The sequence below is a fragment of the Leeuwenhoekiella palythoae genome (genome assembly GCF_900130045.1).
Lineage (GTDB): Bacteria > Bacteroidota > Bacteroidia > Flavobacteriales > Flavobacteriaceae > Leeuwenhoekiella > Leeuwenhoekiella palythoae.
Genome location: NZ_FQXT01000001.1, coordinates 774,027 through 831,697, shown reverse-complemented (window position 1 = coordinate 831,697; position 57,671 = coordinate 774,027). Strand labels below are relative to the sequence as shown.

Sequence of the window (57,671 nt, the reverse complement as noted above, 5' to 3'; positions counted from 1 at the left end):
TACAAAAATATCGTTATTTGGAGCTACATACGTCCATCGTGGATGTTTGAGCGAGTCGGCAAAGCGTTCTACTTTAAAACCTTCGGCAGCAGTAGGAGTTGTTCCTGAAGGCCAAGCCACGATCTTACTTTCTTTAGTTACCGATTCTGAGGCAAAAGGAGCAGGCAGTTCTAAAGGACCCACCGTAGTTTCTACGGTAACGGGACCGTTATCGGCGAGTTCTTCTTGCTCGCTTTCGGGTACGCTTTTATCATTTTTACAACCAGCCAAAGCAAGAACTCCGGCTAAAATATAGAGGGATGTTTTCATAGTTAGTGATTTTATACGAAAATAAGACTTTAAGCCGCTCGGTATCTGCTGTGCTGCCGCATTAATATAAGTTTAACGGCACTACTTGAGGTTGAGGCTTTTCGAAATCCTTTGCGTATTTATTGCGAGTGCACTAGTTATAGAAGTCAGATCGGATAGGAAGCTTCAAGGCTTGCCCTTCCGTTAAAAAAGGCTATTTTTGCAGCCGAATTGAGAAACGGATTAACCTGCTAAATCACAGCATTTTCCATTTTACAAACACACAGGCTTTTTGCACAAAACTACTTCATGAAAAAGGTATTCAACTTATTTGATCTCACCCAAAAGGTCAATTACAAAACCGAAATTCTTGCCGGTCTTACCGTAGCGATGACGATGATCCCAGAATCCTTGTCTTTTGCAATCCTTGCCGGTCTGCCGCCTTTAATGGGCTTATACGCTTCGTTTATCGCGGGCTTGGTCACTGCGATTTTTGGAGGTCGTCCCGGGATGATTTCAGGTGGAGCAGGAGCCACAGTGATCACGCTGATTGCATTGATGAATTCGCACGGCTTAGAATATGTTTTAGCTGCTGTGGCACTTGCCGGTGTAATTCAAGTGTTGATCGGACTGTTTAAACTGGGGAAGTTTATTCGTCTGGTGCCGCACCCGGTGATGTTTGGGTTTGTAAACGGTCTTGCGATCGTGATCTTTATGTCGCAGATCAAACAGTTTAAAACTTTGGTCAATGGCGAGGTTGCATGGTTGACCGGTACGCCTTTATTAATTATGGCGGGTCTGGCCGCCCTTACGGTATTGATCGTTATATTTCTTCCGAAATTGACCAAGGCTGTTCCTTCTTCGTTGGTGGCGATTATTGTGGTTTTTGCACTTGTGTATTTCTTCGGAATTGATACTAAAACGGTGAAAGATATCGCTTCGGTAAGTGGTGGTTTTCCTCCGTTCCATATTCCTGAAATTCCTATTTCTTACGAAACGTTGAAAGTGATCGCACCGTATTCTATGGTGATGGCGGCGGTAGGACTTACTGAAGGTTTACTGACTCTGAATCTCGTAGATGAGATCACACAAACTAAAGGGAACGGAAACCGCGAGTGTATAGCTCAGGGAAGTTCCAATTTACTTAACGGCTTTTTCTTCGGAATGGGAGGTTGCCCGATGATCGCGCAAACCTTAGTGAATCTTTCCGCGGGATCCAGAGCGCGTTTGTCAGGTATTATTGCCGCATTAACTATTTTGATGATCGTACTATTCGGTGCGCCGGTGATCGAGAAAGTTCCGATGGCGGCTCTCGTAGGGGTGATGATTATGGTTGCGGTAGGTACCTTCGAGTGGGCGACGCTTCGTATTTTCAACAAAGTGCCTAAAAAGGATATTTTCTTGGTAATCATCGTGGCTGCGATCACTGTGATTCTGCATAACCTCGCGCTGGCCGTATTGGTGGGTGTGATTCTTTCGGCTTTGTTTTTTGCTTGGGAAAGTGCTAAACGCATTAGAGCTAGAAAATATGTAGATGATGAAGGCACCAAACATTATGAGATCTACGGACCGTTATTTTTTGCTTCAACGACTAATTTTACTGAAAAGTTTGATATTCTGAATGACCCCAACAAGATCATTATTGATTTTAAAGAAAGTAGGGTAGCAGATATGTCAGCTATCGAAGCTTTAAACGTCGTTACCAGCCGTTATCATAAACTTGGTAAAACAGTTTATTTAAGACACTTGAGTCCTGATTGTCGTCGTCTGTTGAAGAACGCCGAGGCGATCATTGATGTAAATATTATTGAAGATCCTACGTACAATCTAGTAGGGAGTGATGCTAATTAAACGCATTTAAAAAGCCGATACGTAAAGTATCGGCTTTTCAATTTTTGGTAGTTAGTGCAAGCGCTTAGTGCTTGTTCTGTTGGTCTTTGATGGTTTTCTCATCAATATCCACCTTGTTGGTTTTCTCGTTTCTATTTCCTGTAGGATTCGTTGGGTTCTTTTGATCTACAGTACGTTCAAATTTCTTATCCATAATAGTTTTCTTTTTTTGTTAAAAACAAGATACGAAGCGCAGCTGTTAATTAATGGTAAGAACTTGCTAAAAGCGGGTTAATACTCAGGGTCTTATACTCTTTATGAACGGTTCTATCCCGTCTAAACCTTTTTCGGTAAGGGTTTTTATGAATGCTGAACCTATAATGGCGCCTTTTGCAGTTTGTGTTGCAGCCTTAAAGGTTTCTTCATCTTTGATCCCAAAGCCTACGATCTGTGGATTTTTAAGCTTCAAGGCAGCGATGCGTTCAAAATAATCGGTTTGCACACTGCTGAAGCCCGAAGTTTTTCCCGTAGTACTTGCGCTACTCACCATATAAATAAAACCGTCACTCGCAGCATCGATTTGTCTAATACGCTCGTCTGAAGTTTGAGGCGTGATCAAAAAGATCATCTTAAGACCATATTTTTCAAAAGTAGCTTGATAGTGTTCTTCATATTCCGCAAGCGGGAGATCCGGCATAATGAGTCCGTCTATGCCTATTTCAGCACAAATAGCACAGAATTTTTCAACACCATATTGAAGCATCGGGTTAAAATACCCCATTACGATCAATGGGATATCTACGGTTTTCCTAATGTCCTTGATCTGATCAAAGAGCTTGGCGGTGGTCATTCCATTTTTTAAAGCTGCGGTAGAACTCTCTTGAATCGTTGGTCCATCTGCTAGCGGATCGCTAAAGGGTAAACCGATCTCAATCATATCAACTCCTGATTCCACCAGTTTTTCAATAACCGTTGTAGTATCTTCCAACTCAGGATAACCTGCGGTAAAGTATATAGAAAGCAATTTTTGGCTTTCCTGTAATTTCTTATTTATTCTGTTCATATTTTTATTCTTTAGTCATTTCCGCGAAGGCGGAAATCTTTCCCAACCTAATTCTAATTTCAATTATGTACGCTGCGGAAATCTTTCCCAATTCATTTCAAGTTATTATTATGTTTTCTACGGAAACCTCATTCGTTCAGCATCCAACTCAGGTCGTTCCAATCAGGATTCATTTCGTTGATTAGATTTTCTTTCCAGGCTCGATTCCATTTTTTGAGCTGTTTCTCTCTTTTAATGGCGTTTTCGACATAAGGGCTAGATTCAAAATAGACGAGTTTCTCAACATTGTACTTTCCTGAAAATCCTTTATTGCTCTTTTGTTTGTGTTGTTTAAGTCTTCTTTTTAAATCATTGGTAACCCCAATGTAAAGCACTGTGTGGTTTTTATTTGTAAGAATATATGCGTAGAATAATTCATCCATTTAAAATGTGTGCTTACATTCAAGAGATTTCCGCCTTCGCGGAAATGAAAAATTCAAACACGCTTAAGCGAGTTTGAAGTAATCTATATACGTATTCAAATCTTTATCTCCTCTACCGCTCAAATTCACGACCACTACATCATCTTTTTTAAACTTGCGCTCTTCAAAAATGGCCAAAGCGTGAGACGATTCGATCGCGGGAATGATACCTTCCAGTTTGCATAATTCAAGACCGGCCTGCATCGCGTCATCGTCGGTGATGCTGATGAACTCCCCACGGCCGCTTCTGAATAAATGTGCGTGCATAGGCCCGACACCAGGATAATCGAGACCTGCAGAAATCGAATACGGCTCTGTGATCTGTCCGTCATCGGTTTGCATTAGCAGGGTTTTACTTCCGTGAATGATACCTTCTTTACCTAAGGCTGAAGTTGCTGCACTTTCCCCGGAATGGATGCCTTTTCCGGCAGCTTCTACAGCGATGATGCCCACTTCCGGAGTATCGAGATAATGATAAAAAAGCCCGGCTGCATTGCTGCCACCTCCTACGCAGGCCACTACATAATCTGGATTTTCTTTGCCTTCTTTCTCCAGTAATTGCTTTTTTACTTCTTCAGAGATCACACTCTGAAAACGCGCCACCATATCAGGATACGGGTGCGGTCCTACCACACTACCAATGATGTAGTGCGTATCGGTCGGATTATTGATCCAATCCCGAATGGCTTCATTGGTCGCATCTTTTAAGGTTTTGCTGCCAGATTCTGCGGGAACTACTGTGGCGCCAAGCATTTTCATTCGCGCTACGTTAGGCGCCTGACGTTTGATGTCTATCGCTCCCATATACACGATGCATTCTAAGCCCATCAACGCACATACGGTGGCCGTAGCCACCCCGTGCTGACCGGCACCGGTTTCTGCGATGATACGGTTTTTACCCAGACGCTTGGCCATTAAGATCTGGCCAATCGTGTTGTTCACTTTATGTGCTCCCGTGTGACACAGATCCTCCCGTTTGAGGTACACTTTTGTTCCATATTTTTCGGAAAAACGCTTGGCATAATATAATGGGGTAGGGCGACCTACATATTCTTTTAAAAGCGCCTTGAATTCTTCTTGAAAATCCGGTTCCTGCATCACTTTTAAGTAATTTTGACGCAGCTCTTCTACATTAGGGTATAGCATTTCTGGGATGTAAGCACCACCAAAATCGCCATAATATCCTTTTTCATTTACGTTGTAGTTCATAATTCTATATTGATATTTCCGCCCTTCGGCTATCGCTCAGGATAAACTGGGCGGAAATCTTTTAATTCACAGTAATTTTTTATTTCAACTCAGACGGAAATCTCTATCTATTTAATTCTTTTATAAGTGACTTTAATAAGTCTATATTTTTTAATCCCGGTTCGTCTTCAAATTTACTATTGACATCAATCCCCGCCAGCGGAAGGGTTGTTTTTTTAAGTTCGTTTACCGCTGGGATTTCTTCCAATCCTATACCGCCACTTAAGATAAAAGGCTTTTGCGAAGGATAGTCTTGAAGCACGCTCCAATCAAAGGTATAGCCATTTCCGCCTTTTTCCTTTCCTTTGGTGTCAAATAAAAATTTATCGACCACAGCTTCATAAGCTTCCAAAACTGAAAAGTCAAAGTGGTCTTTTATGCTGAAGACTTTCCAGATTTTGGGTATTTTGGAAGGAGTAGCTTCGGCAGTATCTCGACTGCGCTCGATAAGACAACCGTTTTGAAGCGTCTTACAATATTCAGGAGTTTCGCTTCCGTGCAGCTGAATCACATCAAACTGAAATTGCTGGATTTTATCGAGTACAAATTCAATGCTTGCATCTACAAAAACGCCCACTTTCTGTATCCCTTCCGGAAGAGCTTCAATAGCTGCCTGGTCATAATTTCGTTTACTTTTTTCAAAGAAAATAAAACCCAAATAATCTGGCTTGAGTTGGGCTACGTCAAGGGTGTTGTGTTTCATACCACAAACCTTAAGGCATAGCTTATCGTACTTTTTATTATGGATTGTTTTAACCATTAATTTTATTACTTCCTATTCTGTTTTGTTCATTTCTTTTGCTCGTCCAAAAGAAACGAACCAAAGAAAAAGACGCCTTTTGTTAGGAATTTTCCATAACCTTCGTCGGTTATGAAAACCATTTTATAAAATGGGCGCTGCGCTGTCTTTCCCATTTTATAAAGCCTATTCTGGAACAAAAGGAGGCTTCGCATTTCTACTATTTAGTATTCAATTTATATACTATTAAATAAGCTGTTTGATAAATTCGGTTGCGCTGGCGCCGGGATCATCGGTTTTCATAAAGTTCTCGCCAATGAGGAATCCTTTATAGCCATAGGGCTGTAAGGCTTTGATCGCTTCGATCGAACTGATGCCGCTTTCAGATACTTTTACAAAATCATCCGGGATTTCAGCCGATAGGCTTTTGCTGGTTTCGAGGCTCACTTCAAAAGTTTTCAGGTTGCGATTGTTTACGCCCAACATATCTAAAGACGGCATCACCGACTTTTGCAATTCTTCCAGATTGTGCACCTCGAGAAGTACATCAAGACCAAGCGATTTAGCAAATTCTGAAAGGGTTTTGATCTCTTCCCGAGTGAGCACTGCTGCAATGAGCAAGATCACATCGGCACCATAGGCTTTCGCTTCCAGAATTTGGTAGGTGTCGATCACAAATTCTTTGCGTAACAGCGGTAATTGTGCTGCGGCGCGCGCCAGTAACAAATCGTCCAGCGAACCGCCAAAATATTTTCCATCAGTAAGTACGCTCATTCCACAAACTCCGGCTTGCTCGTAACCACTGGCTACATCTTGCACATTGAGGTTGTGATTGATCGTCGCTTTACTGGGCGACCGGCGTTTATGCTCAGCGATGATTCCTGAGGCGCTTGTGCTCAAGGCTTGCGCAAGCGAAGGCGATTTACGTTCAAAAAGTACCGACTGTTCCAATTGTTTCACCGGAATCAGCTGCTTGCGTAAGGCTACTTCTTTGTATTTATCGGCGATTATTTTGTCTAATATATTCATCTTATTTGCTGCTTAGGGCTATGAGTTTATTTAAGCGTTCAAGTCCTTTTCCGCTTAAAAGAGATTCTTTAGCAAGTTCAAAACCTGCTTTAGGTTCGAGGTTTTTAACGGTGGCAATGGCCATACCTGCATTGGCACAAACCACATTGTTTTGCGCTTCGGTGCCTTTACCGCTGATCACTTTTTTAAAGATCGCCGCAGAAGATTCGATGGTGTCGCCACCATAAATTTCTTCTTGCTTGATGGTATGAACCCCAAAATCTTCAGCAGTCAACATACGCTCGCTGTTGTTGCGAATGGCTTTGGTATTTCCGGTAAGGGAAATCTCGTCATAGCCGTCGATACTGTGTAAAATGGTGAAGTTCTTTTTAGTATCCTGATACAGATATCCATATAAACGAGCGAGTTCCAAATTGAAAACACCCACGAGTTGGTTCTCAGGAAACGCCGGATTCACCATAGGGCCCAGCATATTGAAAAAGGTTTTTACCCCAAGTTCGCGACGAATAGGCCCCACATTTTTCATCGCCGGATGGAAAAGCGGCGCGTGCAATACACAAATACCGGCTTCATCCAGACAGCGCTTTAAAAAGTCGGCATCGTTGGTGAATTTTATTCCGAAGCTTTCCATAACGTTGCTGCTTCCGCTCACGGAAGAAACTCCGTAGTTTCCGTGCTTGGTTACGTTGATTCCTGCACCTGCTGCTACAAATGAGGAAAGTGTAGAGATGTTAAACGTGTTTTTACCATCACCACCGGTTCCACAGAGGTCGATGGCGTTGTATCCGTCAAAGGGTACGGCAATGCACAAATCAAGCAACGCATCTCTGAAGCCGGCAAGTTCTTCAACAGTAATGCTGCGCATCATATACACTGTGATAAAAGCCGCAATCTGACTGGTGTTGTATTTTCCTTCTGAAATATTGACCAAAACCTCGCGTGCCTCTTCTTTACTGAGTTGCTCGTGGTTTATGAGTCGATTTAATATTGTTTTCATTATTCGCTATAAGTACTCCGTAGGGAGCATTATTATTTATGTGAGATTTCCATCTTCATGGAAATAGACTTGTTTTGATTCATGAGATTTCCGTCTTCACGGAAATGGACTACTTCTTTTATTTTAAAGATTTCCGTCTTCACGGAAATGAAAAAATATTTAGTTATTTACCCAATTTTTGATCATTGTTTTGCCTTCGGGAGTCAGTACCGATTCGGGGTGAAATTGTACGCCGCGCACGTCATATTCTTTATGGCGTAGCGACATGATTTGTCCGTTCACATCCACCGAAGTGATCTCTAAAGCTTCCGGGAAATTTTCGGGAGCAACGACCCACGAGTGGTATCTGCCAATTTCAAATTCCGTAGGAATATCTTTAAAAAGGGGCTCATCAGTCACCAGTTGTTTAGCCGAAGTCGCAACCCCGTGAAACACCTGATCTAAATTGATAAGCGTTCCACCAAAAACTTCACCAATGGCCTGCTGGCCTAAGCAAACGCCAAACATACTTTTAGTAGGTGCGTAGGTTTTAATGATTTCCAGAAGCAGACCAGCTTCTTCGGGAATTCCCGGTCCGGGTGACAGCAGGATCTTATCAAAAGCAGCCACTTCTTCTAGTTGCAGTTGATCGTTACGTTTTACGGTGACTTCGCAGTCTAAATCTTCAAGATAGTGTACCAGATTGTACACAAAACTGTCGTAATTGTCTATGACTAAAACTCGTTTTTTCATGTTATAGTTCTTCAGCCAGTTTAAGGGCTTTGGTAAGGGCTCCTAATTTATTATATACTTCTTCTAATTCTTTTTCCGGTACGCTGTCGCTTACGATTCCTGCTCCCGCTTGATAATGCAATTGGTGGTTTTTACTTAAAAAGGAACGGATGATGATCGCATGATTGAAGTTTCCGTTGAAATCCATAAACCCAATGGCACCTCCGTAGAAATCTCGGTTGATAGGTTCGTATTTCTCCAACAATTTCATCGCATTGTGTTTGGGTGCACCGCTTAAAGTTCCTGCCGGAAAGGTGTCTGCCACAACCCGCATGGTTGAGGTATCAGGATGTTTGGTTCCTGTCACTTTACTCACCAGATGGATCACGTGCGAAAAAAATTGTACCTCACGATAGGTTTCTACTTTTACATTACTGCCGTTACGGCTCAGGTCGTTGCGGGCCAAATCGACCAGCATCACGTGCTCGCTGTTCTCTTTGGCATCTTCCGAAAGTTTCTTGGCCAAAGCGGCGTCTTTTTCATCATTTCCGGTACGTTTAAAGGTCCCGGCGATCGGGTGAATTTCGGCTTTGCCTTCTTTAACGATGAGCTGTGCTTCAGGTGAACTTCCGAAGATCTTAAAATTACCGTAGTCAAAAAAGAACAGATACGGCGAAGGGTTGACGCTGCGTAAGCTTCGGTACACGTTAAACTCGTCTCCGCTAAAGCCTTGTGAAAAGCGTTTAGATGGAACGATCTGAAACACATCTCCACGCTGGCAATGCTTTTTACAGGTTTTTACCAGCTCTATAAAAGCCTCGTCAGACATCTGCGATTGTTGTTCGCCTTCCAGCTTAAAATGATACTCGGCAAAACTTTTTACGGTAAGCAGTTGAGCGATCTGGCTGAGGTTGTTCTCTTCGTTATAGGTATGTGAAAAAATGTGCGCTTCGTTATTGAAGTGATTGATGGCAATGATGTTTTGGTAGACTGCATAATACAAGTCTGGCACATCAAGCTGCGCTTCTTTTTTGGTCACTTCAATATCTTCAAAATAACGCACGGCGTCATAACTCATATAGCCGAAGAGTCCGTTTTGAATGAACTTCTGTTCGTTGTCTTCGGTTTCAAATTTTTTAGCAAAAGCTTCAATGATGCCTACCACATCGGTATCAACTTCAATGGCCGTGGTTGTGGTAGTTCCGTCAGGGAAAACTTCGGTGATCACTTCGTTTTTTACGGTGATCGAAGCGATAGGTTTGCAGCAGATGTAGCTGAAGGTGTTGTCGTTAGCCCGGTAGTCGCTACTCTCGAGGAGCAGGCTGTTTGGGAACTTATCACGCAGACGCAGGTAAACCGACACCGGAGTGATGGTATCTGCAAGAATTTTTTTGCGGTGGGTTTTTAAGGTGTATTTCATTTTGGGTTGATAGGCTTATAAACAAAAAGACCTGTCGTGAGACAGGCCTTTTTTATTTTGATATTAAATACAAGGTTGCTTCACGACGTTACTGTTGCGAGATCCACCACCAAGTATTTACTGTTTTGTTTTTCATAATGAGCCTCAAAGATACACATCGTTCAGAAAGAGACCAATATTTTTTAAAATTACTTTTAAAAAATTATTCATTAGTCGAGTTGATGTTAGGTGAGATGCCGTTATAAGTAGATTAAAGATTTTATCAGAAATCGTGGTTGTTCATTTTCTTTGCTCGCGTGATTGTTATTTTACGGGAGCTCGTGAATCTCGTATCCTCGATTTGCTAATACTAATTCAACTAACATGATTACAAAGCACAACAGATGCATTCCTCTCCCTGCGGTCGTCGGATGCAGAAAAGAAAAGACACCCTCGCTTATGAATTTTTTGCCTTATCAGGCAAAAACTGCCTTGCAAGCTCCGTGTCGCTGTAGAAGTTTTTTTATAGTAGTTCCTACTTGAAGTAAAAAATTCCATTCCAAAGCCAACGCGCCATCTAGCTCATTCGCTAAAAAGGTCTACTAGACCTTTTCTTAATGCTCTGTCCTTGCGTCTATTCTGAACCGAGGGAAGTTTGATTACATTTCACCCTTCAGGTATCTTATTTGTTCTAATAAAGTAGTCTAGAATTGCGTTGTTCCATAAAAAAGCTGCCTTTTTTTAAAGGCAGCTTTCTAAATACTTGTGAAGGACTATTAATTAGATAGACAAGTTGATATCTAAAGTAAAGTCGTCATAGATGGTTTTGTCTCCTAGATTGTCAAAGAAGCTTCCAGACCCGTAACGTACGTTGTATTTACTGCGGTCTATGGTTAGGGTAGTGGTGAAGTTGTCACCGGCTTCTTCAAGATCAAAAGTGATAGGTTCAGTCGTTTCTTTAATGGTAAGGTCACCGGTTACTTTATAAGTGTTTCCATTCTTTACTGCATTAGTGATTACCAATTTAGCGGTTGGGTAGTTCTCAACACCAAAGAAGTCGTCACTTTTTAAGTGCCCTTCTAGTTGCCCTTTGCTGTCTCCTTCAAGGTCTGTACAGGCAATACTGTTCATATCAATCATAAATTCACCTCCGGTAACTGCGCCGTCTTCCATTTCAAAGAAGCCTTCTTTGAGGTCGATGGTTCCCATATGTTTTCCGGTTACTTTTTTGCCAACCCAAGTGATTGAACTGCTTTTTACGCTTACTTTTTCCATAATAGTTTTTGTTGTAAATGATGCAGCGGCAATGCCTACTGCTAAGATTAATACTGATTTAACGCGATTATCGCGGTTAAGTTGATTGAAGGCTTTTTTTGTAGCCAAGTTTAGTTTTGCTAAGCTTTGATTAAGAGTGCTCATGAAATTCTAAATTTTTATTGTTGTAGGGATTAAAATTGTATGTACAAATGTTGGTTAAAATTTTTTAGAGGATCTGAAAAAGTTCTTCCTGTGGGCGTCTTACTTTAGCAGCGTGCTGCGTTTGATCTTCAGCACTGCGATAGCCTGCTGCGGCAACAACAACCGCATGTAAGTTGGTGTCAGCAAGTCCTAAAATTTTATCAAATGCATCCGCATCAAAACCTTCCATCGGGCAGGTGTCGATCTGATGAGCGGCAGCGGCACTTAATAAATTTCCAAGAGCGATGTAGGCTTGGCGGGCAGTCCAACCGGCTTTAGCTTCTTGTGGAAGATTTAAAAGGCTGTTTTTCATCAGATTTGCATAATCTTCTAAAGCGCCTGTTTCGACTTCTTTAATACGTGCTGCGTGGTCAATATAACTGTCTACAAGTTCGGCTCCAAAATCAGTTTGATGTGCAAACACAAAAATGGCCGATGCATCTGTGAATTGTGCTTGGTTGTAGCCGGCGGCTTTCAACTGTTCTTTGATCTTTTCATCTTTGATCACTAGGATCTTGTATGGCTGTAATCCATAAGAAGAAGCCGAAAGTTGTACGGCATCTATTAGGGTTTGCAGTTGGTCTTCGCTTAACTTCTTGTTTGCGTCAAACTGCTTGGTGGCGTATCGCCAGTTGAGGTGTTCAATATACTTACTCATCTTTTCTTAATTTATCTAATAAAGTATTCAAGGTTTCTAATTCTGTTGTGGTTAAGGTCGCGGTGTTTGCCGCATTGGATGCAGCGGTGAGCGGGTCTAAGTCTTCTAATAACTCCAAACCTGCAGCGGTAATTTCGATTTCTACTTTACGGCGGTTCGCAGGGCAGATGCGTCTGCTTACCAGCGCTTTTTTGATCAACTTATCAACCAAGCGGGTCGTATTACTGCTTCGGTCTACCATACGTTCCTGAATGCAGGCCAGACTGGCAGGTTTTCCTTTCTGTCCGCGTAAAATGCGCAACACATTAAATTGTGGAGTACTCAAATCAAATTCCTTAAGAAGCGCAGCAAAATGTTCTTCCAGAAATCTGGAAGTGTATTGAATGTTAATCAAGGTTTTTGAGGACAAGTCTAAACCGTTTCCTATTTTTAATGCTTCTTCGATCTTCATTGTGTATCTACAATTGTTGTATGTACAAATGTATAATTATTTTTTGTTTAGATGGAAATGAGTTCTCCGCTTTAACGTAATTTTAAGGTTTCTCAACGAGAATAAATTCAATACAACGCTGTAGATGTTATACAATTCCTAAAATCTGTTATCAAAATGTTGTATTCCTTAAATTTACCGCAAGTGATTATATGCTTTTTGCTGATTCGATACACATAGGAAATCGGCACCAGGAAAAAAAAAGGAACTATTGATTAGAGGATTACTCGGTTTTTGGATGTTGTGTGTGTTAATGGGCTGTGCTTCTAAAGCAGCTTCTATACAAGCCGCAAAACCTGTACGCATTGTTAACGCGGAAGGATACCAGTTACCTGTTTATGATTTTGAAGCCTTTAAACCGATGCTTGATTTTCCGGAAGGTGAGACGGTAAAAGTGATCAATTTTTGGGCAACTTGGTGTGCGCCCTGTGTGCAGGAACTGCCTGTATTTGAAAAACTTCACGCAGCGTATCGCAAGCAAGGGGTAGAAGTGACCTTGGTGAGTCTGGATTTTCCTGATCAAATTGAAGCACGCTTGATCCCGTATATATTGAAAAATCAACTTGCCGCCCAGGTGTTACTGTTGGATGATCCTCATAGCAATGTCTGGATCCCGCAGGTATCCGAGTCGTGGAGTGGTGCGATACCGGCCACCTTGTTGATCGCTGAAGATGCCTATAGATTTTATGAGCAATCCTTTGATTACCGAAGTCTGGAGCGCGAAGTACTTGCTTTAAACCCTAACTTGAATTCTAACTAATATGAAATCTTTAAAAGTATTGATCGTACTTACGCTGGTCCTGGTCGTTTCTGCGCTGGGAATCGCCGGCTTTAATCAATTCAAATCGGGCTACGACATTGGCGATCGTGCATCTGATTTTAGGTTGAAAGATGTTTCAGGCGAACTCGTTTCGCTTTCTGATTTCGGCGAAGCCAAAGGATTTATCGTCGTGTTTACGTGCAATACATGTCCGTTTGCTATTGCCAATCAAGAGCGTATTCAGGCTTTAGATGCCGCCTTTAAACCAAAGGGCTATCCCGTGATCGCGATCAACCCGAATAACCCGGAGGTGAAATCCGGCGAAAGCTATGCGGAAATGCAAAAAGTTGCTAAGGACTTGGGTGTTACATATCCGTATTTGTATGACGCCAATCACGAGGTTTATGCCACTTACGGGGCGACCAAAACGCCGCATGTTTATGTTCTTCAAAAGGAAGAAGATGCATTGATCGTACGGTATATTGGGGCTATCGATGACAGTGTGCGGGATGCCGCCTCTGTTACTCATGCCTTTGTGGCTGATGCTGTGGAAGCTTTGCTGAATGATACTTCGGTAACCCCAGAAACGACCAAGGCGATTGGTTGCGCTATTAAGGCGTAATGCCGTTGGAAAAGCTTGAGCAATGCCTTATTTTTGATTTTTATACTAAAAAATTTACGATGAAAAATATAACTCAGGAAGAATGGGAAGCGCAAATCGCTGAAGATGATAATGCTTTTATTCTCGATGTACGTACACAAAATGAAGTAGATGAGGGCATCATCCCCAATTCACATCATATCGATATTTATGAAGGTCAAGGATTTATTGATAAAGTAAACGAACTTGACAAATCAAAAAATTATTACATCTATTGTCGTTCCGGAAACCGAAGCGGGCAAGCAGCACAACTGATGGATCAGCTGGGCTTTGAAAACACCTACAACCTGCTTGGTGGATTTATGGAGTGGGACGGAGAAACGACGTATCAGGAATAGGTCATTTCTGGTAGTGAGTCATCCTTAAATAGATTCAACTTTTTATAAATACCAAAAATCCTCGAAACTTCATTCGGGGATTTTTTTTATTTCAAATGTAGTATGGTCGTATACTGGCTTTGCTCAATGATTTGATATGTTATGGGTTTGGTGTGAAGGTTCTTTATTTATTGTTTCTGATTTTTGATTGATGATTTTTTATTTTTCTTTAATTGATTGATTTCTATGTTACGGGAGCTCGTTAACCTCGGATCCTCGGTTTGAGTAATGTTTACTTTAAAATGTTGTTTATTCATTTTCTTTACTCGCATGATGATTATTTTGCGGGAGCTCGTAAATCTCCAAATGTCGGATTGAGTAATTTTACTTAGGTATTATATTCTTTACTTTTCTTTACTCGCAAGATTTCTATTCCACGAGAGCTCGTGAATCTCCTAGCGTCGATTTGCTTCTCCAAAGAAAAGTAACAAAAGAAAAGAGCCCCTCGTTTAGGAATTTTTCGCTTAGGCGAAAACCGTCTTGTTAGTTCCGCGTCGCTATCGCTCCTGTCCTTCGGAACGCCCTGCGTCTATTCTGAACCGAGGGAGTTTTTAGATTCGTTGAACCCTTTGGGTATGGATATTTAATACTATAAAAGGCAAACCGCAAACTGGCTATTGCTACTGCTAACTGTTAATTTCTATTTCTGATTTCCGTTTCTTGTCGGGTTTATGTTTAGATCTTATAATCCAAAACCATATACGCTCCATCGTGGACTGTCTTTTGCTTTAAGAGTTGGCGATGAGAACATATGCAGAATTGCCAAGCAGATGTGATTTCTCCTGCTGGTCGAAATGACTGGGCGTTGTATTTTGTATTTCTATTTCTGATTGTTGATTTTTACTTTTCTTTGATTGTCCAAAGAAAAGTATCAAAAGAAAGGACACCTTTTGGATAGGTATTTTTCGCCTGAGGCGAAAACCGCAACAGTTGTCCTAAATTCCTTCCAAGGCTTCATGAATTTTTAACGGACAACTGTTGCTATACTGACCAAAAGGATACTAAACCCTTTGGGTATGGATATTTAATACTATAAAAGGCAAACCGCAAACTGGCTACTGGTACTGACAGCTGTTGATCTGTATTTCTCATTTGGTGTGGTCTTAGATTTATTAGCTCAAAATAGTAAATGCGGCACCGTGGACTGTCTTTTGCTTTAAGAGTTGGAGGTGAGAGCATATGTAGAATTGCCAAGCAGATGTGATTTCTCCCGTTGATCGAAATGACTGTGTGTTGTATTTTGTAGTTCTACTTTTGTATTTTGAATTTTAGATAAAGTTAATTCCGTAAATTTTAAAGCCTTGAAGCTGTTGTCGATAACGTTTTTCTTCTGACTTTGAGCGATTTTTCTTAATTTTTGTTTAAAATTAAATACTAAATTACCCTTGTTTAACTGGTAGATTTACTTATTTTCGCCAACCTAGATGTTAGAAAATCCCCTAAATTTTGTAACGCTAAAAGAAACGATTTGCATGAATTGGTACGTGTTATACGTTAAACCACAAACAGAAAAAAAAGTGGCTTCGGCGCTTGAAAAAATAGGGGTTGAAGTCTTTTGTCCTACACTGGAAGAGGTGCGTATTTGGAGTGATCGTAAGAAAAAAATACGTGTTCCGCTTTTTAAATCCTATGTTTTTGTTCGTTTAAATTCCACGGATCGCCAACAGGTGTTTGCGGTGCATGGAGTCGTACGTTATCTGTTTTGGTTAGGTAAACCCGCCATTGTGCGCGATGAAGAGATCGCAGCCATTCAAAACTGGCTGTCTGATGATGCCGTGACTGAGGTGCGTGTATGCGCCTACCAACCCGGAACCGAAGTGAAAATTGCCAGTGGTCATTTTAAAGGGCAAAAAGGTGTGGTGCAGGAGGTAGGACGTAAAAAGTTAAAAATGGCCATTAAAAGTTTGGGTGTCATTGTGGAGGCCCGGTTAAAAGATTTGGTCAATTAAATACGATATAGCGCTGCGAACCGTTAGCGCGTATAGCCTCCTTTCTAGGGAGGTCTTTTTATGAGTACCGCTAAAGCTTTTAGTGCTTGGTAGCGTTGCTTAATAAAGTTTGTTGTTGAGGCAGGTTGCTTTTCATTAGAAAAATGGGGGTGACGCGGCGGAGCCATGGAAATCTTTTACTTTTCTTTGCTTGTCCAAAGAAAAGTAACAAAAGAAAAGACCCCCTCGCTTAGGAATTTTTGCCTAATAAGGCAAAATCGCTTTGTCAGCTCCGCGTCGCTATCGCTCCTTTCTTTCGGAGCTTCCTACAGCTATTCTGAACCGAGGTAGAATAGCATTGAGTTAAATTAGAAAAGAAGGACTTAAAAACGGACTTTAAACAATCTGTCTGAAGTTTTAAAATAGAGAGAAGCCTTCCAAAAGGACAAGTGAAGCGCAATCAAAACTTTAAAAGATTATAAATTGAATAGGTTTCTGCAAAAAAGAATAAACAGCCTGCTGCTAACCCTAACGCTCATAGGAGGTGCTTCTGTGTCGTATGGGCAAGCGCAAGAGCTTGAGGGGCTGCAGTTGTCGATCAGCGGGCGTGGACTTGCCGCAACCGGATCGGAAAATCCGTTTTGGATGTACAGCAACCAATATGGAAGGCTGGATGCTGAGACTAATGTTTTGGGATTAGCTCAGGTGGCCTATGCGACCCGCTTTAATGAAAACCATCGTCTTGAAATTGGTGGGGGACTTTTGGCTAATGACGGGATCTATGATGGGGTTAAGGCCGATGAGCTTTATGCTACCTATACCTGGAAGTGGATAGAAGCCAATGCAGGGTTAAAACACCGGGAGCGTCAACTCAACGGAATCTCGAGCGTAGATGGCGATATTGTATGGAGTAACAACGCTAGAGCCTTACCCGGGATCTATATCCGTATGCTGAAACCCTTAAAAGTCTTCAAGTGGTTGGAGGCCTCGGCAACTTTTGGGCACTATTTTTTAGAAGAAGATCGGTATGTAAGCAACGCACAAGTACATCACAAGAGTCTGGAGTTGGCTTTGGTGTTCAGTCCTGGAGACCGTCTGAGTGGCAGTATGAAGCATTATGTGCAATTCGGCGGGACTTCACCAGTGTATGGTGAACAACCTACCGACTTTAAGAATTTGATCAATATCTTTTTTGGTCAGGGGGCTTCTGCCGGATCCGGAGCTTTTGGAGGAGATCAAATCAATAGTTTGGGGAATGGTCTGGGGTCGTATGAACTCGCGTACGAATTCACCCGCCCTACCTTTTACCTGAAACTCTATCATCAAAGTCTATTTGAAGATACCTCGGGGATCGAGTTGAGTAACTTTCCCGATGGGGTTTGGGGGGCATATTTAGAACCCGAAGGGATCTCGTGGTTGGATGCGCTAGACCTAGAATATGTACAAACCGTTTCGCAAAGTGGGCGTTTTGGAGATGCGAGTAACGGTGGGTCTTTTAGTGGGGGTGATAGCTATTTTTGGAATGGAATTTATCAAAGCGGTTGGAATTATCAAAACCGTATTATTGGATTGCCCTTTATTATCCCCGGAGTCTATGGGCAGCGTAATGTAAATGACCGTAGTTATGTGGTGCACTTAGGTGCTACCGGAAGTTTTGGCAAGTTGCAGTATCGTGGGAAGTTGAGCTATGTGACTAATTTGGGTACTTATAATATTTCTTATCAACCCCGGGAGCACGCGCTTTACAGTTATGGGGAGTTGCGTTATGCTACTGCTTTTGGAGTTTTTACCGGAACTTTAGGACTCGATTGGAGTGATCGTGTACAGAACACCCTGGGTGTAGGCTTGGGGTATAGGTATAATTTTAGTCTATAGTCTTGAGAGATTCCCTTCTTCAAGGGAATGAAATAAATATCTTTTATGAAAGTTAAAAATATCTGTTGTATTGGCGCCGGGTATGTAGGCGGTCCTACAATGGCGATCATCGCCCAAAAATCACCGGAAATAACCGTGACGGTGGTCGATATTAACGAAAAACGTATTGCAGCCTGGAACGATCCTGATGTAGAACAAATCCCGATCTATGAGCCGGGACTTTCTGAGGTGGTGGCTGAGGCGCGCGGTCGCAACCTGTTTTTTTCAACGGATGTGGATGCTGCGATCGATGCAGCCGATATGATCTTTATTTCGGTGAATACCCCTACTAAGACCTACGGGATGGGTAAAGGCATGGCTGCCGATCTGAAGTATATTGAGTTGTGTGCACGGCAAATCGCACGGGTAGCGAAGAATGATAAGATCATTGTTGAGAAATCTACCTTACCCGTACGTACGGCCGAAGCCTTAAAGCGTATTTTGGATAATACCGGGAATGGTGTGAACTTTCAGATTTTATCGAATCCTGAATTTTTAGCAGAGGGAACCGCGGTGACCGATTTGCATAAGCCCGATCGCGTGTTGATCGGGGGAGATCTGGATTCGGAAAAAGGGCGGGAAGCCATTCAAGCCTTGGTGGATGTGTATGCACATTGGGTGACCCCGGATAATATTTTGACCACCAATGTATGGTCTTCCGAACTTTCTAAATTAACCGCCAATGCCTTTTTGGCGCAGCGGGTATCGAGCATCAATGCGATGTCTGAACTCTGTGAAGTGACGGAAGCCGATGTGCAGGAGGTGGCTAAAGCCATTGGGATGGACAGCCGGATTGGACCTAAATTCTTGAAAGCTTCAGTAGGTTTTGGAGGCTCATGTTTTCAAAAGGATATCTTGAATTTGGTGTATATCGCCAAGTCTTTTGGTTTGAATGAAGTGGCCGATTATTGGGAGCAGGTGATCTTGATGAACGATCATCAAAAACGCCGTTTTGCTGCTAAGATCGTTAAAACCTTGTTCAATACGGTTTCCGGAAAGAAAATAGCACTTTTGGGCTGGGCATTTAAAAAAGATACGAATGATACCCGCGAATCTGCAGCCATCTATGTGGCTGACTATTTACTGAATGAGCAAGCCGAGATCGTGGTGTATGATCCTAAAGTGACCCAAGAACAGATCCTGGCAGATCTGGATTATCTGGGGACGCGTTCTGAAGAAGAAAACCGTAAGCTGATCACTGTGGTGAATACGGCAGAAGCTGCTTGTGCAGAAGCACATGCTGTCGCCGTGATGACCGAATGGGACGAATTTAAAACCTTAGATTGGGAAGCGATCTATACACACATGCTTAAACCGGCATTTTTGTTTGATGGACGTCGCTTGTTAGATAAAGAGGCTTTGACGGATCTAGGATTTGAGTTTTATGCGATAGGGAGTTAAGATGGCTTGCAATGGCTTTAAGCTCTAGGTAAGCTATGGTGAGAAGCAACTGAGAATTTTCAGGCCCTACGAACTGTTTTCAGATAGGATTATAACGGGCATATGTTCTTTTTTGCATTGCCAAAAAAAGAACCAAAAAACGCTAGGCTTAAGAAAACGACTCTAAATTTATCATTCGCCTTCTAAATTTCCTTAACTCCCCTCTGGGTCAAACAAAAGGAAATTTCACGAAGAGCTCATTTCAAATTTTACGAGTCCTTTTCTATAGGCCGTAAAATGCTATCTAATTAAAATTAGTTTTAGTGCCTTTTTATGCAACCGATACTTGTCACATCGAGTGAATTAAGCGGAGTGTTAAAGGAGTTTAATTTGTATCGAGAAGAATTACAAGTAAAGCTGTTCAATTTAGGATTAGCGCTGGAGTTCTCGATACTATGTTTTCGCGCTTGGGCGCTCTAACATCACTAGAACTGACCTAGTTTGTCACTTCGAGTGGATTGATCGGAGTGTTAAAGGAACTTAATTTGTATCGAGAAGCGTTTTTGAGTGGCAATATTGGATTAATCGAGATTTGTATTGCTTGGAGTTCTCGACTGCGCGAACTGACAAGAAGTTTTAAAATGTTAAAAATGGTACTGTTTTAATGAAAGGCATCATCCTAGCAGGAGGTTCGGGGACACGCTTGTATCCTATTACTAAAGCTGTTTCTAAACAGCTTTTGAATGTATATGATAAGCCGATGATCTATTACCCGCTATCGGTATTGATGTTGGCCGGGATTCGGGAGATTCTGATTATCAGTACGCCGCAGGATGTGTCACAATTTGAGCGCTTATTTGGAGATGGCAGTGCTTTAGGCTTACATATTTCTTATCAAGAACAGCCAAAGCCTGAGGGCTTGGCGCAGGCTTTTATTTTAGGTGCAGGATTTATTGGTGCTGATGATGTATGTATGGTGCTGGGGGATAATCTGTTTTACGGAGACGGACTTACCGAAAAACTTAAGCACGCCCGGCAGCGTTTGCAAACCCAAAAGTTGGCGACGGTATTTGGGTATCAAGTACAGGAGGCCTCCCGATACGGGGTGGTGGCCTTTGATGCAAACGGGAAGGTGCTGAGTATCGAAGAAAAACCCAAACACCCTAAAAGCAATTACGCGGTGACCGGCTTGTATTTCTATCCCAATTCGGTGGTGCAGTATGCGCAGCAGGTGCAACCCAGTGCCCGAGGAGAATTGGAAATTACCAGTATCAATGAACTGTATCGTGAAGCTAATGCCTTGCACGTAAGCTTGCTGGGAAGAGGATATGCTTGGCTGGATACCGGTACTCACGAGTCGTTGCTAGAGGCTTCTAACTTTATTCATACGATAGAAAAACGGCAAGGTCTTAAGGTGGCTTGTATTGAAGAGATCGCTTACGATCAAGGTTATATTACCAAATTTCAATTGCAAACTTTAGCGCAAGGTTTGGAAAACAATGCTTACGGGCAGTATTTACTTCAACGTGCCGCAAGGAACTAGTATGCATTTTGAACGCTGTCCTATTCCCGAAGTCATTCTTTGTACGCCAAAGCTGCATACGGATGCACGGGGCTATTTTATGGAAAGCTTTCGGCAGGATGCTTTGGATGCTTTTTTAGGTTTTGCTATTAATTTCTGTCAGGATAACGAATCTCAATCGCGCTATGGGGTGGTACGTGGGTTGCATTACCAGCAAGCGCCGTATGCTCAAACAAAATTAGTACGCGTGTTACATGGTCGTATTCTGGATGTGGCCGTGGATCTCAGGCAAGAGGCTTCCACGTTTGGGCAGCACGTAGCTGTTGTGTTGGATGCGCAAAACAAACAACAACTGCTGATACCCAAAGGTTTTGCACATGGTTTCGCGGTACTTTCTTCTACCGCGGTAGTGGCCTATAAGTCCGATGCTTATTATGCGCCAAAAGCCGAACGAGGTGTATACTATGGAGATACACAACTAAACATCAACTGGCAGTTGCCTGTTGATACACATCAACTTTCAAGCAAAGATCAGGCCTGGCCGTCTTTAGCGGAAGCTGAAGTCTTTGACTCCAATACTTCGCTGTATCGATGAATAGGGTTTGGGTTACCGGAGCTAACGGACAATTGGGGCGCTGTTTACAGGCCTTAAAAAAGGAAGATCCTAGCTTCTGTTTTACCACCCGCGAACAGCTGGATCTTAGGGATATAGCTATGGTAGCGCAATTTGTAGAACAAAATCGTATACAAACCGTCATTAACTGTGCCGCGTATACGGCGGTGGATGCAGCTGAAATCTATGCTGAAGCTGCTTATGAACTCAATAGGGATGTGGTCGCCAACCTGGGACGTATTTGTAAACGCTTTTCGGTGCGTCTCATCCATCTTTCCACCGATTATGTTTTTGATGGGCAGGCGTATCGCCCGTATCCCACCACTGCGGCTTGCGGTCCTATTAATGTGTATGGGCGTTCTAAATGGGAGGGAGAAGAGGCTTTGCGCGCTTTAGCCTTGCCCAACAGCCTAATATTACGTACGTCGTGGCTGTATTCGGTGTATGGGAGTAATTTTGTAAAAACTATGCTTCGCTTAGGTCAATTACAAGAGGAGGTACAGGTGGTTGCTGATCAGGTGGGGCGTCCTACCTGTGCAGAAGATCTGGCAAGGTTTATTGTTACCCAACTTTTAGACTTTGAGTCTTCACAAACCGAAACCTATCATTATGCCAATGCCGGACTATGCTCCTGGTATGATCTAGCGGTACATATCATGCAAAACTCCAAAAGTGCCTGCCGTGTTGCTCCTATACCAGCTAGTGCGTATGCTACTCCGGCTGCACGACCTTATTACTCGGTGTTGGATACTGAACGTACGCAAAAAGATTTTAAAGTCAGGTTGCCCTATTGGAATAGCAGCTTGACGCGTTGTATCTCGCAATTACAGGCTACCGGATGAACACGCGTATTTTAGTTACCGGAGGAGCCGGTTTTATTGGTTCTAATTTTATCCCTTATTATCTAGAGGCGCATCCTAAGGTGCATATTGTAAATCTTGATGCGTTAACTTATGCTGGTAGTTTAGACAACCTTAAAGAAGTTGAGGAACACCCTAGGTATGATTTTGTACACGGTACGATCTGTGATCGGAAATTGTTGGAGCAACTCTTTGAGCAACATCAATTTACCGGAGTGATTCATTTTGCAGCAGAGTCGCACGTAGATAATAGTATCAACAATCCCGGGGTTTTTATCGAAACCAATGTAACCGGAACTTTTACGCTTTTGGATGTAGCCTATCGCTTTTGGATGGAAGCGCCTTTTGTCTATAAAAGGGGCTTTGCACTTGCGCGTTTTCATCAGATTTCTACCGATGAGGTCTATGGGAGTCTTGGTGCTACCGGATCTTTTACTGAAGCCAGCCCGTATGCACCTAATTCCCCGTATAGTGCGAGTAAGGCTTCGGCGGATATGCTGGTGCGTAGTTATCACCATACCTACGGATTGAATACGGTCATTACCAACTGCTCTAACAATTATGGCCCTAAGCAACATACGGAAAAGCTCATTCCAACTATTATTCGCAAAGCGCTTGCAGGAGAGGCAATCCCCATTTATGGGGATGGGAAAAACGTACGGGATTGGTTGTATGTCTTGGATCATTGCAAGGCGGTGGCCCTTGTGTTTAAGCACGGGAATGCCGGGGAAACCTATTGTATTGGTGGAGATGCCGAATGGACTAACACAAATATTGCCAAGTATATTTGTAAGGTATTGGATCGTATACAACCCAAAGTTCGAGGTAGTTATGTAGAGCAAATTCGCTTTGTTACTGATCGGGCAGGTCATGATCATAGGTATGCGATTGATCCTTATAAAATTAAAAGGGAGCTGGGTTGGGAGCCTCGAGAAGATTTTGAAACAGGAATTCAAAAGGGGGTTCAATATTATTTAGATATATTTAACAAAAAGTAACATAAACTGCAGCGTTAGTATGCGCTGACCAATTAGTAATCATAGACATGAAAGTAGCATTAATCACCGGGGTGACCGGACAAGACGGGGCTTATTTAAGCGAATTTTTATTGAAAAAGGGCTATCAGGTGCATGGTCTTAAGCGACGGGCATCTTTATTTAATACGGATCGTATTGATCATTTGTATCAAGACCCTCATGTGGAAAATCGTAATTTTATCTTACACTACGGGGATATGACCGACAGTACCAACTTGATCCGTTTGATCCAAGAAATTCAGCCGGATGAGATCTACAACCTGGCCGCGATGAGTCATGTACAGGTGTCTTTTGAAACTCCGGAATATACCGGGAATGCGGATGGACTAGGTACCTTACGTATTTTGGATGCGGTGCGTTTATTGGGCTTGAGTGAGAAAACGCGAATTTATCAAGCATCAACTTCAGAATTGTACGGGAAAGTACAGGAAGTACCTCAAACCGAAAAGACACCGTTTTATCCACGTTCACCCTATGCAGTAGCCAAGATGTATGCGTATTGGATCACCGTAAATTACCGCGAAGCCTACGGTATGTATGCGTGTAATGGAATTTTGTTTAATCATGAATCACCGATCAGGGGAGAAACTTTTGTAACCCGTAAGATCACCCGCGCTGCTGCACGTATTGCCTTAGGCTTACAGGATAAAATTTATTTAGGAAACCTGGATGCCAAGCGGGATTGGGGGCATGCCAAAGATTATGTACGTATGATGTGGATGATCTTACAAGCGGAAGAAGCTGAAGATTGGGTGATCGCTACGAATACAACTACTCCGGTACGCGACTTTGTACGAATGGCCTTTGGACATGCCGGTATTGAATTGGAATTTAAAGGCGAAGGCGTTGATGAAAAGGCTTATGTGAAATCCTGTGTCAATCCGGAATATCAACTTGAGATAGGCAAAGAAGTCTTAGCGGTAGATCCCAAATATTTTCGCCCTACTGAAGTGGATCTGTTGATTGGGGATGCGACCAAAGCCAAAGAAAAATTGGGCTGGGTGCCGGAATATGATCTGGAAGACTTAGTGAATGATATGATGCAAAGTGACCTCAAACTGATGAAAAAGGATCAGTATTTAAAGGATGGTGGGTATCGTATCATGAATTATTTTGAATAGAAAAGAGATGCAAAAGGACGCCAAAATATATGTTGCTGGACACCGTGGTTTGGTGGGATCAGCAATCGTAAAAAATCTTAAGGAAAAAGGCTATACCAATTTGGTGTATCGGACCAGTAGTGAACTGGACTTGAGAGATGCAGCTCAGGTAAGCGCCTTTTTTCAAGAGGAACAGCCAGACTATGTGTTTTTGGCAGCAGCAAAAGTAGGGGGGATCGTGGCGAACAATACCTATAGAGCCGATTTTATTTATGAAAACCTCATGATTCAAAACAATGTGATCCATCAGGCCTATGTTCACAGCGTAAAGAAGCTGTTGTTTTTAGGAAGTACCTGTATCTATCCTAAGAACTGCCGGCAACCGATGAAGGAAGAGTATCTGTTGACCGATACTTTGGAGTATACTAACGAACCTTATGCAATCGCCAAGATCGCAGGTATTAAAATGTGCGAGAGCTATAATTTGCAATACGGGACCAACTTTATCTCGGTGATGCCTACCAACTTGTACGGCCCTAACGATAATTTTGATCTGGAAAAATCGCATGTGTTACCTGCATTAATTCGTAAAATGCATTTAGGAAAAGCCCTAGAGAACGGAGATTGGGACAGCCTAAAGGCTGATTTAAATAAACTGCCCATTGAAGGGGTGGATGGTAATGCCTCTGAAGCTACGATTCTCGAAATACTATCTAAATATGGAATTCAAAGTTCCTCTCCCTCTGGGAGCGGTCAGGTGAGGGTAGAGATCTGGGGATCCGGCAAACCCATGCGCGAATTTTTATGGAGTGAAGATATGGCTGATGCCTGCGTCTTTATTATGGAGAACAGAAACTTTGCCGATGTCACCCCGAGCGCAGTCGAGGGGCAACCCGCAGAAATCCGCAATACCCATATCAACATAGGAACCGGAGAGGATATCTCGATTAAAGACCTAGCAGCGCTAATTAAAAAGACGGTTGGTTTTGAAGGTGAACTCTACTTCAATACCGAGAAACCAGATGGTACGATGAAAAAACTAACCGATGTGTCTAAACTAAATGCCTTGGGGTGGCGGCACGAAGTTGCACTACCTCAGGGAATCGAGCGTATGTATCATTGGTATACCCAAAGCTAAATGCTTGAAGGTTTTTATGCTTTTACTGAGACCTATGATCTGTATATTACAGGAATAAGCTTGATCTGGATGGTGTTTGCACTTATAAGAGGGAAACGCAACCCTTCTTATGTATTTGCAGGTATTGTTTTGTTGTTTTTGATCTGTGGCTATATTCAGGTGGAAAGCATTCTAAATGCTGCGATCACTAAAAGCGTTTTGTTGATCTTTATCGTGGTCGCGCTTTCGGCAGCCATCAATAGAAACATGAACTTAGATCTTTATTTAGATAGGGTATTGGGAGGTATTCGCTCCCCCATTTTGTTTCTGGGGGTCTTATGTATGCTGGTCGCCTTGATCTCTTCGGTATTCAACAATACACCAGTGGTGATCATCTTGATTCCCTATATGATGAAGATGGCAGAAAAATACGAGATCGCACCTTCCAAGTTGTTGATTCCGCTTTCCTTTGCGGCAATTTTAGGAGGCATGCTTACCCTGATAGGAACTTCTACCAATTTGGTGCTCAATGGTTTGATCGCAGGTAGCGGCTTGCCTGAGTTTGGATTTGCAGATTTCTTACTGCCCGGCAGTTTGGTCGTTATAGCGGGTGTACTTTACCTGATGACTTTGGGCTACTATTTATTGCCCCAGCGGGCTTTTAATTTTAAAAAAAAGCAAGATGCGGTGCGCAAGTATTTTGTGGAAGCTAAGATCCCGGCGGCATCCGCACTTTCTGGCTTGTCTTTGTCAGAAAGCGGCTTAAAAGAATATAAAGGGGTTTCGTTGATCGAGTTGATACGAGGTTCCCGAAGTTTTGAAGTCGTGGCCTCACGCAATATGATTCTTCAGGAAGGAGACCGACTGATCTTCTCGGGGAGCCTCACCGATGTGATGCAGATCAACGCCGAAGAACGTAAACTCGAATTTATAGCCGAAAAGCGCTTGGCACATGAAAACAAGGTAGAATTTGTAGAGATCTCCATCCCTACCAATTCTTCTCTGGACGGGAAACGGGTTAATGAAACGAATTTTAGACAGCGCTATGGGGCGACTATTTTGGCAGTACACCGTAACAGTGAGGATTTAAGCGGACGTATTGGAGAACTGCAACTCAAAAGCGGTGATCTTTTGATCGTGGTACCGCATATCAACTTGACTGATGCTTTACGTGCCGATTTTTACATTTTATCTAATGTCACGCAAGAACAGCAACCCCTATCACAAAAGATCAAATTAGGCTTGGGGCTTGTAGCTATTATAACGGCTGCGCTGATAGTGCAGTTAGATCTGTTTTTGACACTTGGTCTGATCCTGACTCTGGCGGTGGTGCTCGGGTTTACCTCAATACAGGAGATCAAAAATGAGTTCCGCCTCAATCTTTTTGTTATCTTGGTGTCTTCGCTTTTGGTAGGGGAGGTGTTTATGAGCACCGGGCTGGCAAACGAGGTTTCTTCCTGGATCCTCAACGCAGTATTGCCCTACGGGTTTAATGGGGTGGTCTTAGGCTTGATGCTCTTCACAACCTTGCTCACTTCGTTCATTACCAATGTGGCAGCAGTTTCGATCGCATTTCCTTTGGCCTATTCGATCAGTGCTACGACAGGTATTCCTTCAGAGGCTTTGTTTTTGGCAGTGGCTTTTGCGGCTTCTGCAGCCTTTATGACGCCTATAGGCTACCAGACCAATCTGTTGATCATGGCGCCCGGCGATTATCGCTTCAAAGATTTTTTTAAAGCTGGAGCTCCGCTTACCCTGATCTATTTAGGAGTGATCTGGGGCTACCTTTATTTTATATATACCTAGACTATGGCAAGTACTAATATAAAAAAGCAAAAGTATAATATAGACCGCAGTGCTCGCGCAAAGCGCAAAGGGCATCGGTCTTTAGTCTTGTGGTTTGTGGGACTTTCGGGGAGTGGTAAGTCTACCGTAAGTGATGCGTTAGAAAAGTTTTTATACGAGCAGCAGATCGATACCTACACCTTAGATGGAGACAACATCCGCATGGGACTTAATAAAGACCTAGGCTTTACCGCCGAAGCGCGTTCTGAAAATATCCGCAGGATTGCCGAGGTGGGTAAATTGTTTGCCGATGCCGGCACCGTGGTGCTCACGGCTTTTATTACACCTATGGGGCGTGATCGCCAACGGGCTAAAGATATTTTGGGGGAGGATTATATAGAAATCTATGTCAATTGCCCGCTGGAGGTATGTGAAGCGCGGGATGTAAAAGGCTTGTATGCAAGGGCCAGAACGGGAGAAATTCCTAACTTTACCGGGATTTCTGCGCCTTTTGAAGCGCCGCAACATCCGGATATTGAAATCAAAACCCATGAAGATGATATTCAGACCTGTGTACAGCAGATCTGGGACGTGATTAACGATAAACTAACCAATATATTATGAGAAAATACGCATTATCGCATTTGCAGGAACTGGAGGCAGAGGCCATATACATTTTGCGGGAGACCGCAGCACAGTTTGAAAACCCGGCTATTTTGTTTTCCGGAGGGAAAGACTCGATCTTAGTGACCGAACTGGCACGCAAGGCTTTTTACCCGGCTAAGATTCCTTTTACCTTTTTACATGTAGATACCGGGCATAACTTTCCCGAGACCATCGCTTTTAGAGATGAGCTGATGCAAAAGTTGGGCGCCAATTTGGTGGTAGGCCTTGTAGAAGACTCGATCAAGAGCGGTTCGGTAAAAGAAGAGACCGGGATCGATGCTAACCGAAACAAATTGCAAACGACCACGCTTTTGGAGGCGATTGAAGAGCATCAGTTTGATGCCTGTATAGGAGGAGGTCGAAGAGACGAAGAAAAGGCTCGTGCAAAAGAGCGTTTCTTTTCACATCGGGATGATTTTGGGCAATGGAACCCTAAAAATCAACGTCCAGAACTGTGGAATTTGCTCAACGGAAAACTCAATATGGGGGAGAACTTCAGGGTCTTTCCTATAAGTAACTGGACCGAGTTGGATGTATGGCAGTACTTAACCTTAAATAATATTGCGATTCCTTCCTTGTATTTTGCACATGAGCGCCAAGTGATTCGTAGACAAGATACCTGGATCCCCAATTCGGAGTTTATTAGCTTAAGACCTAAAGAAGAAGTGGTGACCAAGAAAATACGCTTCCGTACCTTGGGAGACATTACCATCACCGGAGGTTCAGAATCAGAAGCCGATACCTTAGAGCTTATTTTGGAAGAGGTAGCAATCGCGCGCCAGACCGAACGAGGGAATCGTTCTGACGACAAACGTTCAGAAACCGCTATGGAGGATCGTAAAAAAGAAGGATATTTCTAAACAGCAAAGCAACAAACAATGGGATTACAACACGAAGAAAAAGAAATATTACGTTTTACCACTGCAGGAAGTGTAGATGATGGTAAAAGTACCTTGATAGGAAGATTGTTGTTTGATTCGAAGTCTATTTACGAAGATCAAATTGACAACCTGCAGAAAATATCAGAAAAGAAAGGAATCAGTCACTTAGAGCTGGCCCATCTTACCGATGGTTTGAAAGACGAGCGCGAGCAAGGGATCACCATCGATGTGGCGTATCGCTATTTTGCGACACCTAAACGCAAATTTATCATCGCCGATACGCCGGGGCATGTACAGTATACCCGAAATATGATTACCGGGGCCTCAACAGCCAACTTGGCTTTGATCTTGGTAGATGCCCGTAAGGGAGTGATCGAGCAGACCAAACGCCATTCATTTATCGCATCGCTCTTGCAAATTCAACACATCGTGGTCTGCGTTAATAAGATGGATCTGGTAGACTACGGAGAAGAACGTTTTAACGAGATCATTGAGGAGTATAAAAGTTTTGCTTCAAAGCTGAAGATCAAGGATGTACGCTTTATTCCGATCTCTGCTTTAAACGGGGACAATGTGGTAGACAAGTCTGCTCACATGCCATGGTTTTCTGGAGATTCTTTACTCGGTACGTTGGAGAACATTCATATCAGCAGTGATCACAATATGGTAGACTGTCGTTTCCCGGTGCAAAATGTTATCAGGCCTTTTAGTGATGAATTTCACGACTACCGCGGTTATGCGGGTAGAATAACCAGTGGGATCTTTAAAAAAGGGGATGAGGTTATGGTGTTACCTTCAGGCTTTAAGTCGAAGATCCAATCTATTGTCTTGGGCGAAGAAGAACTGGAAGAAGCCTTTCCGCCCCAATCGGTGACCATCAATCTGGAAGATGATATTGACATCAGCAGAGGAGACATGATCGTACGCGAGCACAATCAGCCGGAGCCACAACAGGATATAGAAGCCATGCTGTGCTGGATGAATAACGATGCGATGAGTCCGCGAGCCAAGTATGCGATCAAACACACGAGCGTTGAAGCGCGGGCAATGATTAAGCAGGTGTTGTATAAGGTAGATATCAATACCTTACACCGTCAGGAGGAATATGATACGGTGGGTATGAACGATATCATTCGTGTAAAAATGCGTACAACCAAGCCGTTGTTAGTAGACGAATACAATCAGAATAAAGGTACGGGGAGTTTTATTCTGATCGATGAAAGTACTAATGAAACCGTTGCTGCGGGAATGGTGATCTAGCCCGATGCCTTCAAGGCGGAACTGTTTCTTATTGCTATTTCTTGTTTATGATTCCTTATAGCTTTAAACAGCGTTAGTTTAGAATTGAAAAATGGAAATACAATAAAAAACTGAACAATAAACTAATAATGAAATCTTGGATTTAACTAATCACTTAAATACCGCTATAAATGCTGCATTAGAAGCAGGAAAACGCATTCTTGAGATCTACCATAACGAAGATTTTGATGTAGACTTTAAGAGTGACGCTTCACCCCTTACCAAAGCCGATACCGCAAGTCATCACATTATAATGTCTTATTTGGAAAAAACCGGTATTCCTGTGCTTTCAGAGGAAGGGAAAGATATAGCGTATGAAACTCGAAACGAGTGGGAATATCTGTGGATTGTAGATCCTATAGACGGCACTAAGGAGTTTATCAAAAAGAACGGAGAGTTTACGGTAAACATCGCATTGATTCAAAACGGGGTTCCGATACTGGGGGTGATCTATGTGCCGGTGCTGCAAGAGTTGTTTTACGCCGCTAAAGATCTAGGTTCTTTTAAAGCCTTTGAAATCTCAACAACAGCAACAGAATCAGAGGTGTTAGCTGCGGGACAGCAATTGCCATTAGCTCAAGAACGACGACAGTACACCGCAGTAGCCAGTAAATCTCATTTGTCTCGGGAAACGGAGGACTATATCAAGGGGCTGGAAGCTGAATACGGCGAAGTCGCAATGATTTCTAAAGGGAGCTCCTTAAAGCTGTGTATGGTCGCTGAAGGTAAAGCCGATTGTTATCCGCGTTTTGCTCCTACAATGGAGTGGGATACGGCTGCTGGGAGTGCGATCTGTAAGTATGCCGGGAAAACCGTTTTGGATTGGGAGACTAAAAAAGAAATGGTTTACAATAGAGCTGATCTATTGAATAATTGGTTTTTGGTTGAATAATTCTTTAAATATTTTAGGTTTTGTTGGGAAAAACTAGAAATTCTTTATTTTCTTCACTTGAAGTCAAAAAATATGTTTCCAATACGGGGTATATGTTTTTCGGGAAAATTCTAAATAGTTTTTTAGCATTATTCACCGGAATTTATATTGCAAGATATTTGGCGCCTACAGACTTTGGGTTATACCAATATGCTTCTAGTTACATAATTCTTTTTGGCGCATTTGCAAGTTTAGGCCTTAGGGATATTTTCATTAAAGAAATCGTAAACGCCCAGAAGTCAGAAAGTATAATTCTTGGAACAATTTTAAATCTAAGAATATTATCAGGGTTTGTTTTTTCTCTTTTAGCTATACTAGCTAGTTATTTTACAAACGAATCAGATATATCAAGATTGTTAATAATTGTATGTTCTATATCATTAATCTTTGAATCAGCAGAAATTTTAGACTATTGGTTTCAAGCTAAAGTCTTAGCAAAAAGATCTCAGATAGCAAATGTTATTTCTTTATTAGTAGCATCTTCAATCAAAATATTATTCATTTATTTATCACTCTCAGTTGTTTATTTCTCTATATCAATTGTTTTATACTCAGCTTTTCGTTTGTTATTAATGATTTGGCAATTTCAAAAACAAGGAGCAGTAATTAAGATTTTTAGTTTTGATTTGGAAATTATAAAGGATTTTCTGTTTCATAGTTGGCCCTTAATAATTGCCAGTCTAAGTACGGTGATTGCTATGAAAATAGACCAAGTTATGATAATGCAAATGATGAGTGCGGCGAGCACGGGCATCTATGCTGCGGGTATAAAATTAGCAGAGGCTTCAAGTTTTTTGCCAACTATTATTGTGACTTCTATTTTTCCAAAGTTGATCCAGTTGCATAGAAAGCCAAATTTTTGGCTAAGATACAGGCAAATATTTAAATATGTTTTTTGGGCCTTAATTGTTTTAAGTTTGATGGTGACTTTTCTATCAGGTTTTATTATAAATTTATTTTTTGGCCTCGAATATCAGGGCGCAGCACAAGTACTTGCTATATACATATGGACATTACCTTTAAGTTTTTCGGGTATGATGACTGTAAAATATATGCTATTGTTAAACAAAACTAAAGCTATATTTATTCGACAGTTAATAGCAACCGTTGGCAATATCCTTTTAAATTTGATTTTGATACCAAAGTATGGCTTTGTGGGAGCTGCTTTTTCAACAATTGTCCCTCAATTTTTAATAAATACTTTTTACGATTTTGTCGATAAGGACTTAAAAGAAATTTTAAAAATAAAAAAGGAAATAGTAACATTTAATTTTTTTGGAAGATGAATATGAATAAAATTTTTGTTCACATTGGTTATCCTAAATCAGCAAGTACCACATTGCAAAAAAATGTATTTGAGGTGCATTCCGAAATTCTCAATCTTGGTCTTTTTGGAACTGAAAATATAGGTAAGGACACATATAATATTTCAAATTCAAATATTTATCTAAATGATTCATCTCTTCGTAATTTTTATGATACTATAACATCTTCGCATAGTATCGAATATTCAAAAAGTAATGTTTTAGAACAGATGCAAGGGATTTTTAAGAAATATATAATGGACTGCGAAGGGAAAAAAAAGGCGACGGTCTTTAGTCACGAGCTTCTTACATCTGTCAATTTCAGTCATCCTGACATAGGCTTAAAAGCCACGAGGATAAAAGAGGTTTTTCCAAATGCCAAAATTATAATTGTAATTCGAAATCAAATTGATTTTTTGCTTTCTCAATACAGAGACCAGCCTTTTGATCCAAGAAATTTTTCGTGTGGTAGACATGTTAAACCAGATAAGTGGATTGAAATTGCATTAAAAAATGATTTACCTTTATTGAAATCTTTGAAATATAACGAAGTTGTAAAACTTTATTTCGAATTATTTTCGAAAGACAATGTAAAGGTTTTGCATTTTGAGGATTTAATATTGGACAAACACAGGTTTGCAACTGATCTTTCTTCATTCATGAATATCTCTTTGGAAGAGACTATTGATTCTTTGAACAAAGAGAAGCAAAATGACGGAACCACTCATTATCATAATGTCTTTAGGAGAATATTGCGTAAATATCCTATCGTTTTTAATATTTCAAAAAACATACCGAAAAATTTCTTGATACCTATAAAAAATACAATCGAAAGAAAAATGCAAAGAGGTAGAAAAGCAAGATATTCATTCAATGAATTTACAATCCAAACTCTTAAGGAATATTATAAGTCCAGTAACGTTGAATTGAATGACCTTTTAGATTTAAAGGATTATGAATATTGAAGAAATCGAATTATTCTAAAATGAAAGTTGCATTTTACATTGACACAAGGGGTATAGAGGATGTGAATTTCGATGATTTAGATCAATCAAATCCTGGTATTGGAGGCAGTGAATATGCATTGCTGTTTTTATTGAGTCATTTAGTTAAAAATGGTCAACAAGATTTAGAATTTCTATTATTTAGTAATAGTATTATTAATTTGAATTTTATAGAACCTACAATTGTTAATGATTTAAATGACTCCTTTGAGTTAGCAATTAATCTTCAAGTCAACTTGTTAGTTCTTAAACATAACAGCAACCTAAAAGAATGTATCAATAAACTTAAAATTCCAACTATAATTTGGGCGCATAATTTTATAACGTTTGGTATGCTTCAAAATTATTGCAAAAATGAAAAAATATCAAGAATAGTTAACGTAAGTAGAGGGCAATTAAATACATATCGTGACCATCTTGCTTTTAACAAGTCAACATATATTTATAACGCTGTAAATACTTCATATTTTGAGTCAGGTTTAAATTTTTTTGAAAGGTCAAAGATAGTAACCTATGTAGGAAGTATTGTAAAGGCAAAGGGTTTTCATGTTTTAGCAAGAATTTGGAAAAAAGTTTTAATAATTCATCCTAATGCTGAACTTCACGTAATTGGATCAGGAAAATTATATAATCGTTCCCAGAAATTAGGAGATTACGGTATAGCTGAAAAATCTTATGAAAAAGAATTCATAAAATTTATTACAGATGAGAATGGGAACCTTTTAAAATCAATAATATTTCACGGTGTACTCGGCAAGGAAAAGAATGTAATTTTAGAAAAGACCAAAGTGGGTGTGCCTAATCCCTCAGGTAATACAGAAACATTTGGATATACTGCCATTGAAATGCAAGGTTTTGGTGCACTGATTACAACGAGGCTTTCTATAGGATATGTAGAAACTGTGTATAAAAAAAAATATTTGTATCAAGAAGAAAACGAATTAGAAACCTATTTAATTTCTGCACTAGCACAAAATTCAAATGAATACGAGAATACTTCAAAATATCTAAAAGAAAATTTTGATATAAAAATAGTTTCTGAAAGATGGCAAAATTTATTTAAAAAAATAAAAGAAAGTGAACCAAATTCTGTAGTTCCTTTGGAGTATTCAGATAATAATTATACAAAATTCAAAGATTTTTTAAGACGCATTAAGACCACTCTACCATTTGGATATCATATTTTACCATCTTTATTATTTTTTAAATCATTGAAACATAAATTCAAAAAAAAATTTCTTTGAAAGAACCATTTTTGTCAATTATTATTCCGGTTTATAATGTAGAAGATTACATTGAACAATGCTTAGCATCTATATATTCACAAGATATTAACTTTTTAGATCTTGAGATTATAATTGTTGATGATGGTACACAGGATAAAAGTATTGCCACCGTTGAAAATTTTTTAAACTTTCCAAATATTAAATTAATAGCACAAAAAAATTCAGGCCTTAGTGTAGCTAGAAACAATGGATTGGAGTTAGCAAAAGGGAAATATGTTTGGTTTGTTGATAGTGATGATTGGCTTATTGAAAATTCGCTAAATGTTTTATTTGAATCTCTTAAAAAATTTCCTGAAATAGATATATTTATTACTCCTTTAAAAAAGGTGTACCCCTCGAAGAAAATTTCTGAATTAGATCTTTTTATAGACCATAATTTAATTGTTAAGGGCAAAAATTATTTATTCCAAAGATTTCCAGTTGGAGCTGCGCAGCGTTTCATTATCAAAAGAGATTTTTTGGAAAAAACAAAGATAAAGTTTTATCCACAGCTCTTGCATGAAGATGCATTATTTGGCCCTCAGCTCATTTACAATGCAAATCTAGTACTGGTGTTTAAAAATGCTTTATACAACTATAGAATAAGAGAATCTGGTTCAATTATGTCCTCGTGGAGAGCTAAAAATTCATTTGACCTAATTTTTATTCATAAAGAATTGGTTAACTTTCTAAATCAATCAATAGAAAATAAAATAGATCGTGTAAAGTTTTTAAATCTTATACATCAGGTTATTTTAATGTCTTTTAGATTTGCCGGCGAAAAAATCGATTCAGCGGAATTTGAAGAGTTTTATAAAAATCAAAGAAAATATATCAAAAGGCAGTTTTTAATACTTTTAACAAAAGATACAGTGGCTATTTTTGGATTTAAAAGGTTTTTGAAGTACTTGCTATATTATATTTCACCTCTAACTACTTTTAAAATCTCAAATAAGTTTTAAGGCTTATAGATGTAGTTAAAGTATTTTTCTCTTAAAGTAATACAATGGTTAAACTTATTTATGACTCTAATCTAACAGGTCATCACTTAGAATATATATTGCACATCGCAAAATATGTTTCAGATACAAAATTAGAGGATAAATATATTTTCGTGGTACCAGTATCTTTTAAAGTGAATAATGCGCAAATCATAAATGAAAGCAAGGACATTATTGTCTGGGAATTTTTGTCTCAAGGAATTGTTGATGAATTGAAAAATATAAGTTTGCTAAAAAGATCCTTCAAAGAATTTGGTTTGGTCAAACAGTATGCTAATCATTATTCAGTAAATAAAGTTTATTTACTTTATTTCAACGTATTTCAGTTAGCATTGTGTTTCAGAAAGACTAATTTTTTTATTTCTGGTATTCTTTTTCTACAGTTTAGCAGAATGCAAAAAAGAGGTTTAACTAATTATTTAAAGTATTATAGAAAAAAAATAATTACTCAATTGTATTCAACAAATAAATCAATTGAGTCTGTGTTTATTTTAAATGATCGTAAATCAGTTCAATACTTGAATAAATTGTCTGACAGAAATATTTTTAAATGGCTGCCTGACCCTATACCAAATTATAAAGAAGAAAAAGGGTTTGATCTTTTTGATTTTTACGGTCTTGATAAAAACACTAAGGTTTTTTTACATCCCGGCAGTATAACTCCTAGAAAAGGTACTTATGAAATACTAGGAGCCATTGATAAATTAAGTAAAGAAGTAAGTGATCAAATAGCTATCTTAATCGTAGGAAAAGCAAATGCTTCAGTCGAGGCTGTAATACAGAAGAAAATTAAAAATTTAAAGAATCAAGATTTTAGCATAATATTTGATAATAATTTTGTTTCCAACGAGAGGTTGAAATCTCTTTTTCTACAGTCTTACGCAATCCTGATACCTTATAAAAATCCTGAAGCATCTTCCGGCATTTTTGGTCACGCATTGAGCAACAGAAAACCAATGATAGGCAACAAAAATGGGTTGCTAGGAGAGTTGATATCTGATCAGCAATTAGGATTAACCCTAGATGAAATAACCGCTCAGGAAATTGCTGATAAAATAGCATATATGATCATAAATAAGCGCAAGGTTAATGTGAACGAATTGAATTTGGAAGAATTTTCTCCTGATAATTTTGTTCAAATTATTTTAGAATAGATGAAGAAAGTTCTTATAGTTGGGTACTCTCGATCGGGCACAACCCTTGTTTCTAAAGTTTTTAGTCTCATCGACAAGGTTTATGTTGAAGTTGAGCCGCACGCAACTTGGAGACTAGGTAATTTTAGATATTTGAACGATGAGGATTATTCTATTTCAGATAAAATCGTTACACGCATTCGAGAAAAGTTATTGAAGGACGTTCCTTCTGACTACGTGTTTGTTGAAAAATCACCTATTAACAGTTTACGACCGCATTTAGTACACGCTGTTTTTCCTGATGCTAAAATTATTTTTATTGAACGTGATCCGGTAAAGTGCATAAAGTCAAATTATAAATTTGCCAAAAAAGGGTACTCTTTTAGTCTTTCAGTAATTTTAAAAAAATATTCTTCTACCAAAGTGAAGTTTGATAAAACGAATAATAATAAAAAAGATAATTTTCATTCAAAGAGTATCAAGGAGCAAATAGATTTTAAAGATGTTTTTGGACTCTCGCTGTATGCTCTCCAAATGTCTTTGATCAAGATGTTTAAAACTGTGCCCTTTGGTCCTAAAATAAAAGGATTTACTTCTATAATAAAACAAAAAGGGTTAATAGCGTATTATATCGAAGCGCTCAAGAGCGTTGAAACTTATAGGTGTGATTATGAAAGGTTGTATCAGGATAATTTTAAACACTTTTATTTAGAAGATTTTTTAGCAAATAAGGAAATCCAAAGGCAAATGCTCGAATTTTCTGGTGTACCTTATAACAATGAAAATCTCATAGAGATCGAAGGCCTTTTTTCAAAAAGTGAAAATTCTCGAGAAGAATTGTTAGATAGACAAATACAAAAACATCTAGATGACCATTAAAAATAATGTCTCTTTTAATAACAAAGTTTTTTTCTATCTTTTTTCTGTACTTATTTTTTTAAGTTCATTTAAAGCAAAAAATGCAAAAGAAGAAGCTTTAACTTATAGTATACCTGCTCCTTTAGAAGTTTTATCCAATTTATCTAATTACTTTATAGTATTCATTTTACTTGTATTGAATATAAAACTTTTATCATATCGCGCAAAGATTTCAAGACCGTTAGTATTGCTTTTTATTTTTGAATTAGTTCTAATATTAACTGAGTTTTACATTGATGGTGATCTTAATAGTCTAATAATAAATTTAGGTTTTACCATTCTTATTGTTGTTTTTTTTTCGAGGGCTCATTTTGTTTTTCAAGAGAATGTCGAAAAGTATTCTTTTTTTAATTCTATTTTTTTTGGAAGTTTTTGTTTTATTTTTCTTAACGCTATTGTTGTTATATTAGGTCTTGGTAATGTAATTTGGAATGGTAGACTCTTTGGCTTAACAAGTCATCCTAATTTTATAGGTTTGTATGCCGCAATATTTGCAAGCTTTACATTTTATAAGTTATACAATCAATGTAATAAACTAAAGAATATCTTATTTTACACCATTTCCTTAATCCTAGGTATTTATATTGTTGTAATTACGGGTTCGAGAACTGCTTTATTGTTCGCTCTTTTAGCAATTTCCTCAAATGTATTCTTTTCATTGAAAAGATACGATAGTAAGATTATGGTATTGTTGTTGTCCTCTATTTTTGTTCTTTTATTTTTTGGTTATTTGTCTATAGATGACCTAGATTATACAGGGAGAAGCAATACACGGGTAAACGCTTGGTCCAACTTATTAAAACAAATTGAAGAAACCGGTCTTTTTGGTATCGGAAGAGGACGTGGATATACTGCTAACTCATATTTTTATGCGGTAGTTGCTAATGGATTTTTGGGTTCTACATTACTTTTTTTAGTTATAATAGACGATGTTAAAAATCTCTTATATACGCAAGTCTACAATATATTTTACACCTCTATTTTAATCCCAATGCTTATATGTGCTTTTCTAGAAGGGTTTTTATTGGATACCATTAGCTTACCTATTTTAGTATTTTGGTCTTTGCAGACAGGTTTACTAAAAGTTAAGGTTTAATGTTGTTTCTTCAACCCTCCATACCGCACTACAGAACAGATTTTTTTCGAGGAGTAGCAAAATTTTATACAATAAAAGTATTTGTTTCAAGCGATACTAATAGAATCAAGGAAAGTAAGTTTGAGTTATCTACTTTTAAAGCTGTTAAAATTACTTCTTTAAAAATAGGTCCATTTCTTTTGTACAATCCGTTGCCCTTTATAATTTCAAAAGAGGGTGTCGTTTTAATGCTTAATTTTTGCCATCTTACAACGTGGTTTGTCTTATTATGTAGAAGGATAGTTAATAGAGATACCATCCTGTGGGGACACGGTATTTCAGTAAAACGATATATGGATGAGTCTTCAAAACCTTCATCCTTAATTAAATGGCAAATTAAATTATCTAATTTGGTATGGTTGTATACAGAAAAAGAAAAGAAAATTTGGTGTAATGAGGGTATTTCCCCCAAGAAAATAGTTGCCCTAGATAACACCTTAAGTGATGTGGAGCGTATTTTAGCATTTAAACCAACCAAAAATAAAGCAGCTTTAAAAATTGAAAATAAAATCAAGTATGACCGTGTATGTATATTTTCTGCACGTTTCACCCTTAAAGAACGAAGAGCAGATTTGTTAAAAAAAATTATTGAAGCTACACCGGACGTAGGTTTTGTAATAATAGGAGAAGGACCGTATAAGCCTGATTTTTCTGTCTTTGACAATGTGTATGATTTTGGTGCTCTTTATGATAATGCTAAGAAAGAAGAGTTATTTAGTCTTGCAGATATTTACCTACAGCCTGCTTGGTTAGGGCTTTCCATAGTAGAAGCGATGGCTTATGGTTTGCCAATATTTACATTAGCTCGAAGTAAGGAAATAAAACAATGCGTAGAGTATTATTATTTAGAAGAGAGTAAAGCAGGAGTGATTTGTGAAGATGTCGATGCCTTGGTAACAGCTATTAATTCTTGTGAGCAATCGAGATTGCTAGAGATGGGTAATAGTGCGAGAGTTTATATAGCAGATAATTTATTAATGAATAATATGGTTAATAATGCTGTAGAATCTATAAAATCTTTAGAATATTGAAAGTATTGCATATTCTTACTTCATTAAACCCGATTGCCGGAGGCGTTGCCAAAGCCGTTGATCTAGCCGTATGTGCTTTAGATAGTGTAGGTTTTGCTAGCGAGGTGGTTTGCTTTGATGAACCTGAGGCAAGCTTTCTTCGCTCAAAACATTATGAGGTCTATGCCTTAGGTCCTGCAAATAATATGTATTCCTATACAGAAAACTTTAAAGAATGGGCCAGGGTACACCTAAGAAATTATGATCATATAATCCTTCATGGGCTTTGGCAGTACTCTAGTTACGGGGGGTATTTGTTTTGGAGAAAATATGCATCAACATCGTCGCTGTGGGTAATGCCTCATGGCATGCTAGATCCCTATTTTCAAAAAGCAAAAGACCGCCGATTGAAAGCCATTCGAAATTGGTTTTTTTGGAAATTTCTGGAGCGTCAAGTAGTGAATAATTCTAATGGTTTGCTCTTTACTTGTCTAGATGAGTTAAAGTTGGCACGAACTACTTTCAAACCCTACAATCCAAAAAGTGAAATAGTGGTAGGTTTGGGGATAGATAGTCCAATTTCCTATTCATATTCTCTTAGTGAAGCATTCAAGAGTACTATACCTGCTTTAAATGAAAGGCCTTATTTTCTTTTCTTAGGACGTGTTGATTCTAAAAAGGGCGTTGATTTATTGGTTAAAGCGTATCGAAGTCTAAGAGTGAAGCATGCAGATATTCCTGATTTGGTGATCGCTGGGCCGGGTTTGGAATCAGCTTATGGTCAGCAGGTTTTAAGTGATGCTGCTGGAGATGATAGAATCCATTTTCCGGGAATGCTACAAGGTGCGGCGAAGTGGGGAGCCCTATATGGTGCTCAAAATTTTATACTTCCCAGTCACCAAGAAAATTTTGGAATTGCAGTGGTGGAGGCTTTGGCGTGTGGCACCCCGGTACTGATTAGCAAACAAGTAAATATATGGAGGGAAATTATTAAAGAGGAAGCCGGTATAGCAGAAGCGGATACCCTTGAAGGAACTATTAACCTTTTGGAGCGTTGGTTAAACTTCTCTGAAGAGCAGAGGAGGTTGAAGAAAGATAATGCCTCAAAAGCATATCGACAGTATTTTACCACTAATGCATTTGGTGAAAATTTAAGGGTTCTATTTAATAAATAACTTTATGGTTGGTACACGTCTGGATCAATTTGATAATAGGAACTTTTCTAAAAAGGCAGGTGTTGTCAAGCAATTTATATGGTTGACATGCAATGCTTTTATATTGAGATCAGGATGGTTTCCATTTATGACTCCTAAAATTTACTTGCTAAAGCTTTTTGGGGCAAAGATTGGAAATGGTTTTGTTATTAAAACTGGGGTAAGTATCAAATTTCCTTGGAAGTTAATAATAGGAAATTACGTCTGGCTTGGAGAAAATACTTGGATTGATAACCTGGATCAGGTTACTATAGGGGACCATGTTTGTATTTCGCAAGGAGCGATGTTGCTTACTGGTAATCATGATTATACTGTTTCTACCTTTGATTACCGCAATGGTCCTATTATCTTAAAGGCCGGAGTATGGGTAGGAGCAAAGGCAGTGGTTTGCCCGGGAGTGACTTGTAATAGCCATGCGGTGCTTTCGGTTGGCTCTGTAGCAACAAAAGATCTGGAAGCCTACACTATCAATCAGGGCAATCCAGCTAGACCCGTTCGTAAACGCAGTGTTAAATAGAATGAAACGAATACTCGTAACCGGCGGTGCCGGTTTTATCGGCTCGCATCTGTGTAAACAGTTGCTCCAAGAAGGCCATGAAGTCCTGTGTTTGGATAATTACTTCACCGGGAGTAAGGAACATATCGTAGACCTGTTGGCCAATCCGTATTTTGAATTGATACGGCATGATATTACCGAGCCTTTTTATGCTGAGGTGGATGAGATCTATAATTTAGCCTGCCCTGCCAGCCCGGTGCACTACCAGTATAACCCTATTAAAACCATCAAGACTTCGGTAATGGGGGCGATCAACATGCTGGGGTTAGCGAAACGGGTTAAGGTAAAGATCTTACAGGCCAGTACTTCGGAGGTGTATGGAGATCCTGCGGTACATCCACAACCCGAAAGCTATTGGGGACATGTGAATCCTATAGGGCCGCGTTCGTGCTATGATGAAGGCAAGCGGTGTGCAGAAACTTTGTTTATGGATTACCATACTCAAAATGGGGTTGCGATCAAGATCGCCCGAATTTTTAATACCTACGGCCCGCATATGAACATCAACGACGGGCGGGTGGTGTCTAATTTTATTGTGCAGGCCCTGCGTGGGGAACCTTTAACCATTTTTGGTGATGGGAGTCAAACGCGAAGTTTTCAATATGTTGATGACCTAATTCATGGTTTGACTCGGTTGATGGGCACTGAAGCTCAAGTCACCGGCCCCATCAATCTTGGGAATCCTCAAGAATGTACCATGTTGCAATTGGCGCAGACTATTCTAGAATTGACAGGCTCGGCTTCTCGACTCGTGTTTCAGCCTTTACCTCAAGACGACCCCCAACAACGCCGGCCTGATATCTCTAGAGCCAAGGCTTTGCTCCAAGGCTGGGAGCCTCAGATTGACTTGCAGGAGGGTTTGCGAGAGACGATTACCTATTTTGAAAGTGTATTGCGCCGAGATCTATAGGCAGTCTTATTGCCTTGTTTTAATCATAAAATGAAATGCTTAGATTTTTAAGTATAGCCATTTTAAGCATTGTAGTACCATTAATATTTTAACCTTTTAGTTGTTTTGAAAATATCTGTCATCACTATTGTATACAATAACAAAGCGACGATTCGTTCGTGTATTAAAGCGGTACTGGCTCAAGATTATCCTGATATAGAACATGTGGTGATCGATGGTGGCTCTACCGATGGGACGCAGGCTATTATTGAAGACTACAAGGAACGTTTGGGGTATTATATTTCCGAACCGGATAAAGGCTTGTATAACGCTTTAAATAAAGGAATAAAAGCAGCTACCGGGGATATCATTGGGATTCTGCATTCCGACGATTTTTATCCTAAAGCAAGTACCTTAAGTGAGATCGTGAAGGCTTTTCAAAGCAGTAGCGCCGATATCGTCTATGGGAATGGGATGTTTGTGGCTCGGGAACAACCTGATGCGGTGAAGCGCATTTATACAGCGAAGCCCTTTCGATCCCGTTATCTTAAGTATGGGTGGGTACCCTTGCATACGACCATCTATGTCAAAAAAGAAGTCTTTGAAACTTATGGTTTGTTTGAGGAGCAGTATCGGATCGCCAGTGATTATGAGATCACGCTGCGTTGGCTAAGCAATCCTAAGCTGAAAACTTACTTTATCAACGATTGGTTGGTCAAAATGCGGCTTGGAGGTAAAAGTACCACCCCCGCCTTACAAAAAATAAAGTCTAAAGAAGATTTAGATATCATTCACCGATATCCCCTTTGGGGTTCCATAACCTTAGCCTTTAAAATAGGCCGTAAGATCCCACAATACTTGATACCTAAGCTTCGAAAGCTCTCTTAAGACTGATCCCTAGTATAATTACTTATGAAACGCTCTGCACTTATCGTCCCCATTAGTATTTTGATCCATTTAAGCTTGCTGAATGGGATGCTTGCTTGGTTTATACCCAACTTGTATTTTGACATTAATTCTATCCTGTTTTTTAATGCCACGTGGTTGTTGAGTGCTTATGCGATCGATTACTATCCTACTTCCCGGAAAGAACGCTTTTTTACCAATATCCATAAACCCATTCAGCTGTATTTGCTGTTTACGCTGGGCTATTTTGCGTGGTTTAGCCTGAGTCAAACGCCACTTCATTCTATTGCCTATCACCGCAATGTACTGTTGTGCTTATTTGGAAGTTTGCTACTTTATCGCATCCTGTTTTATTATGCCCGAGGGAAATATCGGGAAGTAGGCGGGAATGCGGTGAATGTAGTGGTGATCGGCCGCGATCGTAACTTAAAGAAGATCCGTAAGGTGTTTGATGAGCCAGACTTGGGCTATCGGTATCTGGGCTACTTTGACAACGGACATTCTAAAAGCCCTACCTATTTAGGGAAAGTAGAAGAAGCCTTTGCCTATTTTAAGCGTAAAGATGTGCACCAGATCTTTTGTATAGCTTCGCGTTTATCGCAACCTCAGTTATTCAATTTGATGGCCTATGCCGATAATAACCTGATCAAACTGAAGATCGTTCCGGATAATAAGGAGATCTTTACCCGGGCGATGACCATTGAGCTCTATGACAATGTTCCTGTATTGAACTTACGCGAACTGCCACTAGAAACCCCATTTGCTAAAATAGTGAAGCGAAGTTTTGATGTGGTGTTTGCCCTCTTGGTGATCGTAGGGGTGTTGTCATGGTTGAGCCCATTGATCTATTTGCTGCAACGTTTAGACTCTAACGAACCACTATATTTTAAGCAAAAGCGTCACGGGGTAAACCGTAAGGTATTTTGGTGTTATAAGTTTCGATCCATGGCCACCACGGCGGATGCGGATACCAAGATGATGACCAAGAATGATAAACGGGTAACGAAATTGGGACGTATTTTACGACGTACGAGTATTGATGAGTTGCCGCAGTTCTATAACGTGTTGCTCGGGGATATGAGTGTGGTAGGCCCTCGCCCGCATATGGAAGTACATACCGAAAAATACCAAAGCTCGGTAGATAAATATTTGGTACGCCACTTTGTAAAGCCCGGGATCACCGGTTTAGCCCAAGTACGTGGGTATCGCGGCGAGATCATACAGCAGGCCGATATCATCAACCGAACGCGTTTGGATATTTTTTATGTGGAAAAATGGAGCTTGTGGTTGGATGTGAAGATCATTATTAAAACCGTCTTGAATGCGGTACAAGGAGAGGAAAAAGCCTACTAATTTAATTTAAAGCTTTCCCCTTAAAAAGATAATCTTATTTTTGAGCAAATTTTATAGATGAAGTCTTCTTATTTTAACATGCTGTGCTGGGTTACTATGATCCTATGCTTTAGTTCTTGCGTTTCTCGGAAAGATACTACGTATTTTTACGAACCGGATGAATTGGAAGTACCGGCTCTAATTGCTATGGAACAACCGGCAAAATCATTTATTACGATTCAGCCGAATGATGAACTGACCATTACGGTAAGTGCTATTGAACAGGAAGCAGCACTTCCGTTTAACCCTCCTGTAGTCGGAGCGAGTAATGTTTCAAATGGTGCTGTTAGTGTAGGAGGAACCCCTCAGCTACAAACGTATTTAGTGGATAGTAATGGGAATATCGAATTTCCGGTATTGGGAACGATTTACGTGAGGGGGCTGACCCGGGTAGCCTTGGCTGAGAAATTAAAAGGTATGATCGCTGCTTACGTCACCAATCCCATCGTGAATGTAAAACTTTCCAATTTTCAGGTTTCGGTGTTGGGAGCCGTGCAACGACCGGGAACTTATACGATTTCTAATGAATATCTTACCATCCCTAAAGCCTTGGGGTTGGCTGGCGATATGCAAATCTATGGACGGCGGGATAATGTCCTAGTGATGCGCGAAGAAAATGGAAAGGTTACGAAAGCCTATTTGGACTTGACCGATAACAGTGTGATTGATTCCGAGTATTACTACCTGAAGCAAAATGATGTACTCTATGTGGAGTTGAACGATTCGCAACGCCAGGCCGGCAGTTTAAATCCGAATAGCGGCTTGTTTATTTCGGTTGCTTCGGTATTGATCTCACTGGTGGTGCTTTTTGTACGCTAATTTAAACTGATTTTTTAAGGGATTTTATGAACGAACTGAATCAACAAAACGAAGAAATCAATCTGCGTGAAGAATTAGACAAATACTTACGCTATTGGCCGTGGTTTCTTGTTGGGGTTTTTACCTGTCTATTAATCGCCTTTGTCTATTTAAAACTGACCATCCCGGTATATGATACTGTGGCCAGTGTAATCATTAAGGATGAAGAAAGCAAAGGTGGCGGCTTAGGCGCCGGGGCTGAGTTTGCCGACTTGGGTTTGTTAGGAGGTATGAGTACCAACTCTATTGAGAACGAAATCGGTTTGCTGAAATCCCGACGTTTGATGATCAATACGGTTCAGGCTTTAAAGTTGAATGTCGTTTATTATGATCTGGATGGGGTGAAAACGGATGAACTCTACGCAAATACGCCCTATGTTATAGAAGTGGTTTCTTTAGAAGAGGCAGCTTTACTCGGAGCTAAAACAAAGGGTCTGCATCAGTTTACCGTGGAGCACACGGGATCCAATGACGAATTGCTACTGACCTTTCCGGAAAGTGGTGCAACGCAGACCGTGAGGGTAGGGGAACTGTTTCAATTGGAGTACGGAACCTTTATACTTAAACAGAATCCTGAACCTGTGCTTAAGGAGCGGGTATTGATCGAATTGCGTACGATCCCATCAGTAGCTGACAGCTATAGGGAAGCAGTACAGATCAATTTGACGGATGATAATGCGACCTTATTGGAATTACGGTTAGGAAGCCCAGTCAAGCAAAAAGCCCAGGATATTTTGGATCAATTGATCTTTGAGTATAATAAAGAAGCCATTGAAGATAAAAATGAGGTTGCGGTGAATACCGCTAAATTTATCGACGAACGTTTACAAATTATCAGTGGGGAGTTAGATACCGTAGAAGTTGGGTTGGAAAGTTTTAAAGAACAAAACAGCTTAACCAATATAGAAACCGAGTCCCAGTTGATCGTAGAAAACGCCAGTGAATACCGCAAGCGGGAACAAGAGATTCAAACGCAACTTTCCATCGCGCAATCCATCATTAACTATTTGCAAGAGGATGCGGATACGGGATTATTGCCGGCAGATATTGGTTTAGAAGGGGAATCGGTGAATGCACAGATCGCAAGTTATAACGAATTGGTCTTGGAACGCAATCGAATCTTAAGCGGGGCTACCGATAAAAACCCTACGGTTTTGCGGCTTAACAATCAGATCGAGCAATTGCGTCAGACCATTTTAGGTGGTTTAGAACGTACGGTATCGAGTTTAGAAATCAGTTTGCGTGACCTGAGACAGCAAAGCCGATTTATCGGGGCGCAAATCGCCACAGTACCCAATAAAGAACGTCAATTTCGGGATATTTCTAGACAGCAAGAGATCAAAGAGGCACTTTATATCTTTTTATTGCAAAAGCGGGAAGAAAATTCCTTGTCTTTAGCCGCAACTTCTCCGAAAGCGAAGATCGTAGATTCGGCTTATAGTTTGAATATCCCCTTGTCACCAAAGCCCAAAATTGTTTTAGCAGCAGCCTTCCTTATAGGTTTAGCGATTCCATTTTTAGTGATTTATATTCGACGCCTTTTAAATAATAAAATCGAGCGCCGGGAAGATATTGAAAAGCTTACCAAGAGTATTCCTATTATTGGGGAATTACCACGGATTGCGAAAGGGGAAAGCGATTTGATCGAAGAAAATGACCGTTCGGTATTGGCAGAATCCTTTCGGATTTTGACGACCAACCTGCAGTATTTGTTGGTGAATGCGAAGCATGAAGGTAAGGGGTATTGTATTTATACTACCTCTACAGTCAAAGGGGAGGGTAAAACCTTTACCAGTATCAACTTAGCCATGACTTTAGCCAATACCGGGAAAAAGGTGGTGATCATCGGGGCCGACTTGCGGAATCCGCAATTGCAGCGTTATGATACCGAATCGAAAAGCTTTTTAGGGGTAAGTGATTATCTCGTGAATGATGATCATGCTTTGAATACCTTGATCAATGATTCCAAATTCCACCCGAATTTAAAGTTGTTTTTGTCGGGAAGTATTCCTCCGAACCCTTCTGAGTTGTTGCGTCAAAAGAAATTTGGTGCGATGTTAGACGAGTTACGGGAACGATTCGACTATGTAATCGTAGATACTGCGCCCTCTATGTTGGTTGCTGATACGTTCTTGATCAGTCAGTATGCTGACCTCATCATCTACGTGACGCGTGCGGGATATACCGAAAAACGCTTGCTACAATTTGCCATAGATTCTCAGAATGATGGGAAATTGCATGACATCAGTTTTGTGATCAATGATGTGAAAACGGCTAATTTTGGATATGGGAATAAATATGGCTATGCTTATGGGCAGGAAAAGGCATCCTTATGGGAGCGTTTTAAAAAGAGTTTTTAATGGTGTTTAGGTTCTAGCTTATAGTCGATAGGCTTAAAAAAAAGGATGCTGTATTGGTGTCCTTTTTTTTGTTTAAGGTTTGTTGTTCCTGATTCCCTATTTAGTGTTTGTTATTCATTATTCTGTTTTTGTTGTTTTGGGTTTATAATTCCTTATTCTTTATTTATTGTTTGTGGTTTTCTGTTTCTCGTTGCGGGTTACGCGGTAGCTTATAGTTTTTAGTCGATAGCTTTTAGTATTGAGGTGCTATACTAGAGTCTATTATTGTTTACTGTTTGTTGTTCCTGATTCTCTATTTATTGTTTGTTATTCATTATTCTGTGTTTGTTGTTTTGGGTTTATAATTCCTTATTCTTTATTTATTGTTTGTGGTTTTCTATTTCTCGTTTTGGGTTACGTGGTAGCTTATGGCTTTAAGTCGATAGGTTTAAGCTAAAAGGATTACATTTCAGTATATTAATGCAACTATTGAACGCCTCATACTTGCTGCTTCAGCTCCTAATCCTGACGTAATAGGTTAAAAATGCTATATTTAAACCCATAGAAACAACTTATACAAATAACGTATTAACGCTATTTAATTCACCAGATGACAAACCACAACTACTATGCAATTATAATGGCCGGGGGCGTTGGTTCCCGTTTTTGGCCACTGAGTAAAGCAAGTTATCCTAAGCAATTTCATGATATTTTAGGTGCCGGAGAAACCTTGATCCAGCGCACTTTTGGACGTTTGTCTCAAACCGTACCTTCAGAAAACGTGTTGGTTTTAACTAATGAAAAGTACAAAGGCTTGGTAAACGAGCAACTTCCTGAAGTTAGAGATGAGAATATCGTTTTAGAACCTGCGATGCGCAATACTGCACCATGTATTTTGCTGGCTGCGCTAAAGATCTATAAAGCCAATCCTGACGGAGTAATGATCGTAGCACCTAGCGATCACTGGATCGAAAATGAGAAGGCCTTTTTAACGGACTTAAATACGGCTTTTGAAGCGTGTGCTGAAGATGCTTCGGAAGAAAAACTGCTGGTTACCTTGGGTATCGAACCTACTTTTCCGCATACCGGCTACGGCTACATTCAGTATAATGCTTCAACTGCCGCTGTGAAAGGGGTGGAAGCTTTTAAGGAAAAGCCCGATTATGAAACGGCTAAACAATTTTTAGCAGAGGGAAATTATTCCTGGAATGCCGGAATCTTTATCTGGAGCGCCAGAGCCATTATCGAAGCTTTTGAGAAATACCTTCCGGAAATGTATGCGTTGTTTAACTCAGGTTTTGAGGCTTTAAATACCGAAGCAGAGCAGCAATTTATTTTGGACAACTATGCCAAAGCAGAGAACATCAGTATCGATTACGGGATTCTAGAAAAAAGTGGTCACGTTGGGGTAATCCCGGCAACCTTTGATTGGAGTGATCTTGGGGCGTGGGGTGCACTTTACGACAACTTAGAAAAAGATCAGGATAAAAATGTCATTGTAAATGCTCAAACGGTGTTGCGTGAAGCGCAAGGCAATCTTATTCGTTCTGAAAAAGGGAAAGTGGTTGTCGTAGAAGGACTCAAGGATTATATCGTGGTAGATAGCGATGACGTTTTGGTGATTATACCCAAAGCCAAAGAGCAAGACGTGAAAATTATACGTGCTGAAGTTGAACAACACTTTGGGGCAGACTTGGTTTAGGGAAGGGCTATTCTGCTAGATGATTTTTAAAAGGATGCTGGTATAGGTGTCCTTTTTTGTTTAGGGTTTGTTGTGGCTGATTTCCTATTTAGTGTTTGTTATTCCTTATTCTCGGTATGTTGTTCATTGTTTTAAGTTACTACTTCTAATGCATTGTTCTGAAATTTTGCAAGGTTTCCAAATGATGCCTCTTAAGGTCGTTTTTTAGCAGCAGTTTTCATACTCTATCATGGCCTTTGCCTGGGCTTTGAGTGGGGGATGCCGTTGTATTACTTTTCTTTATTATTATTTTTTGGGAACTTGTGAATCTACTGACGTTGATTGGTGAATTTTTACTACTAATTGTGTTCATTCATTTTCTTTACTAGTACTAATTCGACTAACAAAATTATATAGCACAACAGGTGCATTCCTCTCCCTGCGGTCGTCGGATGCAGAAAAGAAAAGACACTTTTTAATCTGTATTTTCTATTTTTTGAATAGGTCAGATTGAATGTGCCTATAATAATCGTAATAAGAATCGTCTTCCAGAGAGGCACATTTCTTAGGTATTTTTGCCTTATCAGGCAAAATCGCAAAAAGGCTCCTAAATTTTCTCCAAGGCTTCAAAAATTTTTAACGGAGCCTTCTCGCTATACTGAAGAAAAAGATGGCTAAAGAATTGCATTCGTAGTATTGATTTTAGGAAATGCCCTACTATTTCAATCTGTAGTAATCGGTAAAAAATGCTTGCATAAGTATTTTTCGCTTTGAGGGTGATTACGGCAAGCATCTCCCTTAAATTTCTTCTAAGGCTTCAGAAATTTTTAACGGATACCCTTGCTATACTGACCAAAAGGGAACTAAAGCCCTTGAGTATAAACTCTACTCATATCAAAGCTAATCAGTCATCTCGACGTTAGGAGAGATCACACATGGTACTTATTTCCTTACCTAGAATTAGCTTCTCTCCCAATACACTTAAATAAAACCTAAGGTATGGATCGGAATTACTGCAAAGGAGAGTTCATTGCGCGAATGCATTTTGTATTTCTGATTCCGTATTTTCATTTTTATACTAATGAGATAAACAGAATTGCTGCATAGGAAAACCAATCACTTAGAAGTACCTTATCTCGTAAGGCGGCTATAGGTAAGGCTTTTTTACCGGCAGCATCGGCAGTATCGGCAAAATCGGCAGGAATGTACACTGCCGTTAGTATTCAGGTTGATTGCCCAAGTTCTTTGTGGCTTAATCTAAAACCTTTTTACTATGGCTAAACAAGCTGGAATTATCAAGTTGAAAGGCACTATCGGAGATATTGCTTTTTACAAAAGTGGAGACGGGCACATGGCTCGTTTTAAAGGAGGGATCGATAAAAAGCGTATCGCTACCGATCCTGCTTTTCAACGTACCCGAGAAAACGGGGCGGAATTTGGACGCGCCGGCAAAGGCGGTAAATTATTGCGTAGCTCGATGCAGCTGCTCCTGCAGCAGGCTAAAGATGCTAAGGTGGTAAGTCGCTTGACCACCGTTTTGCTGGCAATCATTAAAACGGATACGCTTTCTGCCCGTGGCGCTCGTAATTTGACCCAGGGGGATTTAGGGCTCCTCAATGGCTTTGATTTTAATGCAAACAGTCCGTTGAGCACCACCCTGTCTGCTCCCTATAGTGTGGGGTATGATCGTGCTACCGGCGTGGTGGGGCTGGAGCTGGAAGCCTACACTCCACACGTGCAGATCGCGGCACCCGCGGGAGCTACGCATTATAAACTGAGTTGTGGGGCCAGTGAGCTGGATTTTGAAGAGCAGACTTCGCTCTTTAAAAGTGTGACTACCGGAATTTTGCCGTATCAGAATACCGAGGTGGCTGCTACCACACTGGAGGTAAGCCTCACAGCCGGCAGCACACTCCAGGTGGTACACGCCCTTAGTATTGAGTTTTACCAAGAGGTGAACGGAACGATGTATTCCCTACAAAATGGGGCCTTTAATGCGATGGCTGTGGTACAGGTCGCGCAACCGGCGTAAGATGGAGTGGGTTTTACAACGGAGTTACTATCGTTCAGGTACCAACGGCGTACTTTTTGTAAACGGCAGGTTTTTGTGCTTTACGATCGAGCTTCCCTGGCGTGAGAATCGCAGATCTGTTTCTTGTATTCCCGAGGGGCGTTATGAGGTGCAATTTCGAGTATCCCGCAAATTTGGGAATCACCTGCTCCTTGTTGATGTTCCCAAGCGCAGTTGGATCTTAATACATCCGGCAAATGATGCACAGGGAGCATTGCAGGGCTGTATCGCACCGGTTTCTGAACTTAGTGGCATAGGTCGCGGATTGCATTCGCGTAGGGCGCTAGCCCGATTACTGGTACTGCAACGTGAGGCGCAGGAACACCAGGAGGCTGTATATTTAACGATAACCTATAATGCTCATGAATATCTTAGATCGTTATCAAAAACCCACACCACGGTTTTTCCGCATACTTCGTAGCGTGGGCATTGGACTGGCCAGTGGTGGTGCGGCTTTACTTGCTGCACCTGTGACCCTCCCGGCCTTTGTATTGAGTCTTGCCGGGTATGCGGTGGTTGCCGGTAGCGTGGCTACTGCGGTGAGCCAGGCGGTGGTGGCCGATAAGCTGCCTGAGCCTGAGCAACACGTAGATGAACACTAGTACCGCTTCTTTAAAACTAGGCACGTTGGGAGGCACGGTGGCCGCAGCCGTGCCCAGTATTCAACGGGATACGCTGCTGGAGGCAGTGGTCCTTGCAGGAGTAGGGGCTTGTGTGAGCTTTGTGGTTTCTTTGTTTTTAAAATGGCTGTTTCAACGTTTGAAAACGTGGTTTTTAAATCGAAGTAACCCTAACTAGGAATCGTATTCGTAGGATTTCTTGATGTTTAAACCCTTCTTTCGGGATTCGTTCCGGGAGGAGGGTTTTTTGTTTTCTGTATGGCATATGTTATTTCTGATATGCTTCTTTCCATGTTCCTTACTTTTCTTTACTCGCGTGATTTCTATTTTACGGTAGCTCGTGAACCTCCTAACGTCGGTTTGAGTGATTTTAACTACCAATAGTGTTTTGTTCATTTTCTTTACTCGTCTAAAGAAAACGAACCAAAAGAAACGACGCCTTTTGGATAGGTATTTTTCGCCTTGGGGGCGAAAACCGCACCAGTTGCCCTAAATTCCTTCCAAGGCTTCATGAATTTTTAACGGACAACTGTTGCTATACTGACCAAAAGGAAACTAAGGAATACTATTTTTAGTTTGAATTTAGGAAACGGCCTATCAAGAGGTTCTCGTTAAATTTACAGGGAGCGGAACGTTCGCAGGCGGTTCTGTTTGAGGACGGTGCGCCGCCCGAGTTAAGCGCATGCAGTGGAGCGAGCATAAAATTTAGAGAAGCTTATGTAAGCCTAGACTTTTTTGTTTCTTTTTTGGGCGATGCAAAAAAGAAAGGACACCTTTTGGATAGGTGTTTTTTTGCTATTGCAAAAACTGCAAGCGCCTCCCTAAATTACTTCTAAGGCTTCATGAATTTTTAACGGACAACTGTTGCTATACTGACCAAACGGAAGCTAAACTATCAGCATAGGTATTACTTAAAAAGATTGTATGTTCCGCGTCGCTATCGCTCCTGTCCTTCGGAACGCCCTGCGTCTATTCTGAACCGAGGGATCATATTTTGTACTATCCTTCGGGTATAGGTAATGTCACTTCGAGTGTATGAAGACCAGCCTTAGCTGGGATTCAATTATATCGAGAAGTCTATGAAGTTAGGAGTTCATTATTAACCAGGCTTCTCGATACTATTATTTTGGGTTTATTTAAGAATATAAGGTACGCGATGCAATCGCGCGCGAACCTGGTACGAGTTCTGCCCTCAACCTTAGCCCTTCCTCCCACAAGAGAAGGAAGTTGCATAGGAAGGCCTCCCATAGAAGGGAGGTTTGGAGGGATGTTTTTACGGATGTCAAGAATAAAGGTTACAAATTAAAAATGAGTCCTATTTAGGCCAGACCCTAACTAGGAATCGTATTCGTAGAATTTCTTGATGTTTAAACCCTTCTTTCGGAATTCGTTCCGGGAGGAGGGTTTTTTGTTTATAGGTTCAAGAGTCAATGTTCAAAGTTCCGGGTTCTGATGAATTCGGAATTAGTTGGCAGTCTCAGTCGGCAATTTTAGCGTTATGTGTTGAGCGTTTGGGTTGACATCCATCCCCAGCCCTTCCTTCAAAGGAAGGGAGTCTGTCTTTCTCAAAGGAACGCCTTCTGTTGAAATAGGAGGTTTTGAAGGGGTCAAATCCCTAGGATTTCGTAAACGCCTGTCACTTCGAGTGATTGAAAACCTGCGGAGCAGGAATTCAATTATATCGAGAAGTCTTTGAAGTAAGAGAGTTTAGGGTTAATCAGGCTACTCTATACTATTATTTTGGGATTATTTTAGAATAAAAGGTACGCGATGCAATCGCGCACGAACCTGGTACGAGTTCTGCCCTCAACCTTAGCCCTTCCTCCCAGAAGAAGTGGGGTGTATAGGAAAGCCTCCCTTAGAAGGGAGGTTTGGAGGGATGTTTTACGGATTTCAAGAATTAAGGTTGCAAATAAAAAAATGAGTCCTATTTAAGACCAGACCCTAACTAGGAATCGTATTTGTAGGATTTCTTGATGTTTAAACCCTTCTTTCGGGATTCGTTCTGGGAGGAGGGTTTGTTGTTTCTACTATGCTTCTTTCTATGTTCCTTACTTTTCTTTGCTTCTCCAAAGAAAAGTAACAAAAGAAAAGAGCCCCTCGCTTAGGAATTTTTCGCTTTGGCGAAAACCGTCTTGTTCGTTCCGCGTCGCTATCGCTCCTGTCCTTCGGAACGCCCTGCGTCTATTCTGAACCGAGGGATCATATTTTGTACTATCCTTCGGGTATAGGTAATGTCACTTCGAGTGATTGAAAACCTGCGGTAGCAGGGATTCAAGTGTATCGAGAAGTTTATGAATTTAGGGAGTTTATTGTTAACCTGGATTCTCGATACTATTATTTTGGGTTTATTTTAGAATAAAAGATACGCGATGCAATTCCCCATATGCATTGGGACAGGCAGCGCGCGAACCTGACATGAGTTCTGCCCTCAACCCCAGACCACCTCCCCCAAGAGAAGGGAGCTGTATAGGAAAGCCTCCCTTAGAAGGGAGGTTTGGAGGGATGTTTTTACGGATGTCAAGAATCGAGGTTGCAAATTAAAAATGAGTCTTATTGAAGTCTCAGATTCTTTGTTTTACTGTTAAATTTTATCGGAACTCCGAAAGGCATACCGAAATATTGTCGTTTTTTCTGTTGAGGTTTGTTCTAGCGTATCTATTGAATCGATTATGAAAAGCAAACGCCTGTGTATATTTCCTAAAGATGTACAGTGTATCACCGGAAAAAGTGAGCGCTATGGGCGGCAGCTTTTGGCTGACATTAAAGTTTATCATAAAAAGGAGCCACATCAATTTGTTACCGTATATGAGTTTGCTGCATATTGTGGATTGCAGGTCGAAGAGGTATTAGGGTATTTAGACTAGTTGTGAAGCTGTTGTAAGAAGAGTAGGCGATATAATTCTTACATGTCTTGGGACAGGCAGCGCAGGAACTGATGGACTAGCATCGTTGTTTTTTGGTTGCCTGTTTGTTGCTCCTTGTTTATTAAGTTTTGTTCGTTATTTTTTGTACACTGTTCGTTGTTTTCTGTTTGGCATTGCTTGTTTCTTTATTGTTATTTTTTGAAAAGGTAAAAAAAGAAAGTAGGGAAGTTCCAAGCATGTAGTTATCTTGGACTCGTGAAACGTCATGAATTCTTTTTATAGATCCGCTGTTTCCCATCTTGCGTGATTTTTAAGCGTTGCTCATCTACTTTGCGTTTAAGGATCACCGAGACGGCTGAGGTGGTCGTTTTAATATGATATACTTCGTTTAGCTCGGTCACAACATCTTTTGCAGTGCGGCCTTTCTTAAAATAGTCGCTAGCTACAAACCCATCAATACGCTGCGTAAGTCGGGTTTTTTCAGCGCGTACTGCAGATAATTTAAAACGAGGTTTCAATTGAATTGAAAAATCAAATGCTTTAGTAGGATGTAACTCTAATGCTTGACAAATAGCAATCACATAAGACAACGAACTTTCTTCACCGGCTTCGATATTGCGAATGGTTTGCGCAGAAAAACCAGTCATTTCAGAAACATCTTCCACTGATAATCTTAAGCCTTCCCGCCTTTTGGTCAGGTTGGCTCCCAGCTTAGCCAAATTAAGTTCGTCTTTATATCTTGACATAGATCAAATAGAACAATCTACATAACAACAAAAAATATATTTTAATTACTATTTGTTGTTAATTAGATTTATTATATATTTACTTCATAATTAATGCACTGAGCCGCTTCTTACAGCTGTAGAAGAAGACTAGTATCTTGTTAAGCAAAGCCAATACTACTTGATTCCGGAACCTAGTAGTATCGACCCCTTAGTGCTTTTTATATTCATTTACTTTCCCCCTAAAGATTGGACCATCGTGGTCACCGCTCCTTGTAGCGTATTGTTAAATCAGGTGCTTTAGCACCGCAATTCCAAACAGTATGACATAGGTGCCTAATGGACGCCCTACAATACTATGCCTGATGTTAATAATCCTGAACAGCGACAAAAGTGTTGGAGCTTCAAAGAAGCTGCCGAGATTACTAAACATTCTAAAAAGTTAATGCAAAGGTAAGCAAGTATTAAGGGCTTGATGTTTAAAAGGATTTAAAAGTAGGATACAAAAACGTATTATAAAATTTGAGAGCGCTGAACTTTGTAAACAGTTGGTTGTTTCTTTTGTTTTAAGGTAAAAGAATAGCGTTAATGGTTCAATAGCATGTTCCGTTCATTTTCTTTGCTTCTCCAAAGAAAACGAACCAAAAGAAAAGAGCCCCTCGCTTAGGAATTTTTCGCCTTAGGGGCGAAAACCGCCTGGTCAGCTCCGCGTCGCTATCGCTCCTGAATCTCGGAGCTTCCTACGACTATTCTGAACCGAGGGAGGGCTAAAGAATAGTATTTCTTGATCTTAAAGCTAAAGGCAGTTAGAATCAAACTCCCTCTTCCTTGGGAGAAGGGTTGAGGATGAGGGTTATGGGAACTTCCTGCTATACTGAAGAAAAAGAGAACTATACCCTTCAGGTTATAAAATCAGGACGTTAAGCCCATCAAATTGAAAAGTAAGATTGTTTAATAATTTAAAACTAAATAGCATATGACATACGTGCTAACGGGAGCACATCATCCTGCTAAAGCACCCGTGGGTTACCGGTCATTCCCTAAGAGTATTCGGTAGTTGGGTTGGGGTTGCGTGCAGTGCATGCAGCACGGGCTTATACAGTTTTTGTATTAGCACTGGTGCATTAGCAAATTTTAATCGTGTTTATGACGTATCTAGAAACGTGAAAGCAATAAGAGGTTGTTCCTTACTTTTCTTTGATTGTCCAAAGAAAAGTAACAAAAGAAAGGACACCCTCGCTTAGGAATTTTTCGCCTTAAGGGCGAAAACCGCCTTGTCAGCTCCGCGTCGCTACCGCTCCTGAATCTCGGAGCTTCCTGCGCCTATTCTGAACCGAGGGAGAACATGCGTTTAATACTACGGGCTTGAATAGTTCAGCCATAAACATTTGAATTAGCCATAAAAAAATGCCTATGAAAAAGTAAGAAACACCCAGTGATACGGGTGTTAAGCAAAAAAGCCTTCCCTGAGAGTGGAATCAGTGGGGAAGGCGTGAGCTTAAAACTATTGTTTCATTTTAACACGACGAAGTTATGAAAATTTTGACTACGCGCCTTACGGGGGCTGCGTGGATACTTGTT

General features: G+C 40.4%; 55 protein-coding genes (2 of these 55 cut by a window edge). 40 read left to right on the top strand and 15 right to left on the bottom strand.

Annotated elements, in window-relative coordinates:
• A protein-coding gene (locus BUA96_RS03310; RefSeq protein WP_072980306.1) for a PQQ-dependent sugar dehydrogenase crosses the window boundary here: on the bottom strand, positions 1-309 show its 5' portion. 963 nt of this gene lie to the left of the window's left edge; 309 of the gene's 1,272 nt are visible here — the first part of the coding sequence; it begins with the start codon at positions 307-309; its stop codon lies beyond the left edge, outside the window.
• 288 nt (positions 310-597) lie between these two features.
• On the opposite strand from BUA96_RS03310, the gene BUA96_RS03305 reads away from it, so the two are divergent.
• Complete coding sequence (locus BUA96_RS03305) at positions 598-2,139, top strand: SulP family inorganic anion transporter (protein WP_072980304.1); 1,542 nt, start codon at positions 598-600, stop codon at positions 2,137-2,139.
• A 64-nt stretch (positions 2,140-2,203) separates the two neighbouring features.
• Here the strand turns inward: BUA96_RS03305 and BUA96_RS17425 are convergent, their stop codons facing one another.
• From BUA96_RS17425 to BUA96_RS03250, 12 genes are all read right to left on the bottom strand, one after another.
• Positions 2,204-2,332 (bottom strand): hypothetical protein, encoded by a 129-nt coding sequence (locus tag BUA96_RS17425; protein WP_262490495.1) that lies wholly within the window; start codon positions 2,330-2,332, stop codon positions 2,204-2,206.
• A gap of 84 nt (positions 2,333-2,416) precedes the next feature.
• On the bottom strand, positions 2,417-3,181 hold the full coding sequence (trpA, locus tag BUA96_RS03300) for a tryptophan synthase subunit alpha (RefSeq protein WP_072980302.1): 765 nt from the start codon (positions 3,179-3,181) through the stop codon (positions 2,417-2,419).
• A 128-nt stretch (positions 3,182-3,309) separates the two neighbouring features.
• Positions 3,310-3,603: a GIY-YIG nuclease family protein gene (locus BUA96_RS03295; RefSeq protein WP_072980300.1), complete on the bottom strand. Its 294-nt coding sequence runs from the start codon at positions 3,601-3,603 to the stop codon at positions 3,310-3,312.
• A 63-nt stretch (positions 3,604-3,666) separates the two neighbouring features.
• Entirely contained in the window at positions 3,667-4,851 is a 1,185-nt protein-coding gene (trpB, locus tag BUA96_RS03290) for a tryptophan synthase subunit beta (RefSeq protein ID WP_072980298.1), read from the bottom strand.
• Between the two features lie 103 nt (positions 4,852-4,954).
• On the bottom strand, positions 4,955-5,593 hold the full coding sequence (locus tag BUA96_RS03285; protein WP_072980296.1) for a phosphoribosylanthranilate isomerase: 639 nt from the start codon (positions 5,591-5,593) through the stop codon (positions 4,955-4,957).
• 282 nt (positions 5,594-5,875) lie between these two features.
• Entirely contained in the window at positions 5,876-6,658 is a 783-nt protein-coding gene (gene trpC, locus BUA96_RS03280) for an indole-3-glycerol phosphate synthase TrpC (RefSeq protein WP_072980294.1), read from the bottom strand.
• A 1-nt stretch (position 6,659) separates the two neighbouring features.
• Positions 6,660-7,655, bottom strand: coding sequence for an anthranilate phosphoribosyltransferase (gene trpD / locus BUA96_RS03275; protein ID WP_072980292.1), 996 nt, complete (start codon positions 7,653-7,655; stop codon positions 6,660-6,662).
• Between the two features lie 159 nt (positions 7,656-7,814).
• The gene (locus BUA96_RS03270) at positions 7,815-8,387 is read right to left on the bottom strand and encodes an anthranilate synthase component II (RefSeq protein WP_072980290.1); all 573 of its coding nucleotides are present in this window, start codon (positions 8,385-8,387) and stop codon (positions 7,815-7,817) included.
• A 1-nt stretch (position 8,388) separates the two neighbouring features.
• Positions 8,389-9,786, bottom strand: a complete 1,398-nt coding sequence (locus BUA96_RS03265; RefSeq protein WP_072980288.1) for an anthranilate synthase component I family protein — start codon at positions 9,784-9,786, stop codon at positions 8,389-8,391.
• A 759-nt stretch (positions 9,787-10,545) separates the two neighbouring features.
• The gene (locus BUA96_RS03260) at positions 10,546-11,184 is read right to left on the bottom strand and encodes a YceI family protein (protein ID WP_084673037.1); all 639 of its coding nucleotides are present in this window, start codon (positions 11,182-11,184) and stop codon (positions 10,546-10,548) included.
• A gap of 64 nt (positions 11,185-11,248) precedes the next feature.
• On the bottom strand, positions 11,249-11,881 hold the full coding sequence (locus BUA96_RS03255) for an NAD(P)H-dependent oxidoreductase (RefSeq protein WP_072980285.1): 633 nt from the start codon (positions 11,879-11,881) through the stop codon (positions 11,249-11,251).
• Positions 11,874-12,332 carry a MarR family winged helix-turn-helix transcriptional regulator gene (locus BUA96_RS03250; RefSeq protein ID WP_072980283.1) on the bottom strand — a complete coding sequence of 153 codons (459 nt, stop codon included), beginning with the start codon at positions 12,330-12,332 and terminating at the stop codon, positions 11,874-11,876. Before BUA96_RS03250 ends, BUA96_RS03255 begins: the two co-directional genes overlap by 8 nt.
• A gap of 250 nt (positions 12,333-12,582) precedes the next feature.
• Between BUA96_RS03250 and BUA96_RS03245 the strand changes: the two genes are divergently transcribed.
• The 33 genes from BUA96_RS03245 (at position 12,583) to BUA96_RS03085 (ending at position 49,828) form a co-directional block, all read left to right on the top strand.
• Positions 12,583-13,131, top strand: a complete 549-nt coding sequence (locus BUA96_RS03245) for a TlpA family protein disulfide reductase (RefSeq protein WP_233430602.1) — start codon at positions 12,583-12,585, stop codon at positions 13,129-13,131.
• Position 13,132: 1 nt separating this feature from the next.
• The gene (locus tag BUA96_RS03240; protein WP_072980279.1) at positions 13,133-13,753 is read left to right on the top strand and encodes a thioredoxin family protein; all 621 of its coding nucleotides are present in this window, start codon (positions 13,133-13,135) and stop codon (positions 13,751-13,753) included.
• A gap of 59 nt (positions 13,754-13,812) precedes the next feature.
• Positions 13,813-14,130 (top strand): rhodanese-like domain-containing protein, encoded by a 318-nt coding sequence (locus BUA96_RS03235; RefSeq protein WP_072980491.1) that lies wholly within the window; start codon positions 13,813-13,815, stop codon positions 14,128-14,130.
• Between the two features lie 1,511 nt (positions 14,131-15,641).
• On the top strand, positions 15,642-16,118 hold the full coding sequence (locus tag BUA96_RS03230) for a UpxY family transcription antiterminator (protein WP_072980489.1): 477 nt from the start codon (positions 15,642-15,644) through the stop codon (positions 16,116-16,118).
• A 462-nt stretch (positions 16,119-16,580) separates the two neighbouring features.
• The gene (locus BUA96_RS03225) at positions 16,581-17,972 is read left to right on the top strand and encodes a capsule assembly Wzi family protein (RefSeq protein ID WP_072980277.1); all 1,392 of its coding nucleotides are present in this window, start codon (positions 16,581-16,583) and stop codon (positions 17,970-17,972) included.
• Between the two features lie 45 nt (positions 17,973-18,017).
• Complete coding sequence (locus tag BUA96_RS03220; protein ID WP_072980275.1) at positions 18,018-19,412, top strand: nucleotide sugar dehydrogenase; 1,395 nt, start codon at positions 18,018-18,020, stop codon at positions 19,410-19,412.
• 643 nt (positions 19,413-20,055) lie between these two features.
• Positions 20,056-20,934 (top strand): glucose-1-phosphate thymidylyltransferase RfbA, encoded by an 879-nt coding sequence (gene rfbA, locus BUA96_RS03215; protein WP_072980273.1) that lies wholly within the window; start codon positions 20,056-20,058, stop codon positions 20,932-20,934.
• Position 20,935: 1 nt separating this feature from the next.
• Positions 20,936-21,508 (top strand): dTDP-4-dehydrorhamnose 3,5-epimerase, encoded by a 573-nt coding sequence (rfbC, locus tag BUA96_RS03210; protein WP_072980271.1) that lies wholly within the window; start codon positions 20,936-20,938, stop codon positions 21,506-21,508.
• The gene (gene rfbD, locus BUA96_RS03205; protein ID WP_072980269.1) at positions 21,505-22,368 is read left to right on the top strand and encodes a dTDP-4-dehydrorhamnose reductase; all 864 of its coding nucleotides are present in this window, start codon (positions 21,505-21,507) and stop codon (positions 22,366-22,368) included. Before rfbC ends, rfbD begins: the two co-directional genes overlap by 4 nt.
• Complete coding sequence (rfbB, locus tag BUA96_RS03200; protein ID WP_072980267.1) at positions 22,365-23,384, top strand: dTDP-glucose 4,6-dehydratase; 1,020 nt, start codon at positions 22,365-22,367, stop codon at positions 23,382-23,384. Before rfbD ends, rfbB begins: the two co-directional genes overlap by 4 nt.
• A 47-nt stretch (positions 23,385-23,431) precedes the next feature.
• The gene (gmd, locus tag BUA96_RS03195) at positions 23,432-24,544 is read left to right on the top strand and encodes a GDP-mannose 4,6-dehydratase (RefSeq protein WP_072980265.1); all 1,113 of its coding nucleotides are present in this window, start codon (positions 23,432-23,434) and stop codon (positions 24,542-24,544) included.
• Positions 24,545-24,551: 7 nt separating this feature from the next.
• Positions 24,552-25,661 (top strand): GDP-L-fucose synthase family protein, encoded by a 1,110-nt coding sequence (locus BUA96_RS03190; protein ID WP_072980487.1) that lies wholly within the window; start codon positions 24,552-24,554, stop codon positions 25,659-25,661.
• Positions 25,662-27,446, top strand: coding sequence for an SLC13 family permease (locus tag BUA96_RS03185; RefSeq protein ID WP_072980263.1), 1,785 nt, complete (start codon positions 25,662-25,664; stop codon positions 27,444-27,446). It abuts the gene before it with no gap.
• 3 nt (positions 27,447-27,449) lie between these two features.
• On the top strand, positions 27,450-28,049 hold the full coding sequence (cysC, locus tag BUA96_RS03180) for an adenylyl-sulfate kinase (protein ID WP_072980261.1): 600 nt from the start codon (positions 27,450-27,452) through the stop codon (positions 28,047-28,049).
• A complete protein-coding gene (gene cysD, locus BUA96_RS03175; RefSeq protein ID WP_072980259.1) occupies positions 28,046-28,951 on the top strand; it encodes a sulfate adenylyltransferase subunit CysD in 906 nt (301 codons plus the stop codon). The genes cysC and cysD overlap by 4 nt, the downstream gene beginning before the upstream one ends.
• 18 nt (positions 28,952-28,969) lie before the next feature.
• On the top strand, positions 28,970-30,232 hold the full coding sequence (cysN, locus tag BUA96_RS03170; RefSeq protein ID WP_072980257.1) for a sulfate adenylyltransferase subunit CysN: 1,263 nt from the start codon (positions 28,970-28,972) through the stop codon (positions 30,230-30,232).
• A 136-nt stretch (positions 30,233-30,368) separates the two neighbouring features.
• Positions 30,369-31,163, top strand: coding sequence for a 3'(2'),5'-bisphosphate nucleotidase CysQ (gene cysQ, locus BUA96_RS03165; protein ID WP_072980255.1), 795 nt, complete (start codon positions 30,369-30,371; stop codon positions 31,161-31,163).
• A gap of 23 nt (positions 31,164-31,186) precedes the next feature.
• Complete coding sequence (locus BUA96_RS03160) at positions 31,187-32,488, top strand: flippase (RefSeq protein ID WP_128755754.1); 1,302 nt, start codon at positions 31,187-31,189, stop codon at positions 32,486-32,488.
• Positions 32,485-33,471: a sulfotransferase domain-containing protein gene (locus tag BUA96_RS03155; RefSeq protein ID WP_072980251.1), complete on the top strand. Its 987-nt coding sequence runs from the start codon at positions 32,485-32,487 to the stop codon at positions 33,469-33,471. Before BUA96_RS03160 ends, BUA96_RS03155 begins: the two co-directional genes overlap by 4 nt.
• A gap of 20 nt (positions 33,472-33,491) precedes the next feature.
• The gene (locus tag BUA96_RS03150) at positions 33,492-34,754 is read left to right on the top strand and encodes a glycosyltransferase (protein WP_128755755.1); all 1,263 of its coding nucleotides are present in this window, start codon (positions 33,492-33,494) and stop codon (positions 34,752-34,754) included.
• Entirely contained in the window at positions 34,751-35,737 is a 987-nt protein-coding gene (locus BUA96_RS03145; protein ID WP_072980247.1) for a glycosyltransferase, read from the top strand. Before BUA96_RS03150 ends, BUA96_RS03145 begins: the two co-directional genes overlap by 4 nt.
• A gap of 44 nt (positions 35,738-35,781) precedes the next feature.
• Positions 35,782-36,930 carry a glycosyltransferase gene (locus tag BUA96_RS03140; protein WP_072980245.1) on the top strand — a complete coding sequence of 383 codons (1,149 nt, stop codon included), beginning with the start codon at positions 35,782-35,784 and terminating at the stop codon, positions 36,928-36,930.
• A complete protein-coding gene (locus BUA96_RS03135) occupies positions 36,931-37,788 on the top strand; it encodes a sulfotransferase family protein (RefSeq protein ID WP_072980243.1) in 858 nt (285 codons plus the stop codon).
• Positions 37,778-38,923 carry an O-antigen ligase family protein gene (locus tag BUA96_RS03130; protein WP_072980241.1) on the top strand — a complete coding sequence of 382 codons (1,146 nt, stop codon included), beginning with the start codon at positions 37,778-37,780 and terminating at the stop codon, positions 38,921-38,923. Before BUA96_RS03135 ends, BUA96_RS03130 begins: the two co-directional genes overlap by 11 nt.
• Positions 38,923-39,993, top strand: coding sequence for a glycosyltransferase (locus BUA96_RS03125; protein ID WP_072980239.1), 1,071 nt, complete (start codon positions 38,923-38,925; stop codon positions 39,991-39,993). The genes BUA96_RS03130 and BUA96_RS03125 overlap by 1 nt, the downstream gene beginning before the upstream one ends.
• Positions 39,990-41,147: a glycosyltransferase gene (locus tag BUA96_RS03120; RefSeq protein WP_072980237.1), complete on the top strand. Its 1,158-nt coding sequence runs from the start codon at positions 39,990-39,992 to the stop codon at positions 41,145-41,147. Before BUA96_RS03125 ends, BUA96_RS03120 begins: the two co-directional genes overlap by 4 nt.
• Positions 41,148-41,151: 4 nt before the next feature.
• On the top strand, positions 41,152-41,703 hold the full coding sequence (locus tag BUA96_RS03115) for a WcaF family extracellular polysaccharide biosynthesis acetyltransferase (protein WP_072980235.1): 552 nt from the start codon (positions 41,152-41,154) through the stop codon (positions 41,701-41,703).
• A gap of 1 nt (position 41,704) precedes the next feature.
• Positions 41,705-42,652, top strand: coding sequence for a UDP-glucuronic acid decarboxylase family protein (locus BUA96_RS03110; protein WP_072980233.1), 948 nt, complete (start codon positions 41,705-41,707; stop codon positions 42,650-42,652).
• 105 nt (positions 42,653-42,757) lie between these two features.
• Complete coding sequence (locus BUA96_RS03105) at positions 42,758-43,519, top strand: glycosyltransferase family 2 protein (protein ID WP_072980231.1); 762 nt, start codon at positions 42,758-42,760, stop codon at positions 43,517-43,519.
• Positions 43,520-43,543: 24 nt separating this feature from the next.
• Positions 43,544-44,890, top strand: a complete 1,347-nt coding sequence (locus tag BUA96_RS03100; RefSeq protein WP_072980229.1) for an exopolysaccharide biosynthesis polyprenyl glycosylphosphotransferase — start codon at positions 43,544-43,546, stop codon at positions 44,888-44,890.
• A gap of 57 nt (positions 44,891-44,947) precedes the next feature.
• Complete coding sequence (locus BUA96_RS03095; protein ID WP_072980227.1) at positions 44,948-45,748, top strand: polysaccharide biosynthesis/export family protein; 801 nt, start codon at positions 44,948-44,950, stop codon at positions 45,746-45,748.
• Positions 45,749-45,774: 26 nt separating this feature from the next.
• Positions 45,775-48,147, top strand: coding sequence for a GumC family protein (locus BUA96_RS03090; RefSeq protein ID WP_072980225.1), 2,373 nt, complete (start codon positions 45,775-45,777; stop codon positions 48,145-48,147).
• A gap of 589 nt (positions 48,148-48,736) precedes the next feature.
• Positions 48,737-49,828, top strand: coding sequence for a mannose-1-phosphate guanylyltransferase (locus tag BUA96_RS03085; protein ID WP_072980223.1), 1,092 nt, complete (start codon positions 48,737-48,739; stop codon positions 49,826-49,828).
• A 1,052-nt stretch (positions 49,829-50,880) separates the two neighbouring features.
• On the opposite strand, the gene BUA96_RS17235 is transcribed toward BUA96_RS03085, so the two are convergent.
• Positions 50,881-51,018, bottom strand: coding sequence for a hypothetical protein (locus BUA96_RS17235; RefSeq protein WP_164916951.1), 138 nt, complete (start codon positions 51,016-51,018; stop codon positions 50,881-50,883).
• A 62-nt stretch (positions 51,019-51,080) separates the two neighbouring features.
• On the opposite strand from BUA96_RS17235, the gene BUA96_RS03075 reads away from it, so the two are divergent.
• From BUA96_RS03075 to BUA96_RS03055, 5 genes are all read left to right on the top strand, one after another.
• Positions 51,081-51,839, top strand: coding sequence for a hypothetical protein (locus BUA96_RS03075; protein ID WP_072980218.1), 759 nt, complete (start codon positions 51,081-51,083; stop codon positions 51,837-51,839).
• 1 nt (position 51,840) lies between these two features.
• Positions 51,841-52,299, top strand: a complete 459-nt coding sequence (locus BUA96_RS03070) for a DUF5675 family protein (protein WP_072980216.1) — start codon at positions 51,841-51,843, stop codon at positions 52,297-52,299.
• Position 52,300: 1 nt separating this feature from the next.
• Entirely contained in the window at positions 52,301-52,480 is a 180-nt protein-coding gene (locus BUA96_RS03065) for a hypothetical protein (RefSeq protein WP_233430601.1), read from the top strand.
• Positions 52,470-52,676 carry a hypothetical protein gene (locus tag BUA96_RS03060; RefSeq protein ID WP_072980212.1) on the top strand — a complete coding sequence of 69 codons (207 nt, stop codon included), beginning with the start codon at positions 52,470-52,472 and terminating at the stop codon, positions 52,674-52,676. Before BUA96_RS03065 ends, BUA96_RS03060 begins: the two co-directional genes overlap by 11 nt.
• Positions 52,677-55,170: 2,494 nt before the next feature.
• Positions 55,171-55,365, top strand: coding sequence for a hypothetical protein (locus tag BUA96_RS03055; RefSeq protein ID WP_072980210.1), 195 nt, complete (start codon positions 55,171-55,173; stop codon positions 55,363-55,365).
• Positions 55,366-55,628: 263 nt separating this feature from the next.
• Here BUA96_RS03055 and BUA96_RS03050 read toward each other — a convergent pair whose 3' ends face one another.
• Positions 55,629-56,111: a helix-turn-helix domain-containing protein gene (locus BUA96_RS03050; RefSeq protein WP_072980206.1), complete on the bottom strand. Its 483-nt coding sequence runs from the start codon at positions 56,109-56,111 to the stop codon at positions 55,629-55,631.
• A 1,512-nt stretch (positions 56,112-57,623) separates the two neighbouring features.
• Between BUA96_RS03050 and BUA96_RS03045 the strand changes: the two genes are divergently transcribed.
• Positions 57,624-57,671, top strand: the beginning of a protein-coding gene (locus BUA96_RS03045) for a SusC/RagA family TonB-linked outer membrane protein (RefSeq protein ID WP_072980204.1). Its footprint extends 2,943 nt past the window's final position; only the first 48 of its 2,991 coding nucleotides appear in the window; the start codon lies at positions 57,624-57,626; its stop codon lies beyond the right edge, outside the window.

Bases quoted from the DNA above. Each gene is read 5' to 3' on its own strand.
- cysC (WP_072980261.1), top strand. From the start codon at position 27,450: ATGGCAAGTACTAATATAAAAAAGCAAAAGTATAATATAGACCGCAGT.
- BUA96_RS17425 (WP_262490495.1), bottom strand. From the start codon at position 2,332: ATGGATAAGAAATTTGAACGTACTGTAGATCAAAAGAACCCAACGAAT.
- BUA96_RS03150 (WP_128755755.1), top strand. From the start codon at position 33,492: ATGAAAGTTGCATTTTACATTGACACAAGGGGTATAGAGGATGTGAAT.
- trpB (WP_072980298.1), bottom strand. From the start codon at position 4,851: ATGAACTACAACGTAAATGAAAAAGGATATTATGGCGATTTTGGTGGT.
- BUA96_RS03095 (WP_072980227.1), top strand. From the start codon at position 44,948: ATGAAGTCTTCTTATTTTAACATGCTGTGCTGGGTTACTATGATCCTA.
- gmd (WP_072980265.1), top strand. From the start codon at position 23,432: ATGAAAGTAGCATTAATCACCGGGGTGACCGGACAAGACGGGGCTTAT.
- BUA96_RS03285 (WP_072980296.1), bottom strand. From the start codon at position 5,593: ATGAAACACAACACCCTTGACGTAGCCCAACTCAAGCCAGATTATTTG.
- BUA96_RS03050 (WP_072980206.1), bottom strand. From the start codon at position 56,111: ATGTCAAGATATAAAGACGAACTTAATTTGGCTAAGCTGGGAGCCAAC.
- BUA96_RS03115 (WP_072980235.1), top strand. From the start codon at position 41,152: ATGGTTGGTACACGTCTGGATCAATTTGATAATAGGAACTTTTCTAAA.
- BUA96_RS03305 (WP_072980304.1), top strand. From the start codon at position 598: ATGAAAAAGGTATTCAACTTATTTGATCTCACCCAAAAGGTCAATTAC.
- BUA96_RS03155 (WP_072980251.1), top strand. From the start codon at position 32,485: ATGAATATGAATAAAATTTTTGTTCACATTGGTTATCCTAAATCAGCA.
- BUA96_RS03240 (WP_072980279.1), top strand. From the start codon at position 13,133: ATGAAATCTTTAAAAGTATTGATCGTACTTACGCTGGTCCTGGTCGTT.
- trpC (WP_072980294.1), bottom strand. From the start codon at position 6,658: ATGAATATATTAGACAAAATAATCGCCGATAAATACAAAGAAGTAGCC.
- BUA96_RS03100 (WP_072980229.1), top strand. From the start codon at position 43,544: ATGAAACGCTCTGCACTTATCGTCCCCATTAGTATTTTGATCCATTTA.
- BUA96_RS03090 (WP_072980225.1), top strand. From the start codon at position 45,775: ATGAACGAACTGAATCAACAAAACGAAGAAATCAATCTGCGTGAAGAA.
- BUA96_RS03130 (WP_072980241.1), top strand. From the start codon at position 37,778: ATGACCATTAAAAATAATGTCTCTTTTAATAACAAAGTTTTTTTCTAT.
- BUA96_RS03260 (WP_084673037.1), bottom strand. From the start codon at position 11,184: ATGAGCACTCTTAATCAAAGCTTAGCAAAACTAAACTTGGCTACAAAA.
- BUA96_RS03055 (WP_072980210.1), top strand. From the start codon at position 55,171: ATGAAAAGCAAACGCCTGTGTATATTTCCTAAAGATGTACAGTGTATC.
- trpD (WP_072980292.1), bottom strand. From the start codon at position 7,655: ATGAAAACAATATTAAATCGACTCATAAACCACGAGCAACTCAGTAAA.
- BUA96_RS03185 (WP_072980263.1), top strand. From the start codon at position 25,662: ATGCTTGAAGGTTTTTATGCTTTTACTGAGACCTATGATCTGTATATT.
- rfbD (WP_072980269.1), top strand. From the start codon at position 21,505: ATGAATAGGGTTTGGGTTACCGGAGCTAACGGACAATTGGGGCGCTGT.
- cysN (WP_072980257.1), top strand. From the start codon at position 28,970: ATGGGATTACAACACGAAGAAAAAGAAATATTACGTTTTACCACTGCA.
- BUA96_RS03070 (WP_072980216.1), top strand. From the start codon at position 51,841: ATGGAGTGGGTTTTACAACGGAGTTACTATCGTTCAGGTACCAACGGC.
- BUA96_RS03250 (WP_072980283.1), bottom strand. From the start codon at position 12,332: ATGAAGATCGAAGAAGCATTAAAAATAGGAAACGGTTTAGACTTGTCC.
- BUA96_RS03085 (WP_072980223.1), top strand. From the start codon at position 48,737: ATGACAAACCACAACTACTATGCAATTATAATGGCCGGGGGCGTTGGT.
- BUA96_RS03265 (WP_072980288.1), bottom strand. From the start codon at position 9,786: ATGAAATACACCTTAAAAACCCACCGCAAAAAAATTCTTGCAGATACC.
- BUA96_RS03140 (WP_072980245.1), top strand. From the start codon at position 35,782: ATGGTTAAACTTATTTATGACTCTAATCTAACAGGTCATCACTTAGAA.
- BUA96_RS03060 (WP_072980212.1), top strand. From the start codon at position 52,470: ATGAACACTAGTACCGCTTCTTTAAAACTAGGCACGTTGGGAGGCACG.
- BUA96_RS03220 (WP_072980275.1), top strand. From the start codon at position 18,018: ATGAAAGTTAAAAATATCTGTTGTATTGGCGCCGGGTATGTAGGCGGT.
- BUA96_RS03190 (WP_072980487.1), top strand. From the start codon at position 24,552: ATGCAAAAGGACGCCAAAATATATGTTGCTGGACACCGTGGTTTGGTG.
- BUA96_RS03230 (WP_072980489.1), top strand. From the start codon at position 15,642: ATGAATTGGTACGTGTTATACGTTAAACCACAAACAGAAAAAAAAGTG.
- BUA96_RS03270 (WP_072980290.1), bottom strand. From the start codon at position 8,387: ATGAAAAAACGAGTTTTAGTCATAGACAATTACGACAGTTTTGTGTAC.
- BUA96_RS03110 (WP_072980233.1), top strand. From the start codon at position 41,705: ATGAAACGAATACTCGTAACCGGCGGTGCCGGTTTTATCGGCTCGCAT.
- BUA96_RS03135 (WP_072980243.1), top strand. From the start codon at position 36,931: ATGAAGAAAGTTCTTATAGTTGGGTACTCTCGATCGGGCACAACCCTT.
- trpA (WP_072980302.1), bottom strand. From the start codon at position 3,181: ATGAACAGAATAAATAAGAAATTACAGGAAAGCCAAAAATTGCTTTCT.
- BUA96_RS03125 (WP_072980239.1), top strand. From the start codon at position 38,923: ATGTTGTTTCTTCAACCCTCCATACCGCACTACAGAACAGATTTTTTT.
- BUA96_RS03295 (WP_072980300.1), bottom strand. From the start codon at position 3,603: ATGGATGAATTATTCTACGCATATATTCTTACAAATAAAAACCACACA.
- rfbB (WP_072980267.1), top strand. From the start codon at position 22,365: ATGAACACGCGTATTTTAGTTACCGGAGGAGCCGGTTTTATTGGTTCT.
- BUA96_RS03255 (WP_072980285.1), bottom strand. From the start codon at position 11,881: ATGAGTAAGTATATTGAACACCTCAACTGGCGATACGCCACCAAGCAG.
- BUA96_RS03235 (WP_072980491.1), top strand. From the start codon at position 13,813: ATGAAAAATATAACTCAGGAAGAATGGGAAGCGCAAATCGCTGAAGAT.
- rfbC (WP_072980271.1), top strand. From the start codon at position 20,936: ATGCATTTTGAACGCTGTCCTATTCCCGAAGTCATTCTTTGTACGCCA.
- rfbA (WP_072980273.1), top strand. From the start codon at position 20,056: ATGAAAGGCATCATCCTAGCAGGAGGTTCGGGGACACGCTTGTATCCT.
- BUA96_RS03075 (WP_072980218.1), top strand. From the start codon at position 51,081: ATGGCTAAACAAGCTGGAATTATCAAGTTGAAAGGCACTATCGGAGAT.
- cysD (WP_072980259.1), top strand. From the start codon at position 28,046: ATGAGAAAATACGCATTATCGCATTTGCAGGAACTGGAGGCAGAGGCC.